This window comes from Rhizobium glycinendophyticum, from assembly GCF_006443685.1.
GTDB lineage: Bacteria > Pseudomonadota > Alphaproteobacteria > Rhizobiales > Rhizobiaceae > Allorhizobium > Allorhizobium glycinendophyticum.
Genome location: NZ_VFYP01000005.1, coordinates 57,672 through 113,737 on the forward strand (window position 1 = coordinate 57,672; position 56,066 = coordinate 113,737).

The following is a 56,066-nucleotide window of genomic DNA, read 5'->3' on the forward strand; positions in this document are numbered from 1 at the left end:
AGCGGCATTGCGATCAGCCTGGGCGACCTCCGCTTTTGCCTGACGCGCAGCCTGCGATGCTGGCGGAATCTGCTGCTTCTTCTGGACCTTTTTCTTCGGCTCAACCGGCTTCTCGATCTTTGGCTCCGGCTTGGCAGGCCGGACCATAGGGATCGGGACTTCGACATTCTCGAGCTGCGCCATCACGAGTTCCTCGATCGGATCGATTTCCTCGACAGGCTCCGGCAGTGGCTCTGGCTCGACCACCGGAGGCGGCTCGACGACCGGTTCGACCGGTTCGGCCACTTCGGGCTCCGGTTCAGGGACCGGCTCCGGCAATGGCTGGATCGGCGGCGGCTCGACCGGCTCCGGCATCGGCTCGCTGCTTGCCGTCTTCACCTCTTCCGCATCCACCTGATCGGTCGACACTTCCGTCTCTTCGGTGATGACGGCTTCTGGCTCGGGCGCCATCTCAATCATGATCACGGGTGGTGGACCGCTGTCTTCCATGGCCGCCATCGGCTCGCGCAGCAGCAAGGCTACGGCACCGGCATGAGCCGTCACCACCAGCAGGCCAGCCGTCGTCCACAACAGCCATTCGCCGAGCACACGTCCGGTGGAGCGGCGGTCCTCGCTCATGGCTTCGGCTCCGCAACCGGTGCGGTCGGCGGGGTAGCACCCTGTGGCGTCGGCAGGCTCTCAAGTCCCACCAGCGCGATCTTCAGGTAGCCCGCGTCACGCAGTAGGTTCATGACCTCCATGAACTTGCCGTAATCGACCGTCTTGTCCGCCCGCAGAAATATGCGCGCATCCTTGTTTCCCTCGCTGATGCGATCGAGAGACGCGCCCAGCGCGTCGCGTGCCACGGTGTCATTGCCAAGCGAGAGGCTCATGTCCTCTTTGAGCGTGACATAGATCGGCTCATCCGGACGTTCGGCAGGCTTTGCCGTTGACGCCGGCAGGTCGACATTGACGTCCACGGTCGAGAGCGGCGCTGCGACCATGAAGATGATCAGGAGCACCAGCATGACGTCGATGAACGGCGTCACGTTGATCTCGTGGTTCTCCGCCAGATCGTCGCCCGATTGTGTATCGCGAATGCCGCCGGCCATGGTCTTACTCCGCCGCCTGCAAATTGCTCGCCCGAACCGCCAACGCACTCTTGCGGAAATCGAGGTCGCGGCTCACCAGACGCTCAATACCGGCTGCGGCGTCAGACACAAGCTGCCTGTATCCCGTCACGGATCGCGCAAAGACGTTATAGATGATGACAGCGGGAATGGCGGCGACCAGGCCAACCGCCGTGGCGAGCAGAGCTTCAGCAATCCCGGGTGCGACGACCGCAAGGTTCGTCGTCTGCGTCTCGGCAATCCCGATGAAGGAATTCATGATGCCCCAGACCGTACCGAACAGCCCGACAAAGGGTGCGGTCGAACCGATGCTGGCGAGAACGCCCGTGCCCTTGGACATCTGGCGCCCTGCCCGCACCTCGATCCGTCCGAGCGCCGAAGCGACACGTTCCTTGACACCCTCTGCCCCGGCGCGATCGATCGCGCCGTCGGACAGGGTCATCTCGTGCTGCGCCGACCGCACCATCATGGCGACGACACCGCCGCGGCTCTCGAGCACAGTCAGCGCATCCTTCAAGCTCCTCGCCTGGGTAACGGCCTTCAAGCCACGAGCTGCACGAGCGCGGGCACCGAACAGTTGCAGGGTCTTGGCTAGCCACACCGTCCAAGTCACCAGCGATGCAAAACCAAGCGCCAGCATGACGCTTTTGACGATCCAGTCGGCCGCCATAAACATGCCGACAGGCGACAAATCGTGCGGCAGGGTATCTTTGACAGGAACCACATCAGAAGGCTCTGCCTCCGCAGCAGGAGCAGCCACAACTTCTTCCACAGGCTGGGAAGCGGCGGCGGCTGGAACAGCCTCGGCCTGCGTGACGTTTTCCGAGGTGGCGTTGATCGCCGGAGCCACTTCGGCAGCGGTCGTAGGCTGCGGCGCGACTTCGGCTGGCGCAGAGGCCGGGGGAGCGTCGGCACCCGGCGTTGCCGGAACGTCATTCGAAGTGGTATTCGCCTGAGACGTCACGACAGCGGACTGCGAAATGACGCCTTGCGCAGTCCCCGTTTCAGTTGGAGTGCCACTTGCGGGCGCCTGAGCTGAAGCGGCAGAAGCGACAAGAAAAGCAGCAAGGCTGACGCCGATGCGGAGTGTCGATTGTCCCGAATGGATGAGAGGCATTGGGAGCGCCCTGTGATATCGTGCTGAAATGAGCAGGGACCGTCGTCGGGAACCCGCGAGTTCCCCTCCAATATTAAACTTGATCTTTTATGACAAGTAATATCAGGCGCTGAAGTGGATTTTCCCCACGGACTGCCAGGATGCTCCACCGCCCTGGCAGGGTGAACCTTTCAGGGCCTCGTCGATGCCCCATAGAGCCGCAGGACATCCTCCCGACGGCAGAGCTCTGTACCAGCCGTCATCACTGCAGCTGCACCGGCAGCCTGCCCGACATGGAAGGCATCCTCGATATCACGACCTTCAGACAGCGCCCAGACGATCCCCGCAACGAAACTGTCGCCTGCCCCCGTCGCGGAGTTGACCGGAACGTCGATGGCTGGAACGCGGATGATCTTGTCGGACGACACCAGGATGGCACCGTCGCCGCCGAGCGTCACTGCGATATACTCGGCGATCCCGCGCCGCACATAGTCCTGCGCCACAGGGCCGACAAGGTCATGCGTGAGCTTTTCGCCGACAAAGGCTTCGAACTCGCCCAGACTAGGCTTGACGAGATACATCTGCGCAGACGAGAGAGCTGCGGCCAGCGCAGGACCGGAGGTGTCGAGGATAAAACGGGCTCCGCGGGCTCTCGCCGCCTCTGCCAACCGAACATACGTGTCGTGGGGTGCGCCTCGCGGAAGGCTACCACTTGCGACGATATAGTCAGCGTCGCTTTCGCAAACGGCGTTGATCACGGGAGCCAACTCCGATTCCGTGACCAGCGGGCCCTCGGGAACAAAGCGATACTCGAGATTGGTCGAGGTCTCATGTACGGCATAGGCCACGCGCACCGGATCATGGATCGCAAAAGGGCGTTCAAGGATAGGCAATGGCTGAAGCATGGCCTCGAGCAGCTTGCCGGTTTCTCCACCGGACAGAAAAGCAAGCTCGCAGCGCCCGCCAAGCGTCGCGATCACGCGGGCGACATTAATCCCGCCCCCGCCTGGAAATTGCTGCTGATTATGCGTCCGGGTCTTGTGCGTGTGACGCACGACCTCAGCGTCGCTGGAGATATCGATCGCCGGATTGAGCGCAAGACATAGAATTTTGGCCATGGAACCATCAAATCGAGAAGCGGGAGTGGACAGGCTGCCGGGCAATGCGCTGATGTAAGCGAAGCGGACCGCCTCCGGCAAGAGAGGCATGCTCAGCGTCCGCTTTGGCGAACTGCCGAGGGAAGCTCCTGTTCCTGACCGTTCAACGAATGCAGACGCAGTGATCGCAGCTAAGGGATTGTCTTTGTGCTGTGAGACATTACCTTTCCGCAAGTTCGCAAGGAAATCGCAGATGTATACCGGTATCGTCCAGACCGTGGCCCCCGTCGAAAACGTCGTCCGCCACGACGGCTACACGACCTTCCATATTCGCTTCCCCGAGAGGCTGATGGCGGATCTGCAAATCGGCGCCAGCGTATCGGTCGAAGGTGTCTGCCTCTCCGTAACATCGATGACGGGTACGGACGTCACCTTTGACGCCATGGATGCAACGCTGGAGCGAACCAATCTGGGCGCGCTAAAAGCAGGGGATCACGTCAATATCGAACGCTCCGCAAAGCCGACGGATGAAAACGGCGGTCACAACATTGCTGGCCATGTCGCGACGACTGCGGAACTCGTTGCCGCTAAACTGGAGATGCCGGGCGCATTCATCCGGTTCAAGGTGCCCGAGGATTGGGCAAAATATATCTTCAAGCGGGGTTACCTTGCCGTCAATGGCGCCAGCTTGACCGTCGCAGAGGCTGATCGGGATGTTTTTACCATCAACCTGATCCCGGAAACGCTGCGGCAAACGACTTTCCCCCGTTACGAAACCGGCGATTTCCTCAACATCGAGGTGGATCACCAGACGATGGTGATGGTCGACGTGGTGGAACGGACACTTGAGCGACTAATGGCCAAGCGTTGAGGGGTTAGTGGCGGCTATGGAAGCGCCCCATGGGGGTATCCTTCATCAGCGCAGTCAGAACCTTCCGATAATCCGCCGGCTTGGATGCGCAGAGTTCTTCCGGAATCCCGTTGGCTTCGATCTCCTTGATCGCCGAGCCAGACACGATGCGAAACGGTATCCCCGCCTGGCGCAGTTTTTGAACGATAGGCGTAACGGCGCCGTCCCGGACCTGGAAGTCGAGGATGGCACCCGAAATGTGCTCCGTAGACAGGATCTCGAGTGCATCCCGGACAGTCTCCGTGGTGATCACGGCAACGCCGGCACGTGAGACGGCGTCTGCCGCATCCATGGAAATGAAGACATCGTCTTCGACGATGAGAATGGTGTCGATCGCTAGTGCATGTCGCATTTTCGCTCTCCTTTTGCCACCACAACGCGAGCGCCGGCGCTTTGTTCAGTTTTTCTTAAATTGATAATTGATATGGTAAACAGAGCCTTAAGCCCACTGAGAAGCCGAAAATTGTTCCCTCACTGCAACGTTGGCAGCGCCTTCAATCCTGGAGAGGGAACAACGCTGCCAAGCCCTGCGTTTTCACGTCGAAACGAACGGGAGACACTCCATGCAGATCATTGCAACCAAAGTCCATGAACCGACCGCCGTCGATTCCGCTTACACCGTCGAATTCGAAGGCGACGGCGGTGAGCGCGTATCGGTGGTCATGGCGCAGTCGGCCAGCGGCGGCCTCACCCGGGAGAACGCTCTCGAGAAGGCTCAGGTCATCCTGCTCCAAGCTGCAAGCTTTGGCTCGGCTTCGGAAAGCGCACCGCATGTTCGGGAAGACCTCGATCCGGACGTCGATCCAAGCGCAGCAGTGGAGAGCCTGATCCAGGAACGCGAAGAGCGCGAGGAGAAAGGGAGCGAGCTGGAAAAGGGTCTTGAAGATACTTTCCCCGCGAGCGATCCGGTCTCCACCACCTACACATCAACGGCCGCCCGGGATCAGCAGAGCTGACTTATATTTGCCGGTGGTTTCGGTTAACCACCGGCAAAGGCTGACGACGACCCCTAGAGGATAGATATGTCGCAGGTACTCGCTGCTTTTGGAACGCCGACATCACTTGATATCTCGTCCATCGTCATGCGCCTGCTGATTGCGCTTGCCTGCGGCGCAGCCATTGGCTTCGAACGCGAATGGCGCAGCCATGCTGCAGGACTGCGCACTCATATCCTTGTATGTCTTTCCGCCGCTATCGTTGCCATCCTCACCATAGAAATCGCGCATCATCCGGCTTTCGACCGAGAAGAAGTGAGGCTCGACCCCCTGCGTCTCGTCGAAGCTGTGACGGCTGGCGTTGCTTTCCTGGCAGCCGGGATGATTGTTTATTCAAAGGGACGGGTGAAGGGCCTCACGACCGGAGCGGGGCTTTGGTTTGCTGGCTCGATCGGCCTTTCTTGCGGATTGGGCTTCTGGCAGATCGGCCTGATCGCCACAGGATTTGCCCTCAGCGTCCTGTGGCTGGTGACGCTGCTGGAATACAGAATCCCCAAACGTGAGGAAGACTGATCCCCGCAGGGACTATCGTAGAAGGCTTTGGCCTCCGTCGACCCAGACCGGCGATCCGGTCACGTGCCGCGACGCGGATGAGAGCAGAAAGCTAATCACCTCCGCGACTTCTTCGATTGTGCCCGACTCGCCCCCCGTCAGAGGAATGTCGCCTTCGGGAAACTTCACCGGGACTTCCGTTTCTTCCCGACCGCGCATCGTCGTGTTGTCATTGATACTTGTATCGATGGCCCCAGGACAGACCGCATTAATGCGGATTCCGTGACGTCCCAGTTCTAGCGAAAGCTGCTGCACCATCGCCAACTGGGCAGCCTTCGTCGCCGAATAAGCGGTCGCCCCCGGCGTCGTAAACGTTCGTGTACCGTTGATCGAAGACACGATGACGATCGCCCCCCCGGTCTGCTTCATCGGCTTTACACTGTGGTGGAGGGTAAGATAGGTTCCGCGCAGATTGATCGCGATGGTTTTGTCGAACTCCTCAGGTGTCAGATCATCAATCGGGGCCCAGGTGCCGTTGATCCCGGCATTGGCGACAACCAGGTGCAGCGCTCCATTCACGGCGGTCAGCGTTTCCACGGCACGCTTCATTCCGGTATCGTCGCTGACGTCGGCAACCAGGAGCATGCCGCGACCTCCAGCGGATTCGATTTCGGCAAGCGCATCCTGCAGTTCATCCTCTGTCCGCCCCAGCAGCCCGACAAAAGCGCCGCCCGCAGCAAGTTTCAAAGCAGCCCCCCGCCCGATCCCGGAACCGGCTCCAGTGACGAGAGCTGTCTGATCGGCAAATTCCTGCGTTTTATGTATCATGCCTTCTTCTCCACAGCGTGGTCGGGCTTGCCTTTGCGCTTGGTCGCCGCCAGCTCCTCGAGCTGACGCTCGCTCATGCTCTTTTCCATGCTTTTTGAAGCGCCCTTCAACTCAGATATCTTGGCATCTCCTCGCTTGGCTGCGAGGGCGGCGCCAGCCGCCTTTTGTTGTGCTTTGGACTTTGCCGGCATGCTAAAAATCCTCCCGATCTCGTTGCTGCGAGAGGAAGAACCGCAGTTCTTGACGAATGTTCCGGAGGAGCGCCGGAACAAAGACCTTCCCCGCCGCTTTACGCGAGGTAACGCACGCACCGAGGATTTCATGGACACGAACAGCAAGCACTTCCACGTCGAGGCCGGGGACTGGCACCGCTTTGGCGCACATTTCGACGGGAAAGGCACGAACTTCGCTTTGTTCTCAGCTCATGCTGAGCGGGTAGAACTCTGCCTGTTCGACGACAGCGGCAAGATCGAAACAGCAAGGATCACGCTGCCCGAATACACCCACGAAGTCTGGCACGCTTATCTTCCGGATGTAAAACCGGGCCAGCTCTACGGCTATCGGGTTCACGGGCCTTATGATCCGGCCAATGGCCACCGTTTCAACCCCAACAAGCTCCTGCTCGACCCCTATGCGCGCGAACTTGTTGGAGACTTCGACTGGAACAAGGCCCATTTCGGCTACGATCTCGACAGCGAAGAGAAAGATCTCACCTTCAACGATCTGGACAGCGCGCCCTACACACCCAAGTGCCGTGTCGTCGACCCCTTTGCCGACCAGACGCCCAACAGCTTCGCAGGCGTGCCATGGGCGCGGACGATTGTTTACGAGACGCACGTCAAAGGATTTACCCAGCTCAACCCGGCCATCCCCGAGGACCTTCGTGGCACCTTCGAGGGCCTCGGGCACAAGGCGGCGGTGGACTATATCAAGAGACTCGGGATCACGTCGGTGGAGCTCTTGCCCATCCATGCCTTCCCCGATGACAGCCACCTGCTCGACAAGGGCCTGCACAACTACTGGGGCTACAATACCATTGGCTTCTTCTCTCCAGCCAACCGCTATTATGGCCCGAAGGGTATGGCAGGCTTCAGAGACATGGTCCGCGCCTTCCATGACGCCGGGATCGAGGTGATCCTGGATGTAGTCTACAACCACACCGCCGAAGGTAACGAGCTGGGTCCGACGCTCTCGTTCAAGGGCATCGACAACTTCTCCTACTACAGGACCATGCCCGACAATCATCGCTATTACATCAACGATACCGGCACCGGAAACACCGTCAACACGTCCCATCCGCGTGTCCTGCAGATGGTGCTGGACAGCCTGCGCTACTGGAAAGACGAAATGCACGTCGACGGCTTCCGTTTCGACCTAGGCACCATTCTCGGTCGCGAGCCTGAGGGTTTCGACGAGCGCGGCGGTTTCTTTGACGCTGTGACGCAGGATCCTTCTCTCTCAAACGTCAAGCTGATCGGCGAACCCTGGGATATCGGACCCGGCGGCTATCAGGTCGGCGGCTTCCCGCCGGGCTGGGCTGAGTGGAACGACAAGTACCGTGACTCCACCCGCGAATACTGGCTGAACGGCGACAACTGCGCACAGGATTTCGCGGCCCGGCTTCTGGGCTCCGGTGACCTCTACGACACGCGCGGACGGCGCCCCTGGGCCAGTGTCAATTTCATCACGGCCCATGACGGCTTCACGCTGAACGACCTCGTCTCGTACGATCAGAAGCACAATGATGCGAATGGGGAGGACAACAACGACGGTCACAACGACAATCGGAGCCACAATTACGGCCACGAGGGCCCGACTGACGACGAGGGCATCAATGCCTTGCGTGAGCGGCAGAAGCGAAACTTCCTCGCAACGCTTTTCTTCTCCCACGGCACGCCGATGCTTCTTGCGGGGGATGAGTTCGGTCGCTCCCAGATGGGGAACAACAACGGCTACTGCCAGGACAGCGAGATCAGCTGGCTCCACTGGGAAAACCTGCCACAGTCCTGCGAGGATCTGCGCACCTTTACCACACGCTTGATTGCCATGCGCGCCAACCAGCCCTTGCTACGGCGCGAGAATTGGCGGGATGGCATGATAATCGACTGGTACAATCTGACCGGCGGCGCGCAGAAGCCCGAACACTGGCTGGACGGCAACCCGCTTGCTCTGAAACTTCTGCGTCAGGATCTCGAGCAGGAAGACGGCGTCTGGCAGGAAGTGCTGATGTTGTTCAATCCTGTCGCTCAAGACATGGAGTTTACGATTCCACAAGCCGGGGGCGGGGAATGGACGCTTGAGTTGACCACGTCCGATCCCGACCGGTCAGGCGACACGGTCGCAGAAGCCACGAACTTTATTATGGAGGCCCGCTCTTTCGCTCTGTTCCGGAGAGCCTAAGTCCACGGCTACGACGAGGGTTGGTCAACCCGCGTCAGGACTTCGAAATCATAAAGCTGCCCGGCGACAGAGATGCGTCGGGCAGAAATTGTCACTTCGATCACCTGCCCGTCAGCACCGTGAATTTCGCCCCGCTGGCCGCTATATCCGCCATCCCGATCAAGAAGGCGCAGCCGTTCCGCGCGCGCCTCGTTGCCCGAGACAACGCCAGAGGCAACCATCTCACTCCCGCGGATTTCATCCCAGCTCTTACCGATCAGGTCCAGATAGGCCTGGTTGACCCGCACGTAACGGGAATTCCTCTGACCAATGCTGGAGATGGAAAAGGCGACGGGTGAAAGCTCAAACAGCGCCTGAATCACGGGACCCGACAGCGCAGTCGCTTCGGCCTGCTCGATCAGGTCGCGAGTAAATCCAGGTTCTTCAGTTTCATCCGAGATTTCGTAATCAGCAGGCAGCGCCAATTCATCTCGCAAGACCGCAACCAGCCTCCACAGGTCGACCTCGAGAAAATGCGCCTTATGCGCGTCATCCACCTTGTCCAGAGATCGTGGAATGGATGCGATCGAAGCCTCCAGGCGGGACCTCTCCCGGCTCTCTTCCGTGGACGCCAAAATCGCTCCGAGCTTTCCAACCGTGACGTCTCGCAGGATTTCGTAGGCTTGCTGCAACTGCGACGACCGCGCGGCCTCGACTTCCTCTATTGGGAGGGAACCATCGGAAACGGAGAGGTTTTCGAGGATATTCCATACGCTCTCTTCCTCGGGACAGTCCTCGTAGCCGGGTATTCCCTGCGGCGCATAGCGCACAAGGGCGAGGATGGTTTCCACTCCGAAAGAATTCACATCAGCGGGAGCCGTCGCTCCTTGAGCATCGCCCTTGACCGCAGTAAGGCGCGTCGGCCCACCATTATCGTCGAAATAGACGCTAACTTCGGTCACGGAATCCGGAAAATTCAACCAAGGGTGCTCCGCCCGGAATGCCGAGAGAGCTGCTGTATTGAGAACCGTAACGGCGTACATGCCATTTCCTCCACTGCCGGCGATCATACCGCAGCATCGCCCCGACCACCGTCAGGATCATACTCAATCGGCCCGCCAAGTCATGCGTAGCTGTGAGCACGAACACTACAAGTCACAAGTGTAGAAACGCTTAAATTCGGATATAATTCCAAAGGTATGACGCAGGAATGCGACAGCCGCATCCCTCCAATTAAAGGGTATGCGGTTGTCGAGGAGGATTTTTTAGAAGAAGGCCTGGATGCCCGTCTGAGCGCGGCCGAGGATCAGCGCATGCACATCATGCGTCCCCTCATAGGTGTTCACGGTCTCCAGGTTCTGCGCATGACGCATAACGTGATATTCGATCTGGATGCCGTTGCCGCCATGCATGTCGCGCGCCATGCGCGCGATGTCGAGCGCCTTGCCGCAATTGTTGCGCTTGACGATCGAGATCATTTCCGGCGCGAACTGATGTTCGTCCATCAGGCGACCGACACGAAGTGAGGCCAGCAGGCCGAGCGAGATCTCGGTCTGCATGTCCGCGAGCTTCTTCTGGAAGAGCTGCGTACCGGCCAGCGGCTTGCCAAACTGCTTGCGGTCGAGGCCATATTGCCGTGCCCGATGCCAGCAGTCTTCGGCGGCTCCAAGTACGCCCCAGGAAATGCCGTAGCGGGCGCGGTTGAGGCAGCCGAAGGGCCCCTTCAGGCCTGAGACGTTCGGCAGAAGCGCATCCTCGCCGACCTCGACACCATCCATCACGATCTCACCGGTGACCGAGGCGCGGAGCGACAACTTGCCGCCGATCTTAGGCGCCGACAGACCCTTCATGCCTTTCTCGAGAACGAAGCCGCGGATGTCGCCGCCATGGGCTTCCGACTTTGCCCAGACAACGAAAACGTCCGCGATCGGAGCATTGGAAATCCACATCTTCGAACCGCGCAGGCGGTAACCGCCTTCGATCTTCTCGGCGCGGGTCTTCATGCCGCCCGGATCGGAGCCGGCATCCGGCTCTGTCAGCCCGAAGCAGCCGATGAGTTCACCTGAAACGAGGCCCGGCAGATACTTGTCCTTCTGCTCTTCGGAGCCATAGGCATAGATCGGGTAGATGACCAGCGACGACTGGACGCTCATCATTGAGCGGTAACCGGAATCCACCCGCTCGATTTCCCGCGCAACCAGCCCGTAGGACACGTAGTTCGCGTCAGCCGCGCCGTATTTCTCGGGGAGAGTTACGCCAAGGAGACCAGCCTGCCCCATGAGGCGGAAGAGCGCCGGCTCGACGGTTTCCCCGAGATAGGCGTCTGCCACCCGCGGTGCGAGTTCAGCCTTGGCAAAGGCCGCAGCTGCGTCCTGGATCATCCGCTCGTCCTCGCTGAGGATTTCGGACATCAGGAAAGGGTCACTCCAGGAAAAGGGCTGCATCTCGCTCATAATCACCGCATCCGTTTTTGGTTGTCGCTCACAGATTGCTCATATCGAACCATTAAACAAGCCATGTTTACTCATGTGGCTATTAGGTCTAGTCATGACGAATGCTGACACATCAACGCCGCTTCCTCCCGTCGACCAGCGCACTCGCCGCCTTCGATTCTGTCGCAAAGCTCGGCAGTTTCTCGGCGGCCGCCAATGAACTGGCACTCACACAAGGCGCCATCAGCCGCCAGATCGGCCTGCTGGAGGACCAGCTGGGCGTCAAACTGTTCGAGCGTACCAATCGCGGCGTTGAACTAACGGCAATAGGCCGGACCTATGCTAAGGGCATCGGCGACGCGCTGGCGACTATCCGAACTCTTTCCCTTGAAGCGATGGCAACGCGTGATGATACCCATCTGAGGCTGGCCATCCTGCCGACCTTCGGCACACGCTGGCTCATGCCGCGCATGCCGGATTTTCTGGCCCGCAACCCCGCCGTCATCATCGATTTCGCCACCCGCATTGGCCAGTTTGATTTCGAGGGATCGGGGATCGACGCTGCGATCCATATCGGCGAGCCAAACTGGCCCGGAACTGATTGCCAGTTCCTGATGCACGAGATGGTCGCCCCCGTCTGCAGTCCCGCCTTTCTCGCGGAAAACCCGGTGCGACACCCGGAGGATCTGCTGTCGAAACCGCTCTTCGACATGGCCTCGCGTCCGCGCGCTTGGGAGCAGTGGTTCGCCTCACTCGGCATGCAGGAAGGCCATGGCGGCGGCATGCGCTTCGAACAGTTCTCCAACGTCGTGCAAGCCTGCCTGGCCGGCCTCGGCATTGCGCTGGTGCCGACATTCCTGATCGAGCCAGAACTCGCAAGCGGTCAGCTGGTGCGCGCATTCGACCACGAGGTAAAAAGCGCCAGCGCCTATTATCTGGTCAGGCCGCTATCGCGCATGGCTTATGGTCCCGCCAGCGCTTTTGCCGCCTGGATCCTCGATCAGGCTCGCGACTTCACTGGCGTCGCACGCATGGGATTACGGGTCTGAAGCGTCCCTCTGGTACTGACTTTGCAGATATCGCCAGACTGTGTCGGCTGCCGATTGACAAGCCACTGACATGCTCCAAAAGTATCCTCGACAAGGCTGAAACTGAAATCGGCCTCCGGGGAGAACGCTATGTCTACGCGCCGTCTGTCGGTCATTCTTGCAATGATCCTGTCACTCTTTGCTGTCGGAATTCCGGCAACGGCTCAGGACAGCCGCACAGTGGTCACGGTTGGTGACGCTGACTACTTCGGCTTCGACCTGCGAACCGAGAAGAACATATCGCAGGACGAGTGCGAGGCGAGTTGTATCGCCGACGATTCCTGCCGCGCCTTCACCTATAATCCAAAGGTGAAATGGTGCTTTTTGAAGTCCGACTACAATCAGATGAACAGCTTTGTAGGTGCCGTCGCGGGTCGGATCGTCGAGGCTGCCGCGGAGGACGATATTGGCGCGCCTGCACCGCTCACCTTCATTTCCGAACAGCTGAAGACGGACGCGCGTAACCAGCGCGATAGCCTGACCTTGCCGCCGGACCGTGAAGGCGCAGGTCGCCAGACTTTGATCGACGAGGCACGCGCGGCCATCGCCGGAAGCAATGTCGACGCGGCGATGGCCGCGCTCAAAGGTGCCCTGTCCATCGACCCGGACGATGCTGCCACTTGGCTGGAACTGGCACGCGTCGCCAATACCGTCTCCAACAACTACACCTACGCCAACGAAGCGGCGATGGCAGCCATCAATGGCTACGGCCTGACCCGGGGTGCCGCGACCCGCGCCGATGCTCTGGCCACACTCGCCCTTGCCCTCGAAAAGAGCGAAAACTACCGCGCCGCCTTGAACGCGTATAAGGCAAGCCTCGAACTATCGGCCAATGCGCAGGTGCGCGCAGCCTTCGAGGACCTCCGGTCCCGTCAAGGCTTTCGCATCGTCGGCAACACAGTCGATTCCGATGCTGCATCGCCGCGCGCCTGCGTTGAGTTTTCCGAACAGTTGATCAAGCGCGGTATCGACTACGCCCAGTATGTGACACTCGATGGCAAGCCGCCGAAGGCCGTCGAAGCCAAGAACAACCAGATCTGCGTCGAAGGCCTTGAGCATGGCGGTCGCTATCGGCTCGCCATTCGCGCTGGCCTGCCGTCCTCCGTTGAGGAAAATCTGGAAGCTCCGGTCGAACTTGAAGTCTATGTCCGCGATCGGTCGTCCACGGTCCGCTTCACCGGTGACAGCTTCGTTCTGCCGTCCACCGCCCGGCAGGGCATCCCGCTGGTGTCGATCAATTCGGATAATGCCAAGCTCGCCCTTTATCGCATCGGCGACCGCAACATAGCGCCTCTCCTGGCCTCCTCGCAGTTCCTGACCCAGCTCGACGGATACACAGCAAGCCGCGTCGAGGACGAGATCGGCGAACTGGTCTGGCAGGGCACGATCGACATCACCAATCAGCTCAACGAGGAAGTCGTCACCAGCATCCCGCTGCAGGAGGCACTGCCGACCCGAAAGCCCGGGATCTATGTGTTGACCGCCGTGGCAGCCAACAGCACCGCCGAAAGCTGGGACAGCCGCGCCACCCAGTGGTTCGTCGTCTCCGATATCGGCCTCTCGACCTTTGCCGGCACTGACGGATTGCACGTCTTTGCACGCTCCCTTGCCACTGCCGCGCCGCTGGAAGGCGTTGAGCTGCAGTTGCTGGCGAAGAACAACGAGATCCTGGCAACCGCCAAGACAAACGCCGAAGGTCGGGCCCGCTTCGATGCCGGCCTCCTGAAGGCGAGTGCCGCCCTGGCCCCGGCCGTCATTACCGCCCATACAAGCGACGACGACAATGTCTTCCTCGACATGACCCGCGCCGGCTTCGACCTCTCCGACCGCGGCGTCACCGGCCGCCCGGCACCCGGTCCCGTGGACGTCCTCTCTTGGACCGAACGCGGCATCTACCGCCCCGGCGAAACCGTCCATGTCGCAGCACTTGCCCGCGACACGGAGGCCGATGCGATTAACGGCCTGCCGCTGACCTTCATCTTCCTCCGTCCCGATGGCGTGGAGTATCGGCGCATGTCGGTCTCAAGCGAAAGCCTCGGCGGATACGCCGTCGAGTTGCCTCTGCTCGCAAATTCGATGCGGGGCACCTGGAGCGTCGCGATCCACGCCGATCCAAATAAGCCAGCGATCGCCCAATCCTCCTTCCTGGTGGATGATTTCGTCCCGGACCGCCTGGATATGACACTTGCAAGCGACGCGACCGCGCTGTCGCCGGATGGAAATGCGACAGTCAACGTCGAAGGCCGCTATCTCTACGGCGCGCCGGCAGCTGGCCTGTCGCTTGAAGGCGAACTGGTTGTCACTCCCACCAGCAGCCATGCAGATTACCCCCGCTACAGCTTCGGTCTCTCCGACGAGGAAGACGTCGAAGGCGTCCGCGTCCCGTTTGAAGCACTCGATGCGCTCGATGAAGATGGCAAGACCAGCATCGACGTCTCGATCACCGATCTGCCGTCGACGACCCGACTGCTGAACGCCGATGTGGTGCTGAGGCTGCGCGAAGGCGGCGGCCGGGCGATCGAACGGAAGCTGACGCTGCCAGTTACTCCGGAAGGCCCTGTCATCGGTATCAAGCCGGAATTCGAAGGCGACGTCGCCGAAAACAGCAATGCCACCTTCAACCTGATCGCCATCGGTCCGGACTCGACGAAGCAGGATCTCCCAGCGGCCAAGTGGAAGCTGGTCAAGCTCGAGCGGAACTACCAGTGGTACCGCGAAGGGTCATCCTGGCGCTATGAGCCGATCACCACCACCAAGCTCGTCGCCGATGGCACGATCGACATCAAATCGGAGGGAACGCCGCTCTCTGTCCCTGTCGCCTGGGGCAGCCACCGCTTGGAAGTGGAACAGGGCGGCTCCGTCTCCAGCTTCGACTTTGACGCCGGTTGGTTCGTCTCGGCAAGCTCGACGGAAACGCCGGATGCGCTGCAGGTCGGCCTCGACAAGGCGACCTATGACATTGGTGAAACGGCCCATCTCAAGATCTCGCCCCGCTTCGAAGGGAAGGTTCTCGTCACTGTCGGAACGGACACCCTGATCACATCACAGGTCGCGGACGTGTCGGCGGCAGGTGCCGAGATCGACCTTCCCGTTACCGCCGATTTTGGTGCCGGTGCCTATGTCACCGCCACCCTGTTCCGGCCAGGTGAAGCCCAGGAAAGCCGCATGCCCGCCCGCGCCATCGGCGTGGCGTGGCTTGCCGTCGATCCGGGTGCAGACAAACTTGCGGTGAAAATCGCAACGCCCGAGAAGACCCTCCCGCGCCAGCCTCTGGAAATCCCGATCGAGGTCGCGGGTGCCGGCATCGGCCAAGAAGCCTATATCACCGTCGCCGCCGTCGATGTCGGCATCCTCAACCTCACCCGCTATGAGGCCGCCGATCCCGAAAGCTATTATTTCGGTCAACGCCGCCTGGGACTCGAACTGCGCGACCTCTATGGCCGCCTCATCGACGGCTCCCTCGGCGCGACAGGCAATCTGCGCACAGGCGGTGACGGCGGCGAGGTCGCTCTCCAGGGCAACCCGCCCAAGGAAAAGCTCGTCGCTTTTTTCTCCGGCCCTGTGAAGCTCGATGCGAGCGGCAAGGCAACCGTGTCTTTCGATATCCCGCAGTTCAACGGCACCGCTCGCGTCATGGTCCATGCCTGGTCCAAGACCGGTGTTGGTCATGCACAGGCGGACGTCATCATCCGTGACCCGGTCGTGGTAACAGCCAGCCTGCCGAAGTTCCTGGCCCCTGGAGATGACAGCAGCCTAAGGCTCGATATCGCGGCAACCGACGCACCCGACGGCACCTACACTGTGGTCGCCACCGGCAACGGCCCCGTCACGGTGGGAGGGAATGCATCCAACGAAGTCACGCTCGCTTCGGGCAAGACGACGACGCTCACCCTGCCACTCAAGGCGGACAGGCCGGGACAAGGTTCGATCGACATCGCGCTCACAGGAGCCGGTGGCATTGCCATCAGCCAGTCGCTGGATCTCCCCGTGCGCCCCGCGACCCTGCCGATCACCCAGCGCCAGGTGATCGCTGTAGGACCCGGGAAGAGCCTGACGGTGGACGGCAACCTGCTCGCCGACAGCCTGCTGGAAGGTGCCTCGGTCAGTCTGAACGTCACACGGGCAGACGGGCTGGACGTGCCGGCCCTGCTGATGGCGCTCGACCGCTACCCCTATGGCTGCGCCGAGCAGACAACCAGCCGCGCGCTGCCGCTGCTCTACTTCGACGAACTGGCGAAGGTCTCCGGTCTGTCGGAGGATCCTGAAATCGCCAAGCGCGTTCAGGATGCGATCTTCCGCGTGCTCTCCTACCAATCCTCCAGCGGCTCCTTTGGCCTCTGGGCTCCGGGTTCGGAAAGCCTGTGGCTCGACGCATATGTGACGGATTTTCTCACCCGTGCTCGCGAACGCAAGTTCGACGTGCCGGAAGAGGCGCTCGTCCGGGCGCTGCAGAACCTGCAGAACCGCATCGCCTATGACAATGACATTCGCACCCGCGGCAACGAGATAGCCTATTCGCTCTATGTCCTGGCACGCAGCCGCAAGGCTTCGCTCAGCGACCTGCGCTACTATGCGGACACTATGCTGGGCGACTTCCCGACACCTCTGTCCAAGGCACATCTTGCTGCAGCCCTATCCCTCTATGGGGACTCGCACCGTGCCAACATGGTCTTTGCCGACGCGTCGGGCATGTCGGAGCAGGCACGTCTGACTCCCGTCAGCTTCAGCCGTACAGATTACGGCTCGTCGCTGCGTGACGCCGCAGGCGTCCTTGCGCTGGCCGCCGAAAGCCGGCCAATGCCGCCTGTCGTCCCGGTTCTCGCGAAGATCGTCAAAGAAGAGTGGAATGCGAAGCAGACGCTGAGCACGCAGGAACAGACCTGGATGCTGTTGGCTGCACGTGCCCTGCAGCAGGACGATTCCGGCCTGCAGATCGATGTCAATGGCGCGGACCGGACGGGATCCTATGCCGCGACCATCCCTGGCGATGCCTTGCTGCAGACGCCGGTTACCGTCACCAACAAGGGCGGCGAGCCGGTCAGTGCGGCGATCACCACGGTCGCAGCACCGGTCGAGCCACCGGCTGCCGGTGGTGAAGGTTTCGAGATCAGTCGCACCTATTACACTCTGGACGGCGAAGAGGCGAACATCACGGAAGCCAAACAGAACGAGCGTTATGTGGTCGTTCTGGAGGTGACCGAAGAGGACGCATGGCCCGCCCAACTGCTGATCACGGATCTGCTCCCGGCTGGCTTCGAGATCGACAATCCGAGCTTGGTAGACAGCGCGGCTCTCACCAACTTCGACTGGATCGGTGAGACGGAAGTGGCCCATCTCGAATTCCGCAACGATCGCTTCGTGGCGGCCGTGAACCGGGCCGAAGGCGAGGATGGTACGATCACGCTGGCCTATGTGGTGCGTGCGGTAACCCCGGGTACATATGATCTGCCGGCAGCCGCCGTCGAGGACATGTATCGCCCGCAACTCTCCGCAAGGACGGCAGCCGGTGGCATGACGGTCTCGGCGGGCCCCTGATGATCCGCTATCGAAAGCCCCTGATCGTCTTTGCCGCGGGCATTGCCGTAACGGGGCTTTCGCTGTTTGCCCTCGACTGGGCGGATAAGCGCTTTCCCCCGCCGATCGCAGCAGCACGGACCGTTTCGACTGAGATCCTCGACCGCGATGGGCAACTGCTTCGGGCGTTTGCAACACGCGAAGGTCTCTGGCGATTGAAGACCACGGCAGACGATGTCGATCCGGCCTTGATCCGCATGCTCGTCGCTTATGAGGACCGCCGCTTCGATCAGCATGCAGGTGTGGACGTGCTAGCCCTGGGGCGTGCGGCCTGGCAATTCGCCACCAACGGCCGCATCGTCTCGGGCGCCTCCACCCTCTCAATGCAGGTCGCACGCCTGATCGAACCCCGGCGCGAGCGGTCGCTGACTGCCAAGCTGATCCAGATAGCGCGCGCCCTCCAGTTGGAACGTCGCCTGTCGAAAAGCGACATTCTCGACCTTTATCTCACCCATGCCCCCTATGGCGGCAATCTGGAAGGCGTGAGAGCCGCAAGTCTTGCCTGGTTCGGCAAGGAACCGAAGCGGCTGACGACCGCGGAGGCAGCCCTGCTGGTTGCCCTGCCGCAACTCCCCGAAAAGCGCCGTCCCGACCGCTTTGCTGACAACGCGCTTCAGGCTCGCAAACGTGTGTTGGAGCGCGCTGAAGAGGCCAAAATCATCGAACCTTCAGAGGTCACCTTCGCCTTGAACGCGGACTTGCCACGGGCGCGCCGCCAACTTCCCGCCCTCGCCCCGCATCTGGCCGAGGCAGCCAGACGAGCGGACCCGACTGCGGAACGTCACCAGACCACCCTGCTCCGTCCCGTGCAGGAAAAGCTTGAAACGCTCGCTGCCGAAACGGCTCGCAAACTCGATCCAAAAGTCTCTCTCGCCCTGATCATGGCCGACGCCACCACCGGCGAGATCGTCGCCGAAGTCGGCGCTGCCGACTATTTTGACGCGAGCCGATCGGGCTGGATCGACATGACCCGGGCCGAGCGCTCGCCCGGTTCGACACTTAAGCCTTTCATCTATGGCCTCGCGTTTGAACTGGGGCTGGTAGCGCAGGAGACGATCGTCGAGGATCGTCCGGCTGATTTCTTCGGCTATCGGCCGAAGAATTTTGACATGCATTACCAAGGCGATGTCAGCATCCGCGAGGCGCTGCAATTGTCGCTCAACGTGCCGGCTGTTCGGCTGCTCGACAGCGTCGGCCCGTCCCGCCTCATGGTTCGCCTGCGCCGGGCAGACGTTTCCTTGAAACTGCCGCCTAACGAAGTCCCGGGCCTCGCCATCGCACTCGGCGGCGCCGGTGTGACCCTGAAAGGGCTGGTGCAGCTCTATGCCGGGCTCGCTAATCGCGAACAACCTGTCAGGCTCGGCGACGGCGTGAGGGACAAACCCGGACTCATCGACGACCAGCCCCTGCTGGAACCGACTGCCGCCTGGACCGTGGCCGACATCCTCGGTGCCGTACAGCCGCCCGCTGGCAGCCCCCCGGCCGGCATCGCCTACAAGACCGGCACGAGCTATGGCTACCGCGATGCCTGGTCGGTGGGCTATGATGGCCGCTATGTGCTGGGGGTCTGGATCGGTCGCCCGGACAATGCCGCCGTTCCGGGGATATCCGGCTACAAGACCGCAGCGCCGGTGCTGTTCTCGGCCTTTGCCAAGTCTGGCCTGGCGGGCACCGCGCTCCCCCGCGCGCCCGCAGGCGCCACGCATCTCGGAGCAAACGATCTTCCTGTTGGCCTCAGGCGCTTCTCGATCAATCCGAATGGGCTGGTTTCCGCCTCGGCGCGGGAGAAACCCCCACAGATCGTCTACCCGCCGGAAGGCGCACAACTGGAGCTTGGTCGAGATGCCGCTGGAACGCCGCTTCCGCTGGTCATGAAGATGCAGGCAGGCCGGGCCCCCTTCCGCTGGTTGGTGGATGGAAAGCCGATGACCGACTCCACCCGTCGGCGAAGCGGCGAATGGCACCCACTCGGCCAGGGCCAGGCCACCTTGACCGTGGTCGATGCCGACGGGCGTGCAGCCTCGGTGAATGTCTTCATTCGGGAGTAAGTCGACGTGATCCGTCGGAATGGCCGGTGCGTACATCAAACGGAAAGACACCCGTTCCGGAGAACCACGCCATGCATTCCAGCCTTGCAACCGGACTGATGACGCTGCTGACCCTCGCCTGCAGCTTCGCGACGGCTTTCGCCAACGAACGTTTCACCGCGAAGGATATCCAAGAGGATATCATCGGCAAGCGCGTGTATCTCGCTGTACCTTTGGGCGGCGAATTTCCATTGAACTACCGGAGGAATGGCCAGGTCGACGGTTCGGGCGAAGCTCTGGGCCTCGGTCGCTTTGCCAAGCCGAATGATACAGGTCGCTGGTGGATCAAAGGCGACCGGCTCTGCCAGCAGTTTACCAGCTGGTACAAGGGCCAGCCGATGTGCTTCGAGCTGCAGCGCATCAACGACAAACAGCTCAAATGGACGCGCGACAACGGCGATACCGGCACCGCCCGCATTGGTCGCGACATCTAAACGGCTGCTTGCTTCGGTACGACCGCAAATCCATCGTCCTTCGAACAATCAAGGAGCGGTACATGGCTGATTTGCGTACGCGCCCCTTGGGCGCAACGGCAACGCTCGGGAAACGAGGCTACCCGCAGATCCGTTCCGCGACAGGCGGCAAGATCGACGTCGTCACCGGCGCCTCCGAACCTGGCTTCAATCCGCTCGACCTTTTGCTTGCGTCTTTAGCTGCCTGCCTGAGCATGAGCGCGAGGATCGCGGCGCGGGACCTTGGGTTAGCCGAGAGGATCTCAGGTGTGCGGGTCGAAGTAACCGGCGAAAAAGCCGAAGAGGGGCCTTCGCGCTTCGCGGCCTTTACCGTCTTCTTCTATTTTGAGGGGAGCCTGACTGCCGAAGAGCAGCTCGATATAGGATACCGCGCCGAAGGAATCTGCACCGTCAGCAACACCTTGGCTGTAAGACCGCAAATCATGATCGACCCGTCTACGCCGCAACCAGATCAAGGGTAAGGCGATCTGGTTCGCCCTGACAAATCCGCTCGATCGCCTGGGCAAAGGGATAGGCCCGCTGATCCTCGACAACAAGCGAAAATAGGGTCATGCACGAGCGGAATTTCAGATCGTCGGGCGACCCGAAGATCTCGTGGAGCGAACGGTCCAGAACGGCGAGCACCGCCTCAGTCGCCTGCACCAGGCGTGGACCCAGGATCGGATGCTCGAGATACATTCGAGCCTCCTCCCTGCCGGCAAGTCCGTAATGACGAGCCGTGGCTGAATGGCCGAGGTCGCGCAACTGCGGGAAGATGAACCACATCCAGTGGCTTTCCTTGCGACCACGTCGAAGTTCGGCGATCGCGCTCGCGAAAATGGGCTCTTGAGCCAGCAGGAAACGGTCAGCGTCCCAGACATCCATATCTTAAATCCTTCTCAACCCTCCCACGGTAACGCGGCAGCAGCCGTTCTGTTCTCGGAAAGACATCGAGCTTGAAATCCGGATGAGAGATACCATTTCCGCAAGACGCCTTCACACGTCTTGACCTTTTTGTGAGCTTCGGTGAGAACAAGGCGTGGCGCAACGTTAAGACGTGCGATCGAACCTGGTGCCGGGCCCCTCTGGCGAGAGTTTACGGCGCTCTCGTGATGTCGGTACCGCCAGCAATCGTCAGCCGGCGGATTCAGAACACAATGAATATTCGGATCATGCTTCATGCGAAGGCGTGCGGAACGCGTCGCATGCTCAATTCATATCTCCCGATGGTGGAGGCCCAGTCGTGACGACATCGACATCAACCGGCACACAGACCACTCTCGGCTATTTCCGCTGGGCTTTCATCGTGACCATCATCGGCCTCATCCTCGGCGGCCTGCTCGGCTGGCAGATGACCGGAACGATCGGCGGCATGGCGACCGTGTTCTTCATCTGCAGCGTGCTCGCGGTTCTGGAGATCTCACTGTCTTTCGACAATGCGATCGTCAATGCGAACAAGCTGAAGGACATGACCCCCGTATGGCAGCAACGCTTCCTGACCTGGGGTATCATCATTGCCGTCTTCGGCATGCGTATCATCTTCCCGCTGCTGATCGTCGTGATCGCGGCAAAGATCGGCCCGATCGACGCCATCGTGCTCGCCGCCCGCGAACCGGCTGAATATGCGCGCATCATGAACGAGGCTCATCTGCCGATCGCCGCCTTTGGCGGCACTTTCCTGATGATGGTTGGACTGACCTATTTCTTCGACCATGAGAAAGACGTCCACTGGATCGAAATTCTCGAGAAGAACATGGCCCGCTCGGCCTCGATCAAGGGCATCGAGATCGCGGTCGTCCTGTTGCTCATTCTGCTCTTCTCCAACCTTCTCGAAGGTGAGGAGGCGACGACCTTCGTCTATTCGGCAATCTATGGTCTTGTGACCTTCCTGGCGGTTGAAGTGCTGGGCGGCCTGCTGGACGCCTCGCAGAAGACCATGAGCGAAGCGGCCAAAGGGGGTCTCGGCGCCTTCATCTATCTGGAAGTGCTGGATGCCAGTTTCTCCTTCGATGGCGTCATCGGGGCTTTTGCCTTGACCCAGAACCTCTTCGTCATCGCCATCGGTCTCGGCATCGGCGCCATGTATGTGCGCTCCATGACCATCATGCTGGTCGAAAAGGGCACGCTCGCCGAATACCGCTATCTCGAACACGGCGCCTTCTACGCCATCCTGATCCTTTCGGTGATTATGTATGTCCAGACGCTGGTACACATTCCGGAAGTCATCACCGGGCTCGGCGGTGCGACCCTCATCGGCATCTCGCTCTGGTCGTCGATCCGGTACAACAGGCGGGAACGCGAGGAAGAAGAACGCGCCGCTCGCGAAAGCGTGGCAGAGAACATCTGATCTCGTCCTTCAGCAACGACAAAGGCCGACGGGAAACCGTCGGCCTTTGTCGTTTTAGCTCTCATAATATGCCGTCAGTCTGGACCGACATCAGCATCTTGCGACCCGGTCTTCGGCAGCGATCCTGCACCCGGCGTCTTCATCTGATCCTGCAGTTCCGGCTTGTCGTGCGGGCCAGCCGCCGGCAGATCTTTCGCCGAAGAGCCTTTTTGGTCCGCCACGGCCTTATCGTGCTGAGACGTGCTTGTGGTGTTCATCGATACCTCCATTTCTGTCGTTGGAAACAGACGTAAGGCGGAAAGGGTTCCGCCCAGGAGATCTTTTCGGGAACCGCCAGCCATGGTGCGTGTTGGGTTGCCATGATGACCGATGCGAGGAGAGAGATCATGATCATCGAAAACCACCGCCTGCAGCCGGACCCGCCCGAGGGTGATCGCAAGACGATCGACCGCGAACTGGAGCGCCAGGATGACGAATTCGAAGACGAGGCCGAACCGAGCGAACAGGGGGTTGAGCTCGACCCGAAGAGGCGCATCGACTGACGCGAACCTTTGCATTCCTGAGACAAGGAGCACGCCATGAACAGCAGACTTCCACCCGTTCCCGAGGAAAACCGCAGCCAAAAGGGCAGCGGTGATACCGGCGCAGAACGGCAGCCCGACAACCAGCACTTCAACCCTGAAAAAGATCCCGACAAACTGGGTCAGCAAGGCAACAGCAAGCTGAACACCACGCATCAGGGATACCAGCAGGACCGCTAGGAGGCCGACATGTCTACTTCAACGAAGAGCCCTGAGACCATCCGCCAGGGCGGGCCGGGCGCATCACACGAGAATGCCAAGGCACCGAAGCAGGTGGAGAAGCCGCCGGCAAAATCAGATGCCAAGACGAAAAGCGACGTATCTGGCGGGGGCGGCGAAAGGGACCGTCACCATACCCATGATGCGCAGCGAAAGTGACACCATGAACACCGCAAACCCGCAGTTGGAAGGCCTGTATCTCGCGCTATCGGCACTGGTCCGTCAAATGATCACCATAGGGGTCCTGTCGCAGGAGGACCTCGATACGGCCATGGCGCAGGCGCGAGAGCAGGCCGAGGCAGATTTCGAATCCTCACCTCTGCCCGATGCCAACAGGAAGGCCGTACTCTTCCCGATCGAGCTTCTTGCCCTTGCAGGAAAAGGTGAGGCCGAAACATTCCGGGCACTCGCCCGCCGCGTCGCCCTCGGCACCTGAACTTCCTTCCGCAGAAGAGCTTGGCGGGCTTGCCTCGCCAGAAGCTGCACCTACATCGGGGAGAGTTAGGCTCTGCGCCAGGAGGTGAAAATCGGATGAACGAGAGCGCGTCTCCCGAACCGGGTGAAGCTACCCAGCGAATGCGACGCCTCAGCGAGCATGCGACGGCGGCTGGCTCCGTGAGCTTCGACGAGTTGCTCTCCACGATGGGCCGCGCCAGTATTGCCTTCGCAATCCTCATTCTCGCCCTTCCGGCACTCACACCGATACCGGGACCCTTCGGCTTTGTCTTCGGCAGCTGCCTTGCCGTGGTCTCGCTGCAGATCCTTGCAGGCTACAGCCGCATACGGCTCCCGTCCTTCCTTGGTCGACGTCGGGTTTCCGCAGAAACGATCGAGCTCATCTTCCGCTACACCGCTCCGCTCGTCACGCGCATTGAGGCATTCCTGAAGCGCAACCGCATGCGTCACCTCGCCGGACCACGTGCGCAGGCCCTCCTCGGACTTCCGGTCCTTCTCCTTGCCATTGCTGTTGCTTTGCCCATTCCCTTCGGCAACTTTCTGCCAGTCGGTGCGCTCGTCATGATCGCACTGGGGCTTATGGAGCGGGACGGCCTGGTGATCATGATGGGGCTCGGCCTCGGAGTGATCGCGCTTATAGCCTCCGCCGGCCTTGTCTTCGCTGCCATGCAGGGCGTGGGCTGGATAATCGCGACGTAAAAAAATCGCTGGGTGATGGAATAAACCTGCCGCTTGCTCCGTATATGGAGCATGACGACGAAAGCGAACCCGTTCAACGTAATTGGCCAACTCGCAGCTCTGCGACGCTACGCCCGGTCGCTCGTCCGCAATCCGGACGAGGCCGAGGATCTCGTTCATGACGCCCTCGTTCGTGCACTGGAACGCAAGTCTAGCTTCCGCAGCAGCGGCAGCCTGCTCAACTGGCTGATGTCGATCCTGCACAACACCCATATCGACAGGCTCCGCAGCCGTCGCGCAAGCGATCGTCGGCACGCCGCCGCCGCTGAACTGGTCGATCTCGTCGCTCCGCCCGATCAGGAGCATTCCGTTCGGCTCGCACAGGTACGCGACGCCTTCCTCGCTCTTCCAGAAGACCAGCGCGAGGCACTGCACCTCGTGGCGATCGAGGAGCTCTCCTATCAGGAAGCCGCCGATGTCCTGAACATCCCGGTGGGTACGCTGATGTCACGCATCTCCCGAGCCCGGGCGCGGTTGCGCGCCATGGAGCAAGGCGATGGGGAAGTCACGGTGCCTCATCTCAAAATCGTTGGAGGATATCACGATGACCAGCAATGATCCCGTGATCGAAACGGACCTGCATGCCTATGTCGACGATCAGCTGGACGTGGCGCGGCGGATCGAGGTTGAGGCCTATCTCTCGGAAAACCCTGTCGTCGCTGCCAAGGTTATGGCTGATCTGCGGGTGAGAGATGAACTGAGGCTGGCACTGGCCGGGATGCCGGTGACGGCGCGGCACGAGACGCGGGATGTCGCCAGACGGCTCGAGAGCGCACTGAACGGCCGAAGCAGCCTCGAATTCATCCGCCGGGCGGCCGCGATCCTGCTTCTGGTCGGCGCCGGTTGGGCAGCCCACGGCTGGATTGCGCCGGGCGGTGTCGGCGAGGTGGTGGCGTCCGTACCTCCACCGCAATTCGTCGAGGAAGCGATCCGCGCGCACCAGACGGCGGAATTGCGCGGACAGATCCCGTCTCAGGCCGACAGCCGGATCTTCAACGCTGCGGAGATCCGTTCTGCGACCGCGATCGTGCTGCCCGAGATGCCGCAGGCCTGGGCCATCCGCGACGCCCAGATCTTCCCCTCGGCCTATGGCCCGAGCGTGGAGCTCGAGGTCGAACCGGAAACAGGAAAGCGGCTATCGCTCTTTGCCGTTCGCCCCGGAAGCTTTTCGGTGCAGCAGGTCCTGGTAAAGCAGGACGGTGATACGCAGGCGGCCTACTGGCAGATCGGCGAGGTCGCCTATGCGCTGATCTCAGAGACATCCAATCCGGACAGGCTGGCCGAACAGGCGCGCCAGCTCGCCCGTACCCTTTACTGATCCAACCAAGGAGGAAACATCCATGGATCCCATCCAGAACCGCTTCGGTTACGGGGCTCAGGCCCAATCCGCAGCGCTGTTTGACGAAGGCCTGCGCCAGCACATGCTGCGCGTCTACAACTATATGGGCCTAGGCCTTGTGATCACCGGCATCGTCGCCTTCGTGGTCAGCCAGACGCCGGCACTGTACGTGCCGATCTTCCAGACCCCGCTGAAATGGGTCGTGATGCTGGCGCCGCTCGCCTTCGTCTTCTTCTTCTCGTTCCGCATCCAGACCATGTCGGCTTCGACCGCACAGATCGCCTTCTGGGCCTTCTGCGCCGTGATGGGTCTCTCGCTCGCCTCGGTCTTCCTGGTCTTTACCGGGACCTCGATCGCGCGCACCTTCTTCATCACGGCCACCATGTTCGGTGCGATGAGCCTCTACGGCTACACCACCAAGCGTGACCTATCGAAGTTCGGCTCCTTCCTGATGATGGGTCTGATCGGCGTGGTCATCGCCTCGGTCGTCAACATCTTCATGGGCTCCAGCGCCCTGCAGTTCGCCATCTCGGTCATCGGCGTCTTCGTCTTCGTTGGCCTGACCGCCTGGGACACGCAGAACATCAAGGAGCAGTATGCCGAGAACATGGATCAGGAAAGCCAGCAGAAGCTCGCCGTCTTCGGCGCCCTCTCGCTCTACCTGAACTTCGTCAACCTGTTCCAGCTGCTGCTCAGCCTCACCGGCCAGCGCGAAGAATAATATAGAAACGCGTCGGGAGAACGCTTCAACAAGAAACGCCCGGGTTTTTGCCCGGGCGTTTCGTATTGAGGTTGGAAGTATTTCTTCAGACGATGCCGCCCGAACCGCCCTTGACCGCAGGCCGCTCAGCCGAAACCTTGGCGCGGTATCCGCTGACACGGTAGGTCGCGACCGGATCGATGGCGCCGCCGGCGCGACGGCGTGCTTCCGCCAGGATCGGCTCGACATCCGTACGATAGGCGCGCTTCAGGGTCTCCGTCGCCATCAGCGCATCATTGCCGTCCTGATAACCGGCAAGGGCTGCACGATCGACCAGCAGCGCCTGGGCATAGGCGCGGCGGATCTCGTTGGCACTGGAGATCAGGCTCTCGATCGGATCCGTCACATTGTGGCTCTGGTCGATCATATGCGCCGGATGGAAGCCCGTAACCCCACGATATTCGGCATCAACCAGTTCATTGAAGACCAGGAAAAGGCGATAGGGCTCGATGGAACCGGCATCCAGGTCATCGTCGCCATACTTGCTGTCGTTGAAATGGAAGCCGCCGAGCTTGCCGAACTGGATCAGGCGGGCGACGATCATCTCGATATTCGTGTTCGGCGCGTGGTGCCCGAGGTCGACGAGGCACTGCGCCTTGGGACCGAGCGTCTGCGCGATCAGAAAATTCGTGCCCCAGTCCTGGACGACGGTCGAATAAAAGGCCGGCTCGTACATCTTATGCTCGGAGAACAGACGCCAGTCCTCCGGAAGCGCCTTGTAGATTTCGGCCATGGCGGCGAGATAACGTTCGAAGCTCTTGGTGAAATTGGTCTGGCCGGGGAAGTTCGAGCCATCACCGACCCAGACTGTCAGGGCCTTCGAGCCGAGTGCAGCACCAAGCTCGATACATTCGATATTGTGCTCGACGGCCTGTGCCCGCGTCGCCGCATCGACATGGCTGAGCGAGCCGAACTTGTACGAATGGGCCTGATCGGCGCCATCCGAGAACGTATTGGAGTTCATCGCGTCGAAGCCGAGACCGAGCGTTTCAGCCTTCGCCTTGAGTTCCTTCGGATCGGCCTTGTCCCAAGGGATATGCAGCGACACGGTCGGCGTCGCGCGCGTCAACTGTTGGATCACACCGCAGTCATCGAGCTTGTCGAAGATGTGGCGCGGCTCGCCCTGCCCTGGAAAACGGGCAAAACGGGTGCCGCCAGTGCCGACACCCCAGGACGGAACAGCGACGAAAAACTCCGACACCTTGTCGGTGATCGCGCCGATGTCGACGCCGCCTCGGGCGAGCTTTTCGCCAAGCGCTCTATAATCGGCATCGAGAGCCGCTGCGCGCCGGTCGTTATCGGCAGCGACGATATCGGCTGCAATCCTGAAATCACTCATGTTTTCCTCCACATCGCGCGAACGATTTTGTTCCAAGCGCGTTTATCTGCAACATCCCCTGACAACCGGAGCCACCATGGACGTACTTCGCATTCTGATTGCCATTCTCCTGCCGCCGCTCGGAGTTTTCCTCCAGGTCGGCATCGGCCTGCACTTCTGGCTCAATATCCTACTGACCCTTTTCGGCTACATCCCCGGCATCATTCACGCCATCTGGGTGATCCTCCGCAAGTAGGATTCCGCTGTGGCATTCGCGCCGCAGCGGCTTGGGAGATCAGCGGGTAAAGCTCTGGGCGTTGCCGGCATCCACATTGATGATGTTGCCGGTCGACTTGGCCGACATATCGGACGCCAGGAAGTAGATCGCCTCTGCAATATCTTCCGGGAAGACATTCAACTTCAGCATCGAACGCTTGCGGTAATGCTCTTCGAGATCGTCTACCTCGATCTTCGAAGAGGCCGCGCGCTGTTCGCGCCACTCGCCGTTCCAGATCTTCGATCCGCGCAGGACCGCATCCGGATTGACCGTGTTGACGCGGATGCCTTCGTCCGCCCCTTCAAGCGCCAGGCAGCGGGCGAGATGGATCTCGGCAGCCTTGGCCGTGCAATAGGCCGATGCGTTCGGCGAAGACGCGAGACCGTTCTTCGAGGCAACAAAGACGACGTTTCCACCAAGCTTCTGTCTGCGGAACAGCCGGAAGGCTTCGCGAGACACGAGGAAATAACCCGTCGCGAGAATGCTGATATTCTTGTCCCACATGGCAAGCGTCGTTTCTTCGACCGGAGCCGAGGACGCAATGCCGGCATTTGATACCAAAATATCGACCCCGCCGAATTCGACGCAAGCCTCGGCGAATGCCTTGATCACGGCATCTTCCCGCGTCACGTCGAGCTGGCAAGAGCGCACGACGTCACCGCCATGCCGCTTGCCAAAATCACCCATAGTTTGTTCGAGCGCGTTCGCGTCAATGTCCGCCAGCACCACGCAGGCACCTTCGGCGAGCAGTCGCTCGGCCGTTGCCCGGCCAATGCCGCCCGCACCACCGGTGACAAAGGCGACGCGCCCCGCCAGGCTCTTCGGCTTCGGCATGCGCTGCAGTTTGGCCTCTTCGAGCAGCCAGTATTCGATATCAAAGGCTTCCTGCTCCGGAAGCCCCTGATATTCGGAAACCGTCGAGGCGCCACGCATGACGTTGATCGCGTTGACGTAGAACTCACCCGCGATGCGCGCCGTGGCCTTGTCCTTGGCAAAGGAAAGCATACCGACGCCCGGCACCAGGAAGATCACCGGATTGGGATCGCGGATCTTGGGCGAGTTATCGTGTTTGCAGCTTTCGTAATAACGGGTGTAGTCGGCTCGATAGGCTTCGAGCGCCCCATCCAGCCCAGCGAGCACAGCATCGACATCCGGGTTTGCCGGATCGAAATCGACGATCAACGGACGGATCTTTGTGCGCAGGAAGTGATCTGGGCAGGACGTGCCGAGCGCGCCGAGCGAGTGCAGGTTCTTCGAATTGACGAATTCGAGCACGGCATCCTGGTCATCGAAATGGCCGAGCTTGCGCTCCGCCTTACCGATCCGGCCGCGAATCTCCGGCATCAGCCGCGCAACGATGGCGCGCCGCTCGTCCGCCGGCAGGCTCTGAGCCACAGCGCCGCCGAAGATCGTCTTGCCCGCCGTTTCCTTGGCGAACCAGGAAATCGCCCTGTTGATGATCTCGAGCGTAAGCAGATAGCAGTCCTTGGCATCGTTGGCCCAAGTGAAAAGGCCATGGCTTTCGAGAACGACGCCCTTGGCCGCCGGGTTGGCCTTCACGAAAGCCTCGAGGTCGAGGCCGAGCTGGAAACCCGGACGGCGCCAGGGCAGCCAGCCGATTTCAGAGCCAAAGATCGTCTGCGTCAGTTCTCGTGAATTCTTCGCAGCCGCAATCGCGATGATCGCATCCGGATGCATGTGGTCGACATGCGCAAACGGCACGAAGCCGTGCAAGGGCGTATCGATTGAGGCGGCACGCGGATTGAGGTTGAAGGTGCAATGCGGCAGGAAGCCGACCATGCGGTCTTCGTCTTCGACGCCCTTGTAGATGCCCTTTAAAGCGTCCAGCTTGTGCTGGTAGAGCGTCGCGAAACCGTCGAGCTTGATCGTACCGACGTCGCCGCCGGACCCCTTCACCCACAGCACCTTGATCTGCTCGCCCGTAAGCGGATCGGTTTCCATCACCTTGGCAGACGTATTGCCGCCGCCGTAATTGGTGATGCGCTTGTCGGCACCGAGCAGGTTCGACCGGTAGAGCAGCTTGCCCGGTTCATCGAGCTTCGCAGCATAAGCATCGTCCCAACGGCTTTCGAGAAGGCTGGTTTGGCCCGACATGACATCCTCCCTGGTATTGATTCACGGGCAGCACTCAACGACCCGTCTCCTTGTTGAAGGCAGATATCGCGCAGCCGCCCGCCGATTGTCAATCAATTTCGATCATTTCTTTTCATTGTGCGGTGCAATATTATTATTTTTGATCGTTTCTGATTGACAGCGTAAAAACATTGCGAATAAATCACCGTCAGGAGGACACCATGCACGAACGCGAACGCCATCGCATTATTCTGAGCGCGATCCAGGAGAAGCCTGTGATCACGGTGCAGGATATTGCCGAGCTGACCGAGGCTTCTGAAGCCACGATCCGCCGCGACATCGCGTCTCTTCACGTGCAGGGAAAGCTCAGGCGTGTGCGGGGCGGGGCTGAGGCCGTTCACCCGCCGCAGCTCGGAAACCTCGCTGCCCGACCATTCCGCGTGTCCGAATCAGTCAACATCGACAAGAAACGCGCAATTGCGCGCGCTGCCGTCGATCTCTGCGAAGAAGGCGACTCCATCATCATCAATGGTGGCACCACGACATTTCAGATGGTGCATTTCATGTCAGCCCGCCGCCTGCAGGTGATGACCAATTCCTTCGCCATCGCCGAGCATCTAGTGAAGCATTCGAAGTGCACGGTATCGGTTCCCGGCGGCGCGATTTACCGCGACCAGAGCCTGATCCTGTCACCCTTCGAGAATGACGCGATCCGCAATTTCTACGCCCGCCGCATCTTCATCGGCGCGCAGGGGATCAATGCGCTCGGCGTGATGGAATCGGATGCGCTCGTCATCCAGAGTGAGCAGAAGCTGGTGCGTCAGGCCGAAGAGCTCATCGTCATGGTGGACTCCAGCAAGTTCGCCAAGCGCTCAAGCCTAATCCTGTGCGCGCTCGACAAGGTCTCGACGATCATCACCGACGACAGAATTTCCGACGAGGCGGCCGCCATGGTCACCGACGCCGGCGTAAAGCTCATGACCGTAAAGCCGCTGGCTTCTGCGGAGAGGGAGGATACCTCATCGGTCGCCTGAAGGCGTTCGGGAGGGAGGAATAGACAGTTCATCAACCTGGGAGGATAAAATGAAACTGACGAAACTACTGCTCGCTAGCGCCGCCATCGCGCTTGCCACCATGGGCTCTGCCGCGCAGGCCGCCGACATGAAGATCGCGCTGGTCGTCAAGTCGCTCGGCATCGGCTTCTTCGAAGCTGCCAACAAGGGTGCGCAGGAAGCGGCCAAGGAACTCGGCGGCGTCGAAGTGATCTACACCGGCCCGACCTCGACCACGGCCGAAGGCCAGATCGAAGTGATCAACTCGCTGATCGCACAGGGCGTCGACGCCATCGCGATCTCCGCAAACGATCCGGACGCAGTCGTCCCGGCCCTCAAGAAGGCCATGGACCGCGGCATCAAGGTCATCTCGTGGGATTCGGGCGTCGCCCCGGAAGGTCGCATCATGCACCTGAACCCCTCGTCGAACGCGCTGATCGGCAAGATGTGCCTGCAGCTTGCCGCCAACCATCTGCCGGACGGAAAGGGTGACTTCGCCATCCTCTCGGCCACCACCACCTCGACCAACCAGAACATCTGGATCGAGGAAATGAAGAAGCAGTTGAAGGACTTCCCTGGCCTCAACCTGGTTACGACAGTCTATGGGGATGACCTGGCGGACAAGAGCTACCGTGAAGCCAACGGCCTCCTGACCTCGCAGACGAACGTCAAGGTCATCGTTGCTCCGACCACCGTCGGCGTTCTCGCCGCTTCGCAGGCCGTCAAGGATGCCGGCAAGATCGGCGACGTTTACGTCACCGGCCTTGGCCTCCCCTCTGAAATGGCAGGTGCCATCCAGTCGGGTGCGACGAAGGAATTCGCCATCTGGAACCCCATCGACCTTGGTTACTCGGCAACTCAGATCGCCTATCGCCTGGTCAAGGGCGAAACCGATGCGGCGCCCGGCTCTGAAATCGACGCCGGCCGCATGGGCAAGATCAAGGTTGGTGACGGTGGTGAAGCCGCAATGGCCGATCCCTTCGTCTACGACAAGTCGAACATCGAAGAGTTCTCCAAGATCTTCTGATCTCGGACAACTCACCCCGGCGGCACGAGCCGCCGGGGACTTCACTTCATTTCGGTAAGCACATGATGACCGTTCAAGCCAGCACGCTCGCCGCGGGCGCAAGACCCGTCGGCACGCCTCTTCTTGAGATGCGCGGCATCTCGCAAATCTTTCCGGGCGTGAAAGCGCTCGACAAGGTCGACATTGCCCTCTACCCGGGCAAGGTGACCGCGCTGATCGGCGAGAACGGCGCCGGCAAGTCGACGCTGGTCAAGATCCTGACGGGCATCTATCGGCCGAACGAAGGCGAAATCCTGATCGACGGCAAAACCACCACCTTTGCCGATGCCCAGGATGCCATTGATGCGGGCGTAACGGCAATCCATCAGGAAACCGTCCTGTTCGACGAACTGACGGTTGGCGAAAACATCTTTCTCGGCCACGCGCCACGCACGCGTTTCGGCCTGATCGACTGGCGCCAGATCAACGAGCGGTCGCGCGCGCTGATGAAAGCGCTCGAAAGCGACATGGACCCGACGACGAAGCTCAAGGACTTCTCGATCGCGCAGCGCCACCTCGTCGCCATCGCCCGCGCGCTCTCCGTCGACGCCCGGATCGTCATCATGGACGAACCGACGGCGGCCCTTTCACGCAAGGAGATCGACGATCTCTTCCGCATCGTCGAGGGCCTGAAGCGCCAAGGCAAGGCGATCCTTTTCATCAGCCACAAGTTCGACGAACTTTACGAAATCGCCGACAATTACGCCGTCTTCCGCGATGGCCGCATGGTCGGCTCCGGCATCCTCAAGGACACGCCACAGGATGAGATTGTCCGCCAGATGGTGGGCCGCGACGTCCACGACATTTTCCCGAAAACCGAAGTAGCGATTGGTGGGTCCGTGCTCAAAGTCAGTGGCTATAGCCACGCGACAGAATTCCGCGACATCTCCTTCGACCTGCGCAAGGGAGAAATCCTCGGCATATACGGGCTGATCGGTGCCGGACGCTCGGAACTCTGCCAGTCGCTGTTCGGCATTACGCGCCCCGCTTCGGGAACTGTCCAACTGGATGGCCGCGAAATCCGGATCGCCACGCCGGCGGACGCCATCACTGCGGGCATCGTCTATGTCCCGGAAGAACGTGGTCGGCACGGTTTGGCGCTCGATCTGCCAATCTATCAGAACATGTCCCTGCCCTCGCTGGTGCGCACCTCCGTTTCCGGCTTCCTCAAGGCTGCCAATGAGTTGAAGCTTGCCCGCCGCTATGCCGAGCGGCTCGACCTGCGCGCGGCAGCTTTGTCCGTGCCTGTCGGCACGCTCTCGGGCGGCAATCAGCAGAAGGTTGTCATCGGCAAGTGGCTGGCCACAGCCCCGAAGGTCATCATCCTCGATGAACCCACCAAGGGCATCGACATTGGCTCGAAGGCAGCCGTCCACGCCTTCATTTCCGAACTCGCCTCCGAAGGTCTGTCGATCATCATGATCTCCTCCGAACTTCCCGAGATCCTCGGCATGTCCGACCGGGTCATGGTCATGCGCGAGGGACTGCAGGCGGGCATCTTTGATCGCGACGGGCTGACGGCCGAGACGCTGGTCCGCGCCGCAACCGGCAACGCGTAAGGAATGACCATGCAGAACCTGCTCAAGAACCGCGAAATGTTGCTGGCCCTGATCATCATCGGCATGATCCTCGCCTTCACCTCGCGCGCGCCCAATTTCGCCTCGCCCAGCAATCTCGCGACCATTTTCAACGACACCTCGATCCTGATCATTCTGGCGCTTGGCCAGATGGTGGTCATCCTGACCAAGTCGATCGATCTGTCCGTCGCAGCCAACCTCGCCTTCACCGGCATGGCTGTCGCAATGCTCGACAGCACCTATCCCGGCCTGCCGCTCGCCCTCCTCGTTCTTCTCGCCATCGGCATCGGCGGGGCGCTGGGCGCGATCAACGGTTTTCTCGTATGGGCACTGCGTATTCCGCCGATCGTCGTCACTCTCGGCACGCTCACCATCTATCGCGGCATGAGCTTCGTCCTGTCCGGTGGCGCCTGGGTGAATGCCCACCAGATGCAGCCTGATTTCCTCGGCGTACCGCGCCTGCCTGTCCTCGGCCTGCCAATCCTCTCCTGGACAGCGTTAGCCGTCGTCATACTCGTTGGCTTCATCCTCGCTCGCACACCCTTCGGACGGTCGACCTATGCCGCCGGCGGCAACCCGGTCGCAGCCGTCTATGCCGGCATCGATGTCGGCCGCGCCCGCTTCCTCTCGTTCGTTCTCTCCGGCGCTCTGGCTGGTCTCTCGGGTTACCTCTGGGTCTCGCGCTATGCGGTCGCCTATGTCGACATCGCGGCCGGCTTCGAACTTGATAGTGTGGCGGCCTGCGTGATCGGTGGCATCTCGATCGCAGGCGGGATCGGCACGGTCATAGGCACCGTACTCGGCGCCCTCTTCCTTGGGGTGATCAAGAACGCCCTGCCGGTCATCGGTATCTCGCCCTTCGCCCAGATGGCCATCTCCGGCATCGTCATCGTGCTCGCCGTTGTCTTCAACGCCCGTGCCGAGCGCAAGAAGGGTCGCATCATCCTGCGTGACCGCGCAGCCAAGACGGAGGTGACGGCATGAGCACGTCGTCCAAGCAAACACACGAAACCCGCGTCATTCCCGATCGTCTCGAAACGCCATTCCGTCGACTTCTTGGAAGCTGGGAAGTGCTGCTCTTTGGCGTAGCGGTCATCATCTTCATCGCGAATTCGCTGGCCTCACCCTACTTTCTCAACGCTTGGAACCTGTCGGACGCGACCTTCAACTTCACCGAAAAGGCCCTGATCGCCTTTGCCATGGCTCTTCTGATCATTGCCGGTGAAATTGATCTTTCCGTCGCCGCCATTATTGCACTTGCCTCGACCGCCATGGGCTATGCCGTGCAGATGGGTGTGGGCACGCCAAGCCTGGTGGCGATCGGCATCACGGTGGGCCTCGCCTGCGGCGCCTTCAACGGCCTGCTCGTTGCAGGGCTGAAGCTCCCCTCCATCGTCGTCACCATCGGCACGATGAGCCTGTTTCGGGGCATTTCTTACATTGTGCTGGGCGACCAGGCTTTCGGCAAGTATCCGGCGGATTTCTCGTATTTCGGCCAGGGCTATGTCGTCTGGGTCTTCTCCTTCGAATTTGTCCTCTTCCTGGTCATGGCCGCCGTCTTCGGCATTCTCCTTCACCGAACCAATTTCGGCCGCCATGTCTATGTCATCGGCACGAACCCGCTCGCCGCCCGCTTCTCCGGCATACCTGTCGAACGGGTGAAGTTCATCCTCTTTGTGTCGACAGGCTTGATGAGCGGCATCGCCGCTGTCTGCCTGACCTCGCGTCTCGGCTCCACACGCCCGTCGATCGCGCAAGGCTTCGAGCTCGAAGTCGTGACCATGGTCGTGCTCGGCGGCGTCTCGATCCTCGGTGGATCAGGCACCATTGCAGGCGTCGTCATTGCCGCCTTCGTCATGGGCCTCGTCACATTCGGTCTCGGCCTGCTCAATGTGCCCGGCATCGTCATGTCGATCTTCATCGGCCTGCTGCTGATCATCACCATCGCACTGCCGATCGTCGCCCGTCGCCTTCGCCAAGCGAGGAATGCTGCATGACCACCGAACGTTACGCCTTTAAGATGAAGCTCAATCCCGGCATGGAAGCCGAGTATCGCAAGCGCCATGACGAGATTTGGCCGGAGCTCGTAGCCCTTCTGCATGACGCAGGCATCAGCGACTATTCCATCCATCTCGATCCGGAAACGAACATCCTCTTCGGCGTGTTGTCGAGACCACGGGACCACAAGATGGCCGACCTGCCGAACCATCCCGTGATGAAGCGTTGGTGGGCTCATATGGCCGACATCATGCAGTCCAATCCCGATAACTCACCAGTTGCGGTCGACCTGGTTCCTGTCTTCCATCTGCCATGAGCACGCTTCCCTTCCAGCGCATCGCGGTCATCGATATCGGCAAGACCAATGCGAAACTCGTCGTGATCGACGCCTCGACCGGCCGCGAAATCGCCGTCCGCAAGACCGCCAATGTGGTCCTGCCAGGCCCTCCCTATACCCATTTCGACATCGACAGCCTCTGGGCCTTTATCATCGCCACCTTGACGGAATTCGCAGCCCATCCCGGCTTCGACGCTCTGTCCATCACCACCCACGGCGCCTCCGGTGTTCTGCTCGACAAGGACGGCGAACTCGCCCTTCCCGTTCTCGACTATGAGCATCTTTATCCGCAGGACATTCAGGCCGCCTATGCCGAACTTCGCCCGGACTTCGCTCAAACCTCGTCCCCCCTGCTCTCCGGCGGCCTCAATTGGGGCGCACAGCTGCATTTCCAGAAAGAGCAGTTCCCGCAAGCCTTCGCCCGCGTCGCAACGATCCTAACCTACCCACAATACTGGGCCTACCGACTGACCGGTATCGCGGCCAACGAGGCGACGTCGCTCGGCTGCCACACCGATCTCTGGCTACCCTTCGATGGGACTTATTCACCGCTGGTCGACCGGCTGGATGTCCGCTCTCTGATGGCACCCCTTCGCTCCGCCTTCGATGCGCTCGGCCCGATGCGCCCTGAGATTGCTAAAGAACTCGGGTTATCCAAACTTGTGCCCATCTATTGCGGCATTCATGATTCCAACGCCTCGCTGCTGCCGCATCTGATCGGCTTCGGCACACCCTGCACAGTGGTCTCGACCGGAACCTGGGTGATCAGCTTCGCCGTCGGCGCGAGGCCAGCACATCTCGATGCAGCACGTGACACCCTCGTCAATGTCGACGCCAACGGCAGCCCCGTTCCCTCTGCCCGTTTCATGGGAGGGCGCGAATGGGATTTGATGACGCACGACCTCCCATCGACTACCCAGGACGAAGAGGGGGCGGCCCTGAGGTCGGTGCTCGATAAAGACCTGATGGTGCTGCCGAGCGTCGTCGAAGGCACGGGACCTTTCCCCGCTCGCACCGCATGCTGGACAAAACAGCCGGCATCACCCGCTGAGCACCGTGTAGCGGCTAGCCTTTATGAAGCGCTGATGACACTGACTTGCCTGGATCTCATCGCCTCCGACGGGCCGATCGTCGTGGAGGGTCCCTTTGCTGGCAATTGGCTTTATCTGGCGGCACTCCACACGCTGGCTGAGCGCGCCGTGCACGCCTCTGAGGCGACCACCGGAACCGCGATCGGCGCCGCCTTGCTGACGGGGATCCGCTTGGAGGTGCCCATGCATGAGGTCAGGGACACGATTGAGGGCCTGCAGGCTTATGCGGATCATTGGCGACGCCTAACGCAGACAGCGTAAGAACCCCAAAGTTTGAATCACACTCGGCCGCCCTGCCCCAAACGTGAACGGGCCACGTTTTCGGTTATGGAACAAAAACGCACCCCTCACTGTTGCGCCCCAAGTTATGGGAACAAAGCGGAGCGGACATGCTGGGCGCGACAAGGCCATACACAAATGACGTAGGCGAAATCCTGTCGACATCTGACTTGAGACGCAGCACCTCACCCCGTCTGCGGTCGAGCGAAGTCCGGTCGACACCGCGGCGGGTTTCGTGATGGACCTAGACATCTATTGCGGTCCTCCGCCCCTGCCGGACAACCTGATGCGCCAGTGGAATTTCGACCCCGTCCTTCTGAGCGTGCTGGCAGCCGGCTTTTTTATCCTCCTGATGACGAGCGAGAAATCTAGAGAGCGCAATGCTGCAATCGCGGCGCTCGTGGTGGCCCTGCTCGCCTTCGTTTCCCCGCTCTGTTCGCTGGCTTCGGCGCTTTTTTCCGTGCGGGTCCTGCATCATATCCTCTTGGTCGCGGTCATGGCGCCGCTCATCATTCTTGCTTTGCCTCGAGGAAGACGCGGATCAACATTGCTCCCGGCCCAATTGTCCTTTCTGGCGCATACAGGGTTGATGTGGCTATGGCATGCCCCCGCCCCGTATCTCTTTGCGCTCAGCTCACCCGCCGCCTACTGGCTCATGGAACTGTCCTTGATCGGCTCCGCTATCTGGCTCTGGAGCGACATACTTGCGCCCGGACGGACGGTTGGCGCAGCCCTTGCCTTGCTGCTCGGAACGACGCTGCAGATGGGCATGCTGGGCGCATTATTGACGTTCGCTCGCAACCCGCTCTTTATCGCACATCTGGGGACGACGCAGCCCTATGGCATGCTGCCGCTTGCAGACCAGCAGCTCTCCGGCCTCCTGATGTGGGTTCTGGCCGCCTTCCCCTATCTTTTCGTCGCTCTGCGCGTGCTCTCCCGCCTTTTCACACCGCAAGATTCTGAGCGGCGGGCGGTGCGTTCATGATTGTCATTCTAAAATTCCTGCACATCGCCGCAATTTCGATCTGGACCGCAGGCCTGATAAGCCTGCCGAGCCTCTACGTCCAGCGGGCGCATGTGAAGAGTAACGATTCACTCTACCGCATGCAGCGCATGGTCCGCTTTGCCTATGTCGCCATCATTTCGCCGGCAGCCTTCATCGCCGTCTCGAGCGGCATCGCTCTCAGCTTCCTGCGTGAAGTCTTTGCGCCCTGGTTTTCGTGGAAGCTCGGCTTCGTAGCCCTGCTCGCGATGTTCCACGTATTTTCCGGGCTCGTGATCATCCGCCTGTTCCGGGAAGGCGAGATCTATCCGCCCTGGCGTTTCCTGCTGGCGACCGCCAGTTGTTGCGCTGTGGTCACCGCCATTCTTTTCCTCGTTCTCGCCAAGGAAGCGCCCGGCTTCTCCCTTCCGCGCATTCTGGGCGAACCAGGCGGCCTGAAGCGTTTGCTGGACCCGATCAATCCTTGGGCGACACCATGAGGCCGATACCGTGATCGAAGATCAGCTTCCCCCCATGCCAGCCCGCAACACCAGTGAGGATGCTTGCAAGCACCGACAGCAGCATGCCGTGTGGCAGGACCGCAAAAGGGTCGAGCAGACGGAGGCCCCAGTTTGCGCCGGCGACCGAAATCAGCGTGACGGCGGCAATGGCATGCGCCCAGCTGGCGACGCGGGCTCGGATGCCGGGAACGAGTATCAGCTCGGCCGTACCGACGATGCCGGCAGCAATGCCCGCAAAAAACGCCGTGCCGGAGGTCCACAGCCCCACCCGCAGCCAGAACGTATCGGCGGTGAACCAGTAGAAGACATCGACCACCAGGGTCCCGAAAACCAGCGCAATGGGAAAGTGCACGCTCATGGCGTGGAGGGGATGGCCCGCAACGGCGATCGCCGAGGTCTTGTCCTTCGCTTCCAGCTTTTCAATGACCGGATTCTGGCGGCTGCTCGTGTCTGCGTCACTCATGGAACATCTCCGTTTCAGACGAGAAAGCGTCGCGGCGCTCTATGGTTCCCTCGCAGCACAATCGGGCTTTATCTGCCATTGGCGTTGGGTGGCTGTTCCGGAGACCTTTCGGCGCTCGATCCTGCGGGCCCCTATTCCAGTGCGATTGCCAATCTCTGGTGGGTCATGCTGGGGGGAGCGACGCTCATCTTTGCGCTGGTTATCACCCTTTTCCTGCTCGTGATCTATCGCCCCGGCTTCGGCAGCAGGCTGTCTCCGAGACGCTGGATGATCCTCGGAGGGCTTGCCCTGCCCATTCCTGTGCTGCTGGCTCTGATGGCCTACGGCATGGCAAAAGGGGAGTTCCTGCTGGGCGCCTGGCAAAACGAGCCGGTCGGCGCACGCATCGAGGCTCGTGGCAGCATGTGGCAATGGGACTTCCGCTATCCGGACATGGCCGCAGCACCAGGCAGTAGCGGCACCTTGCATATTCCGGCCGGTGTCGTTGTCGAACTGAGCGTCACCAGCACGGATGTGATCCACAGTTTCTGGATCCCGCGTCTCGCCGGCAAAATCGACGCAATACCGGGTCATGCGACGCGGCTGCGGATCAAGGCGGACACTCCCGGGCGCTATGGCGGCATATGCGCCGAATACTGCGGCACCGGCCACACCGGCATGCGGTTTGATGTCGAGGCTCACCCCCAGGAAAGTTATCGGCAGCGCCTGACAGAGCTGACCATGACGACGGCAGAGGCGGAAGAATGAGCGAGACACCTTACGAAACAGGCCAAGCGCCGGCCCACTCGCCGATCCAGCTGCATCACCAACTGGATGCCGTCTGGGGATCGGGAAAAGGATTGAGGCGGTTCTCCGCCGTCAACCACAACGTCGTCGGCCGACGCTTCATGGTGACCGCGCTCGTGTTCTTCTCCATTGGCGGCGTCCTCGCCATGCTGATCCGCACGCAGCTTGCCTCCAGCAACAGCGCCTTCCTCGACGCGGAGCAATACGCCCAGGTGTTCACGATGCATGGCGTGATCATGATGTTCCTGTTCGCCATCCCCTTCTTCGAGGGACTGGCAATCTACCTGCTTCCCAAGATGCTAGGTGCTCGCGATCTCGCATTCCCGCGCATGTCGGCTTACGGATACTGGTGTTACTTCTTTGGCGGTTCGTTCCTGATCACAGCTCTCGTCTTCGGCATCGCGCCCGACGGCGGCTGGTTCATGTATACGCCCCTCTCCTCGAAGCCTTATTCGCCGGGGATCAATGCCGACGTCTGGTTGCTCGGCATTACCTTTGTCGAGATATCAGCGCTGTCGGCTGCAATCGAGTTGATGGTGACGATCCTCAAGCTGAGGGCGCCTGGCATGTCGCTCACCCGAATGCCGATCTTTGCCTGGTACATGCTGGTCGTAGCCGCCATGATGCTGATCGGCTTTCCGCCACTGATCCTCGGCTCCATTCTGCTGGAAGTGGAACGAGCCTTCGACCTTCCCTTTTTTGACCCGATACGCGGCGGCGACCCACTGCTCTGGCAGCACCTCTTCTGGCTCTTCGGCCATCCGGAGGTCTACATCATCTTCCTGCCGGCGGCAGGCGCGCTCTCTACCATCATCCCGGTCCTCTCCCGCCGCACGCTGGAAGGCTACAACCTAATCGTGGCGGCCATCGTCGCCATGGCCTTCCTCTCCTTCGGCCTCTGGGTCCACCACATGTACACCGTTGGCATACCCCATGTGGCGCTGTCCTTCTTCTCCGCCGCAAGCGCGCTCGTCGCGATCCCGACCGGCATCCAGATCTTCGCCTGGCTGGCGACAATGGCACATGGGCGACCTCGGCTCTCGATCCCCATGCTGCATGTGTTTGGCTTCTTCTTCGTCTTCGTGCTCGGCGGCCTGACCGGGGTCATGCTCGCCATGGTTCCCTTCGACTGGCAAGCCCATGACAGCCACTTCGTCGTCGCCCATCTGCACTATGTTTTGGTCGGTGGATTCGTCTTTCCGATGATGGCCGCCGCCTACTACTGGCTTCCTCACATCACCGGCCGCCAGCCGGTCCAGCATTTATCGAAGCCCGCATTCTGGCTGGTCTTCATCGGCTTCAACACCACCTTCTTCGCCATGCACCTGACGGGTCTCAGAGGCATGCCGCGCCGGGTATTCGAATACCCTCAGGAATCGGGATGGGAGGTCCTTAACTTCGTTTCCTCAATGGGCAGCTTCGTCATGACGATTGGCTTTGCGCTCGTCGCCCTCGATCTCATCCTCCTGATCCGCTTCGGTCGCCCCTTCCGTCGCGATCCCTGGCAGGCCGGGACACTCGAATGGGCAACGCCCACCCCGCCTCCGTCCTACACTTTCGGATCGCTGCCACGTCTCGAGCAGCGCGCAGACGGGCTGGAGCCGCAGAAACTGGGGCCCCGCCTTGCCGCCGGCCGCGGCTATCTCGGCTTCATGCGCAATGGCTGGATGGAAACCCTCGCCGTCGACATGGTGACAGGTGAGATCGATCACGTCGTGATCCTGCCCCGTCCAACCTACCTTCCATTCTGGACTGCAGTGGCGACGGCCCTCTTCTTTGCCAGTCTGCTCGCCAAACTCTACTGGCTGACGCCCGTCGCGGTTGTGCTCGTGGTCGGGCTCTTTCTCCGATGGACACCCTCCACCGGACTTAAGCAGGATATCCCGCAACTCGAAGTCGGCCTCGGCTCGAGCGCGCCACATCACCAGCAGGCAGCGCAGCCGCCATCCTGGTGGGGCGTGGTCTTTGTGCTTGCAGCCAATGCGACGCTCTACACCTCCCTGCTGTTCGGCGCTTTCTTCCTCTGGCTTTCGGCCCCCAATTGGCCGCCACCGGATATGGATTTCACCTTCACCGGCCGATCCGCGCTTGCCGCCGCCGGCCTGATGGTAACCGCGGTCGGCGCGCGTATCGCGACCGGTCAGGCGGGCGCCACCCCGCTCGGCCTTGCCTTAGCCCTGGGCGGATATCTGATTGCGTTGGTTGCAATGGCCACGATCCTGTTCGTGATTCCTGCACCACAGGCGCATGCCGCATCCGCCTCCGCCTTCGCCGTCGCAGTCTATGTCGGACTGCATGTCACGATCGGTGGACTCTTGGCTGCCTACGGTCTGTGGCGCTGGTATGCGGGTTACGTGTCGGAAAGCCGATCTCTCGATCTGCGCATTTGCAGGCTCTGGCATGACTATACAGCTATTGCAGGGCTAATCGGTCTGGCCTTCCCGTTTGCCCTGCAGAACCTGAGCCAGATGGGGGGCAACGGATGAAAGGACATCCCTTCGCCGGTCTCCTGGCCGGCTTTGTCATCTGGTCGGCAGCCTTCCTGCTGCTCTATGGCGTCCAGGCAACAGGTTGCAAGCTCGGTTGGCATGAAACGCCGCTCGGCCCGACCTCGCTGCTTCGAGGGACGTTATCGGGTATGGTGTTGACGACCTTCGCGCTGTTTTACCTTATGGAGAGGCACTGGCTAAAGCCAGCCACGGGCGCGCCGGAAGATGAAAGGCGGCGTCTCCTGCAAATCTCGCGGTTGGCTAACTTCACAGCGGCAGCAGCCACGCTGGTGACATTTGCGGGCATATTCTGGCTCACTCTATGCTGAGCGGCCAGACCGTCAGCCATCGAGTTGAGACTGCCTCAAAGAGCAACGATCAGAACGGCAAGGAAGGCAATGGATGCGCTCGTGGTTGCGATCGCCATGCACCGGCCACTCGCATCCATAAGACGCAGATGACGGGGGCTGCTGTTCTTCTTCACGATCGGCCGCGACATGATCTCTCCAGTCTGGAGCAGGTGAAAGTCCGCCCAGCTCCATCACCTCTCAGTCTTGTCATATTGGGCGACGGGTCAACATTCCCGAGTAAATCTATATGCTAAAGAAACGACTGAAGGGAAAACATTCGACCACCGCAGACGCTTTCGGCAAAACAATGCCTCGAAGCAGCTCGCAACTGTACCGGAAATGGCGCCCCTGCACTCGCATTTCCCCCTCTGACGTGACAAGACGAGGCACTGACCAACGGCGCGCGGGAGGCCCGCCCAGGAGCTTGAGCTTTGCTCGATACATGAAGATAAATCGGCCACGCAACTGCGATTCGAGGATCACACGGGCGCATGACCGGCAGACGGTTTGGGAGACATCATGACTACCACCCCTTCCACGACAAAGACGGTATCTATGTTCGGCGCCTTCACCGGTCCTGCCGTCATGCTTCTCGGCATGCTGCTCTTCGCGCTCAATGACGCCATGGGCAAGTGGCTAGTCGCAAGCTACGGTCTTGGCCAAGTGATCCTGATCCGCAGTGTCGCCGCACTTCTCGTTCTCGCGCCGTTTCTCTGGATGGCAGGACGGAAACCGATCGTGGAAGCGGAGCGCCCCTGGCTTCAGGTCGCGCGCGTGGTTCTTTCTACTCTAGAGCTTTTCTGCTTCTACTATGCGGTCATGTATCTGCCGCTCGCAGACGTCATGACCTACTGGCTGGCTGCCCCGATCTATGTTGCGGCGGCTGCCCCCTTCCTTCTCGGAGAGAAGGTTGGGTGGCGTCGCTGGACGGCGATCGCCGTCGGTTTCATCGGCGTCATCATCACACTCGAACCCTCGAGCGCCATGTTCACCGCGCCCGCGATCATCTCGATCATCGGCACCGCGGCCTTCGCCTTCATGATGCTGTCTGGCCGGAGCCTGCGCTCCACACCGGACAAGACACTGGTTCTGTTCCAGACAGGCGGGGCGGCAGTGGCCGGTCTGCTCTTCGCTCCACTTGACTGGACGCCCCTGACCTCGGTCACGGAGGTCCTCCTCCTAGGGCTGCTTGGCATCGTCGCCATGACCGCCCATATCCTCGTGAACCGGGCCCTGAAGATTTCTGACGCGGCGACGGTCGCCCCGTTGCAATACACGCTTCTTCTTTGGGCCGTCGTCTTCGGCTGGTGGTTCTTCGGTGAGGTCCCGCGGCTGACCATGGTGGTCGGAGCAGCCCTGATCGTCGGATCCGGACTCTTCATCTTCTTCCGCGAGCAGCAGTTGAAGAAGCGGGATCGGGTTCTTCCGGCAGTACCCGAATAACTGGGACTAGAAATGCCGAAGCCCGCAACGGTTTTTCGTTGCGGGCTTCGTCTGGTGCAGCCGCCAAACTGCGACCAGGGAGGTTATTTTCGGATCGCGGCGAGTTCGGCCAGGATGGAATCGACCACGTCGGCGCCGATCTCTTCCTTGTGCTTTTCGTAGACCACCATCGACTTCTCACGAATCCGCTTCTGCTCTTCTTCAGACAGCGTGTTGACCTCAAGACCGGCCGCCTTGATCTTCTCCAGCGACTTCTTGTTCAGATCGGCAATCACGCTGCGCTCGACATCGCGGCCGACGCTGGCGCATTCGCGCAAGGCCGCCTGCTCTTCCGGCGCATAGGTGTCGAAGATGGCCTTTGAGAAGAGGAACAGGAACGGCGTATAGGCGTGATTGGTCTCGGTAACATATTTCTGGACCTCAAAGAACTTCGAGGTGTCGATCGTCACATAGGGGTTTTCCTGCGCGTCGATCGTCTTCGTTTCCAGCGCCGAGAACACTTCACCGAAAGCCATCGGGGTGGCGTTGGCGCCCAGGTTCTGGAAGGTGTCGAGGAAGATGTTGTTCTGCATCACGCGAACCTTCATCCCTTCGAAATCTTCCCACTTGGTGACCGGGCGAACCGAGTTCGACAGGTTACGGAAGCCGTTTTCCCAATAGCCCAGATTGACCAGACCGACGGCTGCGAGCTTCTCGCTCATCATGTCGCCGAACTTGCCGTCGAGAACGGTGTAGGCTTCCTGAGCATTGGAAAACAGGAAGGGCAGGTCGAACACACCGAGCGCCGGCTCGATGCCGACCAGCGGTGAGGACGAGGTAACGACGGCTTCCTGTACGCCAGAACGAAGCGCCTGGGTCGCCTGAAGGTCACCACCGAGTGCGCCGCCCCAGAAGGCCTGCAGCTTGAGCTTGCCGCCCGACTTCTCGTCGAGGCACTTCTGCATGGCTTCGATACCATTGCCCACCGGATGATCGGCGTTAATACCGTTCGAAACGCGGATCGTGCGATCGTTGAATTCGGCGAAGGCCGGTGCGGCACCGCCGGCACAGAACGCGAGAGCGGTGGTGGTCAGCAGAAACTTTCTCATTGTATTTCCTCCCTTGGATAAAACGAGACGGTTGAAAAGGCGTGTGTCACCGGAGCCATTGCGCCGGGACGATGACGATGTCCGGAAAGACCACGAGCAACATAAGGATGAATATCTGGGCGAGCAGGAAGGGCGTGATGCCCGTCACGACCTTGCCCAGAGGCACCCGGCCGACGCCGCTGACGACGTTAAGCACGACGCCCACCGGTGGCGTGATCAGGCCAATGCAGCAGTTCATGATGAACATCACGCCGAAATAGACCGGGTCGATGCCCGCCTGCTTGATGATCGGCATGAGGACCGGCGTCAGGATCAGAATGGTCGGCGTGAGGTCCAATGCTGTACCGACCAGAAGCACCAGCAGCATGATGACGAACATCAACAGCATGGGCCGGTCGATCAGTGGCTCGATAAAGCGGGTGATCTCACCTGGAATATTGGCAGCGGTGATAAGCCAGGCCGAAACCAGAGCTGCGCAGACCAGGAACATGATGATCGCAGTGGTCTTGGCCGCTTGCAGAACGACACCCGGCAAGTCGCGGGGCTTCAGTTCGCGATAGATCACCATCCCGACAAACATCGCATAGAAGGCGGCGATCACAGCGGCTTCCGTCGGGGTGACGATGCCAGCTTTAATGCCACCGAGAATGATGACGGGCATGCCGAGTGCCCAGGCCGCGCGACCGGTGGCATTCAGACGTTCCTTCGCCGGCGCCTTGGGCAGGGGCTTGATATTATCTTTCCGGACCACGATCTGCCAGGCGATGACCAAACCGAGACCCATCAGGATACCGGGCACGATCCCCGCCATGAAAAGCTGGGTGATGGAGACATTCGCGGCAACGCCGAAGACAATGAAGGCCATCGACGGCGGAATGACGGGAGCGATAATGCCGCCGGAGGCAATGAGACCTGCAGACCGGGGCACGTTGTAGCCAGCCTTTGCCATCATCGGGATGAGGATAGCAGCAAGCGCTGCTGTGTCGGCTGCGGCCGAACCAGAAATGGAGGCCATGATCACGGCCGCCATGATCGCGACGATGCCCAGACCGCCCCGGATGTGGCCGACACAGGCAATTGCGAATTCGATGATGCGACGCGACAGACCGCCAGAATTCATCAACTCGCCGGCCAGGACGAAGAAAGGAATGGCCAGCAGCGTGAAGGTATCGGCGCCGGCGATCATGTTCTGGGCAATGATCTGGCTGTTGAACATCCCCATGTACCACATGAGGGTGACGCCGCAGAACATCAGGGCGAAGGCAACCGGCACGCCGATCGCCATGACACCAAGAAGCGAAACGATGAAGACGACGAGGGTCATCAGGCGCGCTCCACCAGCTTTTCGATACCCATATGTTCACCGGCAAACATCGCGACCTCTTCGTCCGTGACGCGACCGGTGAGCAGGCGGAACAGGCGTTCCAAGGCAATCAGGCTGCAGCCCGCGCCGGTGAAGAAACCAATGCCATAGACCCAGCCCATGGACAGTCCGGTCACCGGCGCCTTCATGCTGGAATTGATCGGCAGTTGCAGCCAGGTGCCCCAGAAGAACAGCGCGGAAACGCCCAGAATGACGAGATTGGACAGGATCATGCAGACGATCCTCCCACGGCGACCCAGGAGCGCGACGAGGGACTCGACACCGAGGTGACCGTATTCGCGGAAGCCGACAACCGCCCCAATGAAGGTCAGCCAGACGAAGAAGTAACGCGCCATCTCATCCGAGACTGTCAGGCCGGAATTGAAGCCATAGCGCAGCATGACATTGACAAATACCATGATCGCCATGCCGCCGAGCAGCAAGATGAGCAGGAGTTCGAGAAAACGGTAGAAGAGATCGACAGCCTTTGTCATCGGCACCTCACGCATTGTCGAGGAGGCCGCGGCGGGCCAGATTAGCAAACAGGGCGCGGGTCCCGAACGTCCATTCGGGGCAGGCATCGGTTCGATCGACCCAGTTCACCAGACGTCCGAGCTTGGGCGTAGAGATTTCGACGCGATCGCCCACTTCATGGGTGAAACCGAGCCCTGCGCCACGACGATCCTTGACCGGCGCAAACATCGTGCCGAGGAATAGCACGGCCCCATCGGGATACTGGTGATTGCGATTACGCAACTGCGCGACGAGATTTTCCGGCGAGCGGCTGATCGCTTCCATGGGGCTTTCGCCCGTCATCTCGAAACCGTCCTCGCCACGCACGACAAGCGCGACGCGGACCTTGCGCAGCACGTCGATCGTGAAGCTCTCATCGAAAAGGCGGATGAATGGACCGATGGCACAAGAAGCATTGTTGTCCTTCGCTTTCCCCAGAAGCAGCGCCGAACGTCCTTCGACATCGCGCAGGTTGACGTCGTTGCCGAGCGTCGCCCCCAGGATCCTGCCGTCGGAACGCACGGCCAGAACAATCTCCGGCTCTGGATTGTTCCACTGCGAGATTGGGTGGATTCCAACGGCGTCACCACAAGCGACAGACGCCATTGGCTGCGCCTTGGTAAAGATCTCCGCATCTGGGCCGATCCCGACCTCCAGATACTGGGACCAGAGACCCATCTCCTGCAGCAGCCCCTTCACCTTGGCCGCCTGCTCGGAGCCTGCAACGACACCGCGCAGGCTGTCGCCGAGAACAGGCGCCAGCTGGCCGCGAATGGCCTGAGCACGACCGGAATCCCCCTTGGCCTGTTCCTCGATGACCCGCTCCAGCATGCTGTCGGCAAAGGTGACACCGGCGGCCTTGACGGCCTGGAGATCGATCGGGGCCAGCAGGCGGCCTGCTTTTGCCGAGAGGAAGTCATCGAGCGAGCCCAGATCGGGAAGATCCGAAGCCTGCGCCAGACGCTTGGCGATGTCGTCGATTTCCAGAAGCCCGGACGAGGTCGCCGAAATGCCTGTCAGATCCAACACGCGACCGGCGCGCACCAGAACCGGGCACGGTCCTCCGGCGGCGTCGGACCATACGCGACCAACGAGGAGCGCGTCTGAGGCGTCCTCGGGAAGAATATCAACGGATCTTAGATTGCGCTCTACCGCCAAGACGAACCTCCTCCACGTCCATATGGCGAGACGACACCCCTGTCGCCTTGCCGTATTGTCAGGATGTCTGACAACTCCTCACGAACATTAATAAGGAGTGAATGCGCCCCTGTCTACCCCCGCACCGTTTCATACCCACGTGCGGATGGCGCGTTATCCAGTATGGCTCAGAATTGCTCCAGGCTCAGTTCGATGCGGCTCGCCGCGCCATGCATGTGCAACCGCATCGCCTCGCGTGCATCGGTCGGATTGCGGCTGGCGATCGCATCGCGCAGCCTCGTATGTTCCGCAATCGTCACCTCGACGATCTCCTCCAGAACGGCACGAGACCGGGCCGCATTGATCGCAAGGCTGATGCGCTCGGCGATGAAGCCGATGAACATCGAAAAATACTCATTGCGGGTCGCATCCGCGACCGCCCGATGGAAGGCAAGATCCGCATCGATCCCCTGATCCGACCATTTCTCCGCCCCCGTCATGCGATCCAGTGCCGCATCGATGCGAGCAAGATCCGCCGGCGTGTGATGAACCGCAGCAAGACCCGCAGCCTCGATTTCGAGAGGCACGCGCAGCTGGAACATGGCGCGGAAGCTGTGCGGGTCGAACAACTCGCCATCCTTGATCCGGATGGGACGCAAGGAACGCTCCAAGACGAAGGCGCCAACGCCCTGCCGGGTTTCGACAAGCCCCTCATTTCGCAATTGCGCGATAGCTTCGCGGATAACCGAGCGGCTGACCCCAAGCGTTTTCGCTAGCACATGCTCGGTCGGAAGCTTGTCGCCCGGCGCTAGACGTCCCTCGTTGATCTCAGCGGCAAACTGCGCTGCGATCCGCGTCGGCAGATGATCGCTTCGTTTGATCTGCCCAAGGTTGAATTGACCTATATCGATCGCCATGCCCGACTGCTCTCCGTACCACCCCGCCGGTTGTTCACGAATCTTTTGCGAAATTCAATTGGCAACCGGGATTCATGATGATCCGCGGATCGATGGCGCGCTTGATCGCATTCAGCAGATGCGCCTGAGTCTGCGGCAGACCGGAGATGAAATCGGACTTCTTCAACCGACCAATCCCGTGTTCGGCGCTGATCGAGCCGCAGAAACCGAGCAGAACCCCATTGATCAATCCCTTCGCCTGGTAAATTAACTGGTCCGTCTTCTCCCGCGTTAGTCCCGCCGGCGGCAGCACATTGAGATGCACATTTCCATCTCCGACATGGCCGTAGGATACACAGAGGCAATCCGGCAAAGCCGACATCACGGCGGCTTCCGCCTGCTGCACGAAATCGGCAAGCTTCGACAAGGGCACCGACACGTCGGTTCGCAGATGCGGGCCGCGTTTTGCCTGCCCCTCGTTCATGCCCTCTCGGAATGCCCAGAGATTGCGCGCCTGCGCCCGCGATACCGCCACCACGCCGTCAAGAACAAGGCCGTCCTCCATCACCCCTTGCAGGAAGCGCTGCATCAGATCGTCGATATCCACGAGCCCCGACCCGGAAATCTCCATCAGAACATAGGCCGGGTAATCACCTGGCATCGGCATCGCCAGATCCGGCATTGCCTCGCGAGCAAGCGTGAAAGCGACTGGCGGCATGAATTCGAAGGCCGACATCAAGTCGCAGCAGTCGCGTCGCGCCCGACGGTAAAGCGCAATTGCATCGGACAAAGCGTTTAGACCCAGAAGCGCTGTCGCCACCTGCTCCGCTGGCGGCATCAACTTGACAGAGACGGCGGTGACAATTCCCAACGTGCCCTCGGCACCGATGAACAACTGCTTCAGGTCAATTCCGCGATTATCCTTGCGCAAGGTCGACAGCCCGTCGAAGACCGAACCATCCGGCAAAACCACTTCTAGGCCGAGCACCAACTCGCGCGTCATGCCATATCGCAAGACATTGATGCCGCCGGCATTGGTGGAAACATTCCCGCCGATCCGGCAAGATCCCTGCGCTCCTAATGCGAGCGGGAAATAGAGCCCAGCCGCCTCCACCCTGTCCTTGAACTCGGACAGCACGATACCGGCTTCCACCACAGCCGAGAAGTCATCGACATCCAGCCGCCGTATGGCAGTCATCCGTTCTAGACTGATCACAACCTGACCTGCGGGATCATCGGGCGTCGCCCCGAGGACGAGCCCCGTATTGCCACCTTGCGGCACGATGGAAAGCCCGAGCGCTCCGATTGCCTTGACGGCCGCAGAAACTTCAGCCGTGCTTCTCGGCCGGACGACCGCGACAGCACCTGTCGTGATGTCACCATGCCAGTCGCGGCAATAGTGCTCGGTTGCTGGTCCCGACAACACGAGATCATTCCCGAGCCGGACCCTCAGCGCCTCTACGCGCGCATCCGCCACCCCTCTTTCGGATCCACTCACGTCCTCACGATCCATCTCGTTCCTCCTGCGGACTGCGTCTCGATGCGCGACCGTAAAATATTCAGTTTTCAAGCGCCAAATATAAGGTTATCAGACAACCTTACAAATGCTTTTTTCAGCATGAGTGCTTGTGCCCGCCGGACACTGGGCGGATGAATGGAATCGGAGGAAAAAATCATGCATTTTCTGATCATCGGCGCCGCGGGAATGGTCGGTCGGAAGCTGGCGCAACGCCTGACCAACGACGGTTCGCTCGGCGGCAAGCCTGTTGAGGCCATGACCCTGGTCGACGTCGTCACACCGGATGCCCCTGCTGGCTTCGCAGGCCGCGTCGCACTGGAGACGGCAGACCTTTCGGCGCCGGGAGCTGCTGAAAAGCTCATCGCAAGCCGTCCCGACGTTATCTTCCATCTGGCGGCTATCGTTTCGGGCGAGGCTGAACTCGATTTCGATAAAGGCTACCAGATCAATCTTGATGGCACGCGCTATCTGTTCGAGGCGGTTCGCCTCGCGCATCTCGAAGATGGTTATCGCCCCCGCGTGGTCTTCACCTCCTCGATCGCCGTTGTCGGCGCCCCCCTTCCCTTCCCCATTCCGGATGATTTTCACACCACGCCACTCACCAGCTACGGCACCCAGAAGGCGATCTGCGAATTGCTGCTGGCCGACTACTCCCGCAAAGGCTTCTTCGACGGCATCGGCATCCGCCTCCCCACGATCTGCATTCGCCCCGGCAAACCGAATAAGGCCGCCTCAGGCTTCTTCTCCAACATCCTGCGGGAGCCTCTGATCGGCCAGGAGGCCGTGCTTCCGGTAACGGATGACGTCCGCCATTGGCATGCCTCTCCCCGCTCTGCCGTCGGCTTCCTCCTGCACGGCGCAACCATCGACGTGGAAAAAGTTGGCCCCCGCCGCAACCTCTCCATGCCGGGCGTCAGCGCCACGGTCGGCGAACAAATCGAGGCACTCCGCCGCATCGCCGGCGACAAGGCTGTGAAGCTCATTCGCCGCGAGCCGGACGAGATGATCATGCGCATCTGCGCCGGTTGGGCACCTGGCTTCGAGGCCAAACGTGCCCGCGAACTCGGCTTCGTCGCTGAAAACTCGTTCGACGACATCATCCGCATCCACATTGAGGATGAACTGGGAGGCAAGCTTTGACATCGGAACAGAACAAGCGCATCGCCTTTTTGGGTACCGGCCTGATGGGCGCGCCGATGACGCGACGATTGCTCGCCGCCGGTTTCCCGGTAACCGTCTGGAACCGCGATCTCAGCAAGGCTGAAGCACTGGTGGGCAATGGCGCAACCCTTGCCGGCACTGCCGCCGAAGCGGTCAACGACGCTGATGTCGTTATCACCATGCTCTCTGACGGCAATGCCGTCGGAGATGTCCTCTTCTCGGCAGGTGTCGATAACGCGCTGAAGTCGGGGGCTGTCGTTGTCGACATGTCATCGATCGCACCGCCGATTGCCAAAAAGCACTCAGCCAGATTGAGCGAGCGCGGCATCGCCCATGTCGACGCGCCGGTCTCAGGCGGCGTGGTCGGTGCGGAAGCCGGAACACTGGCCATCATGGCCGGCGGCGACGTCTCAGTGATCGCGGGTCTTGCCAATGTGTTTGCAGCGCTCGGTCGCGTCACCCATGTTGGTCCCTCCGGCGCCGGCCAGATCTGCAAGCTCGCCAACCAGCAGATTGTCGCCATCACCATCGGCGCAGTTGCCGAAGCCATGATGCTGGTCGAAGCCGGCGGTGCCTCTCGTGAACAATTTCGGGAAGCCATTCGTGGCGGCTTCGCCGAAAGCCGCATCCTCGACTTGCACGGTGCCCGCATGGTCGAGCGTCGCTTTGAGCCAGGCGGCCCATCGCGCCTGCAACTGAAGGATCTCAATGCAGTTAGGGCGATGGCTGACGAGTTTTCACTTGCTCTTCCGTTGACGACAGAGGTGCGCAACGCCTTCGAGGCCTTCGTCGACGACGGCAATGGCGAGAAAGACCACAGCGCATTGCTCCTGCATCTGGAGAAGATAAACAATCGGGAGAAAGGCCACCCATGAGCGGAACAGAGCAACCCAAACGCCGGCTGCGCTCGCAGGACTGGTTCGACAATCCCGATCACCTCGACATGACTGCGCTCTATCTCGAGCGCTTCATGAACTACGGCACAACGCCCGAAGAGCTTCGCTCGGGCAAACCGATCATCGGGATTGCCCAGTCGGGCAGCGACATCAATCCGTGCAACCGCCACCACCTGGATCTGGCCAAGCGCGTCCGGGACGGCATCCGCGATGCTGGCGGCATCCCCATCGAGTTCCCCTCGCACCCACTCTTCGAGAACTGCAAGCGGCCTACGGCTGCGCTCGACCGCAACCTTGCCTATCTCGGCCTGGTCGAACTCCTGTACGGCTACCCCTTCGATGGCGTGGTGCTGACGACCGGCTGCGACAAGACCACGCCTTCGGCGCTGATGGCTGCATCGACGGTGGACATACCGGCGATCGTGCTCTCAGGCGGCCCCATGCTTGACGGTTGGCATGACGGCGAGCTCGTCGGCTCCGGCACCGTCATCTGGCGCTCGCGCCGCAAATACGCGGCCGGTGAGATCACCAGGGAAGAATTTCTCGAACGCGCACTCGATTCCGCACCCTCCGTCGGCCATTGCAACACCATGGGCACAGCCTCCACCATGAATGCCATGGCCGAAGCCCTTGGCATGTCGCTGACCGGCTGCGCTGCGATCCCCGGCGCCTACCGGGAACGCGGCCAGATGGCCTATCGCACGGGTAAACGAGCCGTCGAACTGGTGCTAAAGGACATCAAGCCATCGGACATTCTCACGCGTGAGGCCTTCCTCAATGCGATCCGCGTCAATTCCGCAATTGGTGGCTCCACCAATGCCCAGCCTCACCTCATGGCCATGGCCAAGCATGCCGGCGTCGAACTGCTGCCGGAGGACTGGCAGGTCCACGGATTCGACATCCCGCTGCTCGCCAACGTCCAGCCGGCCGGCGCCTATCTCGGCGAGCGTTTCCACCGGGCCGGCGGCGTGCCTGCCGTCATGTGGGAACTGCTGCAAGCCGGAAAGCTCAACGGCGACTGTCCAACGGTCACCGGCCTCAGCATGGCTGAAAACCTTGAGGGCAAGGAGTCCGTCGATCGCGAAGTGATCAAGCCTTACAGCGAACCGATGCGCGAGCGCGCCGGCTTCCTCGTGCTCAAGGGCAATCTCTTCGACTTCGCCATCATGAAAACCAGCGTCATCTCGGAAGGGTTTCGCTTGCGCTACCTCAACGAGCCCGGACGCGAAGGCGTCTTCGAGGGCCGCGCTATCGTCTTTGACGGATCGGAAGACTACCACAAGCGCATCAACGACCCATCGCTTGAGATCGATGAAAATTGCATTCTGGTCATCCGCGGTGCCGGCCCGCTCGGTTGGCCTGGATCGGCTGAAGTCGTCAACATGCAGCCACCGGACCACTTGATCCAGCGCGGCATCCTGAGCCTGCCGACGATTGGCGACGGGCGCCAGTCCGGCACCGCCGATAGCCCGTCAATCCTCAACGCTTCGCCGGAAAGTGCCGCCGGAGGCGGCCTTGCCTGGATCCGCAGCGGCGACACGATCCGCATCGATCTCAACCAGGGCCGCTGCGATATGCTCGTTGCCGAGGATGAGATTGCAAGACGCAAAGCCGAGGGCATCCCGACAGTGCCAGCCGATGCCACACCCTGGCAGATGCTCTACCGCCAAACTGTCACGCAATTGGCCGACGGCGCGACGATCAAGGGAGCCGACGCCTTCCGCCAGATCTCCAAGAAACCTCCGCGTCACAATCACTGAAGTTTCTTCAAGATGCCATCGCAGCCGGGTTGACGCCCCGTCTGCGTCAACTCGCTGGTTACCAAATTAGGCCCCATTCCGTTTCAGATGGAACTGAGTGAGCGCCAGAACATTCTCCATCCAAGCAATCGCATCGATGGAGACTATAATGAAAACCGTGGCTTCGCTGCTGGCCGGTACGGCTCTTGCTGTGTCCACCTTGCTGGGCGGTGTCGTTTTGGCATCGGCTGTGCTGGAGCCCCGGGATGAGACTCCGCACTTCACCGGTCTCGACGTCGCAGATCTTTGGACCCTGACCCCCGTTCGAGTAGATCCGGAAAATCAGACGTATGAGCGGCTTCCACCCCGCTATGGCAGCAACGTGGTCATGGCAAGCGCGTCAGCGACCCCACAGCAGCCTGACGAGGAGAAGGTGGCGTCAGTCGTGCAGAAGGTTGACGTCATTGAAACAAGCGCGGTGACAGAACTCGATCAGGGTTCAGAAGCACCAGTGCTGTCGCCCGCCCATGTCTCCTGGTGCGAAGCGCGCTATCGCTCTTACAGCGCTGACGACAACAGCTATATCTCTTACCGTGGCGAGATGCGCAGCTGCGTTTCGCCCTACCTTAATGGCTCTCCGGAGGAAACCGGA

57 protein-coding genes (2 of these 57 cut by a window edge) are annotated in these 56,066 nt (G+C 60.7%); 36 read left to right on the plus strand and 21 right to left on the minus strand.

What is annotated here, in order from left to right; translation table 11 throughout:
* From FJQ55_RS20585 to FJQ55_RS20600, 4 genes are all read right to left on the minus strand, one after another.
* Positions 1-618: the 5' portion of an energy transducer TonB gene (locus tag FJQ55_RS20585; protein WP_140831502.1), read on the minus strand. 312 nt of this gene lie to the left of the window's left edge; the window shows 618 of its 930 coding nt (coding positions 1-618); the start codon lies at positions 616-618; its stop codon lies beyond the left edge, outside the window.
* Positions 615-1,091: a TonB system transport protein ExbD gene (gene exbD / locus FJQ55_RS20590; protein ID WP_140831504.1), complete on the minus strand. Its 477-nt coding sequence runs from the start codon at positions 1,089-1,091 to the stop codon at positions 615-617. Before exbD ends, FJQ55_RS20585 begins: the two co-directional genes overlap by 4 nt.
* Before the next feature lie 4 nt (positions 1,092-1,095).
* Positions 1,096-2,226: a tonB-system energizer ExbB gene (exbB, locus tag FJQ55_RS20595; RefSeq protein ID WP_140831506.1), complete on the minus strand. Its 1,131-nt coding sequence runs from the start codon at positions 2,224-2,226 to the stop codon at positions 1,096-1,098.
* Between the two features lie 170 nt (positions 2,227-2,396).
* A complete protein-coding gene (locus FJQ55_RS20600) occupies positions 2,397-3,323 on the minus strand; it encodes a 1-phosphofructokinase family hexose kinase (protein ID WP_140831508.1) in 927 nt (308 codons plus the stop codon).
* A 232-nt stretch (positions 3,324-3,555) separates the two neighbouring features.
* Between FJQ55_RS20600 and FJQ55_RS20605 the strand changes: the two genes are divergently transcribed.
* Positions 3,556-4,173, plus strand: coding sequence for a riboflavin synthase subunit alpha (locus tag FJQ55_RS20605; protein ID WP_140831510.1), 618 nt, complete (start codon positions 3,556-3,558; stop codon positions 4,171-4,173).
* A gap of 4 nt (positions 4,174-4,177) precedes the next feature.
* Here the strand turns inward: FJQ55_RS20605 and FJQ55_RS20610 are convergent, their stop codons facing one another.
* Positions 4,178-4,564: a response regulator gene (locus FJQ55_RS20610; protein ID WP_140831512.1), complete on the minus strand. Its 387-nt coding sequence runs from the start codon at positions 4,562-4,564 to the stop codon at positions 4,178-4,180.
* 211 nt (positions 4,565-4,775) lie between these two features.
* On the opposite strand from FJQ55_RS20610, the gene FJQ55_RS20615 reads away from it, so the two are divergent.
* Positions 4,776-5,168: a hypothetical protein gene (locus FJQ55_RS20615; protein ID WP_140831514.1), complete on the plus strand. Its 393-nt coding sequence runs from the start codon at positions 4,776-4,778 to the stop codon at positions 5,166-5,168.
* Positions 5,169-5,234: 66 nt separating this feature from the next.
* Entirely contained in the window at positions 5,235-5,720 is a 486-nt protein-coding gene (locus tag FJQ55_RS20620; protein ID WP_140831516.1) for an MgtC/SapB family protein, read from the plus strand.
* A gap of 12 nt (positions 5,721-5,732) precedes the next feature.
* On the opposite strand, the gene FJQ55_RS20625 is transcribed toward FJQ55_RS20620, so the two are convergent.
* Positions 5,733-6,527, minus strand: a complete 795-nt coding sequence (locus tag FJQ55_RS20625; protein WP_140831518.1) for an SDR family oxidoreductase — start codon at positions 6,525-6,527, stop codon at positions 5,733-5,735.
* Positions 6,524-6,718: a DUF3008 family protein gene (locus FJQ55_RS20630; RefSeq protein WP_140831520.1), complete on the minus strand. Its 195-nt coding sequence runs from the start codon at positions 6,716-6,718 to the stop codon at positions 6,524-6,526. Before FJQ55_RS20630 ends, FJQ55_RS20625 begins: the two co-directional genes overlap by 4 nt.
* Positions 6,719-6,848: 130 nt before the next feature.
* Between FJQ55_RS20630 and glgX the strand changes: the two genes are divergently transcribed.
* Positions 6,849-8,927, plus strand: coding sequence for a glycogen debranching protein GlgX (glgX, locus tag FJQ55_RS20635; protein ID WP_140831522.1), 2,079 nt, complete (start codon positions 6,849-6,851; stop codon positions 8,925-8,927).
* 8 nt (positions 8,928-8,935) lie between these two features.
* On the opposite strand, the gene FJQ55_RS20640 is transcribed toward glgX, so the two are convergent.
* Together FJQ55_RS20640 and FJQ55_RS20645 are read right to left on the minus strand one after the other, a co-directional pair.
* Complete coding sequence (locus tag FJQ55_RS20640) at positions 8,936-9,949, minus strand: PAS domain-containing protein (RefSeq protein ID WP_140831524.1); 1,014 nt, start codon at positions 9,947-9,949, stop codon at positions 8,936-8,938.
* A 222-nt stretch (positions 9,950-10,171) separates the two neighbouring features.
* Positions 10,172-11,359 carry an acyl-CoA dehydrogenase gene (locus FJQ55_RS20645; protein ID WP_140831526.1) on the minus strand — a complete coding sequence of 396 codons (1,188 nt, stop codon included), beginning with the start codon at positions 11,357-11,359 and terminating at the stop codon, positions 10,172-10,174.
* Positions 11,360-11,460: 101 nt separating this feature from the next.
* Here FJQ55_RS20645 and FJQ55_RS20650 point away from each other — a divergent pair, with 101 nt between their 5' ends.
* The 5 genes from FJQ55_RS20650 (at position 11,461) to FJQ55_RS20670 (ending at position 21,021) form a co-directional block, all read left to right on the plus strand.
* Complete coding sequence (locus FJQ55_RS20650) at positions 11,461-12,387, plus strand: LysR family transcriptional regulator (protein WP_140831528.1); 927 nt, start codon at positions 11,461-11,463, stop codon at positions 12,385-12,387.
* Positions 12,388-12,516: 129 nt separating this feature from the next.
* Entirely contained in the window at positions 12,517-17,961 is a 5,445-nt protein-coding gene (locus tag FJQ55_RS20655; RefSeq protein WP_140831530.1) for an alpha-2-macroglobulin family protein, read from the plus strand.
* Complete coding sequence (gene pbpC / locus FJQ55_RS20660; protein ID WP_140831532.1) at positions 17,961-20,048, plus strand: penicillin-binding protein 1C; 2,088 nt, start codon at positions 17,961-17,963, stop codon at positions 20,046-20,048. Before FJQ55_RS20655 ends, pbpC begins: the two co-directional genes overlap by 1 nt.
* Positions 20,049-20,074: 26 nt before the next feature.
* Positions 20,075-20,521 (plus strand): hypothetical protein, encoded by a 447-nt coding sequence (locus FJQ55_RS20665; protein ID WP_425467565.1) that lies wholly within the window; start codon positions 20,075-20,077, stop codon positions 20,519-20,521.
* Positions 20,522-20,583: 62 nt separating this feature from the next.
* On the plus strand, positions 20,584-21,021 hold the full coding sequence (locus tag FJQ55_RS20670; protein WP_140831536.1) for an OsmC family protein: 438 nt from the start codon (positions 20,584-20,586) through the stop codon (positions 21,019-21,021).
* Here the strand turns inward: FJQ55_RS20670 and FJQ55_RS20675 are convergent.
* Entirely contained in the window at positions 20,996-21,424 is a 429-nt protein-coding gene (locus tag FJQ55_RS20675) for a DUF1810 domain-containing protein (protein ID WP_140831538.1), read from the minus strand. The genes FJQ55_RS20670 and FJQ55_RS20675 overlap by 26 nt on opposite strands.
* Positions 21,425-21,782: 358 nt before the next feature.
* On the opposite strand from FJQ55_RS20675, the gene FJQ55_RS20685 reads away from it, so the two are divergent.
* Positions 21,783-22,886 carry a DUF475 domain-containing protein gene (locus tag FJQ55_RS20685; protein ID WP_140831542.1) on the plus strand — a complete coding sequence of 368 codons (1,104 nt, stop codon included), beginning with the start codon at positions 21,783-21,785 and terminating at the stop codon, positions 22,884-22,886.
* 74 nt (positions 22,887-22,960) lie between these two features.
* Here FJQ55_RS20685 and FJQ55_RS20690 read toward each other — a convergent pair whose 3' ends face one another.
* Positions 22,961-23,143 (minus strand): hypothetical protein, encoded by a 183-nt coding sequence (locus tag FJQ55_RS20690; RefSeq protein ID WP_140831545.1) that lies wholly within the window; start codon positions 23,141-23,143, stop codon positions 22,961-22,963.
* Positions 23,144-23,272: 129 nt separating this feature from the next.
* On the opposite strand from FJQ55_RS20690, the gene FJQ55_RS23370 reads away from it, so the two are divergent.
* The 8 genes from FJQ55_RS23370 to FJQ55_RS20725 all read left to right on the plus strand — a co-directional run bounded on the left by FJQ55_RS23370 (position 23,273) and on the right by FJQ55_RS20725 (position 26,940).
* Positions 23,273-23,428 carry a hypothetical protein gene (locus FJQ55_RS23370; protein ID WP_161597012.1) on the plus strand — a complete coding sequence of 52 codons (156 nt, stop codon included), beginning with the start codon at positions 23,273-23,275 and terminating at the stop codon, positions 23,426-23,428.
* Positions 23,429-23,464: 36 nt separating this feature from the next.
* Positions 23,465-23,647: a hypothetical protein gene (locus FJQ55_RS20695; protein WP_140831547.1), complete on the plus strand. Its 183-nt coding sequence runs from the start codon at positions 23,465-23,467 to the stop codon at positions 23,645-23,647.
* Positions 23,648-23,656: 9 nt separating this feature from the next.
* Entirely contained in the window at positions 23,657-23,845 is a 189-nt protein-coding gene (locus FJQ55_RS20700; protein ID WP_140831549.1) for a hypothetical protein, read from the plus strand.
* A 4-nt stretch (positions 23,846-23,849) separates the two neighbouring features.
* Positions 23,850-24,122, plus strand: a complete 273-nt coding sequence (locus tag FJQ55_RS20705) for a hypothetical protein (RefSeq protein WP_140831551.1) — start codon at positions 23,850-23,852, stop codon at positions 24,120-24,122.
* A 95-nt stretch (positions 24,123-24,217) separates the two neighbouring features.
* Positions 24,218-24,841 carry an exopolysaccharide biosynthesis protein gene (locus FJQ55_RS20710; RefSeq protein ID WP_140831553.1) on the plus strand — a complete coding sequence of 208 codons (624 nt, stop codon included), beginning with the start codon at positions 24,218-24,220 and terminating at the stop codon, positions 24,839-24,841.
* A gap of 51 nt (positions 24,842-24,892) precedes the next feature.
* Positions 24,893-25,438: a sigma-70 family RNA polymerase sigma factor gene (locus tag FJQ55_RS20715; RefSeq protein WP_140831555.1), complete on the plus strand. Its 546-nt coding sequence runs from the start codon at positions 24,893-24,895 to the stop codon at positions 25,436-25,438.
* Positions 25,425-26,198 carry an anti-sigma factor family protein gene (locus tag FJQ55_RS20720; protein WP_140831557.1) on the plus strand — a complete coding sequence of 258 codons (774 nt, stop codon included), beginning with the start codon at positions 25,425-25,427 and terminating at the stop codon, positions 26,196-26,198. The genes FJQ55_RS20715 and FJQ55_RS20720 overlap by 14 nt, the downstream gene beginning before the upstream one ends.
* Before the next feature lie 22 nt (positions 26,199-26,220).
* The gene (locus FJQ55_RS20725) at positions 26,221-26,940 is read left to right on the plus strand and encodes a Bax inhibitor-1/YccA family protein (RefSeq protein WP_062284088.1); all 720 of its coding nucleotides are present in this window, start codon (positions 26,221-26,223) and stop codon (positions 26,938-26,940) included.
* Between the two features lie 85 nt (positions 26,941-27,025).
* Here FJQ55_RS20725 and rhaI read toward each other — a convergent pair whose 3' ends face one another.
* The gene (rhaI, locus tag FJQ55_RS20730) at positions 27,026-28,318 is read right to left on the minus strand and encodes an L-rhamnose catabolism isomerase (RefSeq protein WP_140831559.1); all 1,293 of its coding nucleotides are present in this window, start codon (positions 28,316-28,318) and stop codon (positions 27,026-27,028) included.
* Between the two features lie 76 nt (positions 28,319-28,394).
* Between rhaI and FJQ55_RS20735 the strand changes: the two genes are divergently transcribed.
* A complete protein-coding gene (locus FJQ55_RS20735; RefSeq protein ID WP_140831561.1) occupies positions 28,395-28,553 on the plus strand; it encodes a YqaE/Pmp3 family membrane protein in 159 nt (52 codons plus the stop codon).
* A gap of 39 nt (positions 28,554-28,592) precedes the next feature.
* On the opposite strand, the gene FJQ55_RS20740 is transcribed toward FJQ55_RS20735, so the two are convergent.
* A complete protein-coding gene (locus FJQ55_RS20740; protein WP_140831563.1) occupies positions 28,593-30,689 on the minus strand; it encodes a bifunctional rhamnulose-1-phosphate aldolase/short-chain dehydrogenase in 2,097 nt (698 codons plus the stop codon).
* Positions 30,690-30,889: 200 nt separating this feature from the next.
* Between FJQ55_RS20740 and FJQ55_RS20745 the strand changes: the two genes are divergently transcribed.
* The 9 genes from FJQ55_RS20745 to FJQ55_RS20785 all read left to right on the plus strand — a co-directional run bounded on the left by FJQ55_RS20745 (position 30,890) and on the right by FJQ55_RS20785 (position 39,550).
* Positions 30,890-31,702 carry a DeoR/GlpR family DNA-binding transcription regulator gene (locus tag FJQ55_RS20745; protein ID WP_140831565.1) on the plus strand — a complete coding sequence of 271 codons (813 nt, stop codon included), beginning with the start codon at positions 30,890-30,892 and terminating at the stop codon, positions 31,700-31,702.
* Between the two features lie 49 nt (positions 31,703-31,751).
* Complete coding sequence (gene rhaS, locus FJQ55_RS20750; RefSeq protein ID WP_140831567.1) at positions 31,752-32,747, plus strand: rhamnose ABC transporter substrate-binding protein; 996 nt, start codon at positions 31,752-31,754, stop codon at positions 32,745-32,747.
* A 62-nt stretch (positions 32,748-32,809) separates the two neighbouring features.
* A complete protein-coding gene (locus tag FJQ55_RS20755) occupies positions 32,810-34,345 on the plus strand; it encodes a sugar ABC transporter ATP-binding protein (RefSeq protein ID WP_140831569.1) in 1,536 nt (511 codons plus the stop codon).
* Between the two features lie 9 nt (positions 34,346-34,354).
* A complete protein-coding gene (locus tag FJQ55_RS20760) occupies positions 34,355-35,347 on the plus strand; it encodes an ABC transporter permease (protein ID WP_140831572.1) in 993 nt (330 codons plus the stop codon).
* On the plus strand, positions 35,344-36,360 hold the full coding sequence (locus FJQ55_RS20765) for an ABC transporter permease (RefSeq protein WP_140831574.1): 1,017 nt from the start codon (positions 35,344-35,346) through the stop codon (positions 36,358-36,360). Before FJQ55_RS20760 ends, FJQ55_RS20765 begins: the two co-directional genes overlap by 4 nt.
* Positions 36,357-36,677: an L-rhamnose mutarotase gene (gene rhaM / locus FJQ55_RS20770; RefSeq protein WP_140831576.1), complete on the plus strand. Its 321-nt coding sequence runs from the start codon at positions 36,357-36,359 to the stop codon at positions 36,675-36,677. The genes FJQ55_RS20765 and rhaM overlap by 4 nt, the downstream gene beginning before the upstream one ends.
* Positions 36,674-38,050, plus strand: coding sequence for an FGGY-family carbohydrate kinase (locus FJQ55_RS20775; protein ID WP_140831578.1), 1,377 nt, complete (start codon positions 36,674-36,676; stop codon positions 38,048-38,050). Before rhaM ends, FJQ55_RS20775 begins: the two co-directional genes overlap by 4 nt.
* 256 nt (positions 38,051-38,306) lie before the next feature.
* Positions 38,307-39,053: a cytochrome c oxidase assembly protein gene (locus FJQ55_RS20780; RefSeq protein WP_140831580.1), complete on the plus strand. Its 747-nt coding sequence runs from the start codon at positions 38,307-38,309 to the stop codon at positions 39,051-39,053.
* On the plus strand, positions 39,050-39,550 hold the full coding sequence (locus tag FJQ55_RS20785) for a CopD family protein (protein ID WP_140831582.1): 501 nt from the start codon (positions 39,050-39,052) through the stop codon (positions 39,548-39,550). Before FJQ55_RS20780 ends, FJQ55_RS20785 begins: the two co-directional genes overlap by 4 nt.
* On the opposite strand, the gene FJQ55_RS20790 is transcribed toward FJQ55_RS20785, so the two are convergent.
* On the minus strand, positions 39,528-40,034 hold the full coding sequence (locus FJQ55_RS20790) for a DUF2231 domain-containing protein (protein ID WP_140831584.1): 507 nt from the start codon (positions 40,032-40,034) through the stop codon (positions 39,528-39,530). The genes FJQ55_RS20785 and FJQ55_RS20790 overlap by 23 nt on opposite strands.
* 84 nt (positions 40,035-40,118) lie before the next feature.
* Here FJQ55_RS20790 and coxB point away from each other — a divergent pair, with 84 nt between their 5' ends.
* From coxB to FJQ55_RS20805, 3 genes are read left to right on the plus strand one after another with little or no spacing between them, the layout of a single operon-like run.
* Complete coding sequence (gene coxB / locus FJQ55_RS20795) at positions 40,119-40,781, plus strand: cytochrome c oxidase subunit II (RefSeq protein WP_246085225.1); 663 nt, start codon at positions 40,119-40,121, stop codon at positions 40,779-40,781.
* Positions 40,778-43,306 (plus strand): cytochrome c oxidase subunit I, encoded by a 2,529-nt coding sequence (ctaD, locus tag FJQ55_RS20800; RefSeq protein ID WP_140831589.1) that lies wholly within the window; start codon positions 40,778-40,780, stop codon positions 43,304-43,306. The genes coxB and ctaD overlap by 4 nt, the downstream gene beginning before the upstream one ends.
* Positions 43,303-43,638, plus strand: coding sequence for a hypothetical protein (locus tag FJQ55_RS20805; RefSeq protein ID WP_140831591.1), 336 nt, complete (start codon positions 43,303-43,305; stop codon positions 43,636-43,638). Before ctaD ends, FJQ55_RS20805 begins: the two co-directional genes overlap by 4 nt.
* 35 nt (positions 43,639-43,673) lie before the next feature.
* On the opposite strand, the gene FJQ55_RS23895 is transcribed toward FJQ55_RS20805, so the two are convergent.
* Positions 43,674-43,808 (minus strand): hypothetical protein, encoded by a 135-nt coding sequence (locus FJQ55_RS23895; RefSeq protein ID WP_281285518.1) that lies wholly within the window; start codon positions 43,806-43,808, stop codon positions 43,674-43,676.
* A 370-nt stretch (positions 43,809-44,178) separates the two neighbouring features.
* Here FJQ55_RS23895 and FJQ55_RS20810 point away from each other — a divergent pair, with 370 nt between their 5' ends.
* Complete coding sequence (locus FJQ55_RS20810) at positions 44,179-45,102, plus strand: DMT family transporter (RefSeq protein ID WP_425467567.1); 924 nt, start codon at positions 44,179-44,181, stop codon at positions 45,100-45,102.
* A gap of 83 nt (positions 45,103-45,185) precedes the next feature.
* On the opposite strand, the gene FJQ55_RS20815 is transcribed toward FJQ55_RS20810, so the two are convergent.
* From FJQ55_RS20815 to FJQ55_RS20840, 6 genes are all read right to left on the minus strand, one after another.
* The gene (locus FJQ55_RS20815) at positions 45,186-46,190 is read right to left on the minus strand and encodes a TRAP transporter substrate-binding protein (protein ID WP_140831593.1); all 1,005 of its coding nucleotides are present in this window, start codon (positions 46,188-46,190) and stop codon (positions 45,186-45,188) included.
* A gap of 46 nt (positions 46,191-46,236) precedes the next feature.
* The gene (locus FJQ55_RS20820) at positions 46,237-47,514 is read right to left on the minus strand and encodes a TRAP transporter large permease (protein ID WP_140831596.1); all 1,278 of its coding nucleotides are present in this window, start codon (positions 47,512-47,514) and stop codon (positions 46,237-46,239) included.
* A complete protein-coding gene (locus FJQ55_RS20825) occupies positions 47,514-48,047 on the minus strand; it encodes a TRAP transporter small permease (RefSeq protein WP_140831598.1) in 534 nt (177 codons plus the stop codon). The genes FJQ55_RS20820 and FJQ55_RS20825 overlap by 1 nt, the downstream gene beginning before the upstream one ends.
* A gap of 7 nt (positions 48,048-48,054) precedes the next feature.
* Positions 48,055-49,224, minus strand: coding sequence for a fumarylacetoacetate hydrolase family protein (locus tag FJQ55_RS20830; RefSeq protein WP_140831600.1), 1,170 nt, complete (start codon positions 49,222-49,224; stop codon positions 48,055-48,057).
* A 167-nt stretch (positions 49,225-49,391) separates the two neighbouring features.
* Entirely contained in the window at positions 49,392-50,108 is a 717-nt protein-coding gene (locus FJQ55_RS20835) for a FadR/GntR family transcriptional regulator (protein ID WP_167507775.1), read from the minus strand.
* Between the two features lie 46 nt (positions 50,109-50,154).
* Positions 50,155-51,612 (minus strand): FAD-binding oxidoreductase, encoded by a 1,458-nt coding sequence (locus FJQ55_RS20840; protein WP_140831606.1) that lies wholly within the window; start codon positions 51,610-51,612, stop codon positions 50,155-50,157.
* 162 nt (positions 51,613-51,774) lie between these two features.
* Between FJQ55_RS20840 and denD the strand changes: the two genes are divergently transcribed.
* From denD to FJQ55_RS20860, 4 genes are all read left to right on the plus strand, one after another.
* Positions 51,775-52,758 (plus strand): D-erythronate dehydrogenase, encoded by a 984-nt coding sequence (gene denD / locus FJQ55_RS20845; RefSeq protein WP_140831609.1) that lies wholly within the window; start codon positions 51,775-51,777, stop codon positions 52,756-52,758.
* Complete coding sequence (locus FJQ55_RS20850) at positions 52,755-53,654, plus strand: NAD(P)-dependent oxidoreductase (protein ID WP_140831612.1); 900 nt, start codon at positions 52,755-52,757, stop codon at positions 53,652-53,654. The genes denD and FJQ55_RS20850 overlap by 4 nt, the downstream gene beginning before the upstream one ends.
* Positions 53,651-55,435: an IlvD/Edd family dehydratase gene (locus tag FJQ55_RS20855; RefSeq protein WP_140831614.1), complete on the plus strand. Its 1,785-nt coding sequence runs from the start codon at positions 53,651-53,653 to the stop codon at positions 55,433-55,435. The genes FJQ55_RS20850 and FJQ55_RS20855 overlap by 4 nt, the downstream gene beginning before the upstream one ends.
* Before the next feature lie 148 nt (positions 55,436-55,583).
* Positions 55,584-56,066, plus strand: the 5' portion of a protein-coding gene (locus FJQ55_RS20860; protein WP_161597013.1) for a BA14K family protein. The gene runs 174 nt beyond the window's last position; 483 of the gene's 657 nt are visible here — the first part of the coding sequence; it begins with the start codon at positions 55,584-55,586; its stop codon lies off the right edge, out of view.

Coding starts and splice junctions, on each gene's coding strand:
- exbD (WP_140831504.1), bottom strand. CDS start 1,091: ATGGCCGGCGGCATTCGCGATACACAATCGGGCGACGATCTGGCGGAG.
- exbB (WP_140831506.1), bottom strand. CDS start 2,226: ATGCCTCTCATCCATTCGGGACAATCGACACTCCGCATCGGCGTCAGC.
- FJQ55_RS20600 (WP_140831508.1), bottom strand. CDS start 3,323: ATGGCCAAAATTCTATGTCTTGCGCTCAATCCGGCGATCGATATCTCC.
- FJQ55_RS20605 (WP_140831510.1), top strand. CDS start 3,556: ATGTATACCGGTATCGTCCAGACCGTGGCCCCCGTCGAAAACGTCGTC.
- FJQ55_RS20610 (WP_140831512.1), bottom strand. CDS start 4,564: ATGCGACATGCACTAGCGATCGACACCATTCTCATCGTCGAAGACGAT.
- FJQ55_RS20615 (WP_140831514.1), top strand. CDS start 4,776: ATGCAGATCATTGCAACCAAAGTCCATGAACCGACCGCCGTCGATTCC.
- FJQ55_RS20620 (WP_140831516.1), top strand. CDS start 5,235: ATGTCGCAGGTACTCGCTGCTTTTGGAACGCCGACATCACTTGATATC.
- FJQ55_RS20625 (WP_140831518.1), bottom strand. CDS start 6,527: ATGATACATAAAACGCAGGAATTTGCCGATCAGACAGCTCTCGTCACT.
- FJQ55_RS20630 (WP_140831520.1), bottom strand. CDS start 6,718: ATGCCGGCAAAGTCCAAAGCACAACAAAAGGCGGCTGGCGCCGCCCTC.
- glgX (WP_140831522.1), top strand. CDS start 6,849: ATGGACACGAACAGCAAGCACTTCCACGTCGAGGCCGGGGACTGGCAC.
- FJQ55_RS20640 (WP_140831524.1), bottom strand. CDS start 9,949: ATGTACGCCGTTACGGTTCTCAATACAGCAGCTCTCTCGGCATTCCGG.
- FJQ55_RS20645 (WP_140831526.1), bottom strand. CDS start 11,359: ATGAGCGAGATGCAGCCCTTTTCCTGGAGTGACCCTTTCCTGATGTCC.
- FJQ55_RS20650 (WP_140831528.1), top strand. CDS start 11,461: ATGCTGACACATCAACGCCGCTTCCTCCCGTCGACCAGCGCACTCGCC.
- FJQ55_RS20655 (WP_140831530.1), top strand. CDS start 12,517: ATGTCTACGCGCCGTCTGTCGGTCATTCTTGCAATGATCCTGTCACTC.
- pbpC (WP_140831532.1), top strand. CDS start 17,961: ATGATCCGCTATCGAAAGCCCCTGATCGTCTTTGCCGCGGGCATTGCC.
- FJQ55_RS20670 (WP_140831536.1), top strand. CDS start 20,584: ATGGCTGATTTGCGTACGCGCCCCTTGGGCGCAACGGCAACGCTCGGG.
- FJQ55_RS20675 (WP_140831538.1), bottom strand. CDS start 21,424: ATGGATGTCTGGGACGCTGACCGTTTCCTGCTGGCTCAAGAGCCCATT.
- FJQ55_RS20690 (WP_140831545.1), bottom strand. CDS start 23,143: ATGAACACCACAAGCACGTCTCAGCACGATAAGGCCGTGGCGGACCAA.
- FJQ55_RS23370 (WP_161597012.1), top strand. CDS start 23,273: ATGATCATCGAAAACCACCGCCTGCAGCCGGACCCGCCCGAGGGTGAT.
- FJQ55_RS20695 (WP_140831547.1), top strand. CDS start 23,465: ATGAACAGCAGACTTCCACCCGTTCCCGAGGAAAACCGCAGCCAAAAG.
- FJQ55_RS20700 (WP_140831549.1), top strand. CDS start 23,657: ATGTCTACTTCAACGAAGAGCCCTGAGACCATCCGCCAGGGCGGGCCG.
- FJQ55_RS20705 (WP_140831551.1), top strand. CDS start 23,850: ATGAACACCGCAAACCCGCAGTTGGAAGGCCTGTATCTCGCGCTATCG.
- FJQ55_RS20710 (WP_140831553.1), top strand. CDS start 24,218: ATGAACGAGAGCGCGTCTCCCGAACCGGGTGAAGCTACCCAGCGAATG.
- FJQ55_RS20715 (WP_140831555.1), top strand. CDS start 24,893: ATGACGACGAAAGCGAACCCGTTCAACGTAATTGGCCAACTCGCAGCT.
- FJQ55_RS20720 (WP_140831557.1), top strand. CDS start 25,425: ATGACCAGCAATGATCCCGTGATCGAAACGGACCTGCATGCCTATGTC.
- FJQ55_RS20725 (WP_062284088.1), top strand. CDS start 26,221: ATGGATCCCATCCAGAACCGCTTCGGTTACGGGGCTCAGGCCCAATCC.
- rhaI (WP_140831559.1), bottom strand. CDS start 28,318: ATGAGTGATTTCAGGATTGCAGCCGATATCGTCGCTGCCGATAACGAC.
- FJQ55_RS20735 (WP_140831561.1), top strand. CDS start 28,395: ATGGACGTACTTCGCATTCTGATTGCCATTCTCCTGCCGCCGCTCGGA.
- FJQ55_RS20740 (WP_140831563.1), bottom strand. CDS start 30,689: ATGTCGGGCCAAACCAGCCTTCTCGAAAGCCGTTGGGACGATGCTTAT.
- FJQ55_RS20745 (WP_140831565.1), top strand. CDS start 30,890: ATGCACGAACGCGAACGCCATCGCATTATTCTGAGCGCGATCCAGGAG.
- rhaS (WP_140831567.1), top strand. CDS start 31,752: ATGAAACTGACGAAACTACTGCTCGCTAGCGCCGCCATCGCGCTTGCC.
- FJQ55_RS20755 (WP_140831569.1), top strand. CDS start 32,810: ATGATGACCGTTCAAGCCAGCACGCTCGCCGCGGGCGCAAGACCCGTC.
- FJQ55_RS20760 (WP_140831572.1), top strand. CDS start 34,355: ATGCAGAACCTGCTCAAGAACCGCGAAATGTTGCTGGCCCTGATCATC.
- FJQ55_RS20765 (WP_140831574.1), top strand. CDS start 35,344: ATGAGCACGTCGTCCAAGCAAACACACGAAACCCGCGTCATTCCCGAT.
- rhaM (WP_140831576.1), top strand. CDS start 36,357: ATGACCACCGAACGTTACGCCTTTAAGATGAAGCTCAATCCCGGCATG.
- FJQ55_RS20775 (WP_140831578.1), top strand. CDS start 36,674: ATGAGCACGCTTCCCTTCCAGCGCATCGCGGTCATCGATATCGGCAAG.
- FJQ55_RS20780 (WP_140831580.1), top strand. CDS start 38,307: ATGGACCTAGACATCTATTGCGGTCCTCCGCCCCTGCCGGACAACCTG.
- FJQ55_RS20785 (WP_140831582.1), top strand. CDS start 39,050: ATGATTGTCATTCTAAAATTCCTGCACATCGCCGCAATTTCGATCTGG.
- FJQ55_RS20790 (WP_140831584.1), bottom strand. CDS start 40,034: ATGAGTGACGCAGACACGAGCAGCCGCCAGAATCCGGTCATTGAAAAG.
- ctaD (WP_140831589.1), top strand. CDS start 40,778: ATGAGCGAGACACCTTACGAAACAGGCCAAGCGCCGGCCCACTCGCCG.
- FJQ55_RS20805 (WP_140831591.1), top strand. CDS start 43,303: ATGAAAGGACATCCCTTCGCCGGTCTCCTGGCCGGCTTTGTCATCTGG.
- FJQ55_RS23895 (WP_281285518.1), bottom strand. CDS start 43,808: ATGTCGCGGCCGATCGTGAAGAAGAACAGCAGCCCCCGTCATCTGCGT.
- FJQ55_RS20810 (WP_425467567.1), top strand. CDS start 44,179: ATGACTACCACCCCTTCCACGACAAAGACGGTATCTATGTTCGGCGCC.
- FJQ55_RS20815 (WP_140831593.1), bottom strand. CDS start 46,190: ATGAGAAAGTTTCTGCTGACCACCACCGCTCTCGCGTTCTGTGCCGGC.
- FJQ55_RS20820 (WP_140831596.1), bottom strand. CDS start 47,514: ATGACCCTCGTCGTCTTCATCGTTTCGCTTCTTGGTGTCATGGCGATC.
- FJQ55_RS20825 (WP_140831598.1), bottom strand. CDS start 48,047: ATGACAAAGGCTGTCGATCTCTTCTACCGTTTTCTCGAACTCCTGCTC.
- FJQ55_RS20840 (WP_140831606.1), bottom strand. CDS start 51,612: ATGGATCGTGAGGACGTGAGTGGATCCGAAAGAGGGGTGGCGGATGCG.
- denD (WP_140831609.1), top strand. CDS start 51,775: ATGCATTTTCTGATCATCGGCGCCGCGGGAATGGTCGGTCGGAAGCTG.
- FJQ55_RS20855 (WP_140831614.1), top strand. CDS start 53,651: ATGAGCGGAACAGAGCAACCCAAACGCCGGCTGCGCTCGCAGGACTGG.